The sequence below is a fragment of the Bacillus sp. FSL L8-0199 genome (genome assembly GCF_038005705.1).
GTDB lineage: Bacteria > Bacillota > Bacilli > Bacillales > Bacillaceae_G > Bacillus_A > Bacillus_A cereus.
In genome coordinates, this window is the sequence record NZ_JBBOTS010000001.1 from 1006107 (window position 1) to 1063777 (window position 57671).

Sequence of the window (57671 nt, forward strand, 5' to 3'; positions counted from 1 at the left end):
TCAAAAGGAAGATAATCATCTGAATCATCGATAAATGATAGTCTTCCTTCATTTTTGATCTCAGGGTTTTCCTCTTGTTGCCCATTAATTTTACCATCATTTTCGAGCTCTAATCCTGATGTATCAAATTCAAAGGGTACTAAACTTCCATCAGGTTTTTCCATTCTATAATGAACTGATATACGTAAATCTGATATATATAATTCTTTGAGGTGCACAGTAATACCTTGATCTGTAATTTTTTCATCAATAGGAATATATTTACCATTCTTCATCATATCTTGTGTGACACCATTTTCATCTTGTATTCCTTCATTTACAACTTTATCATTTGTAATTGCATCAGAAAAATATGAGGCAACATTTGTAGCCGCCACTTGTACTTGTGGAATCATTGCTGCTGTAAAAAGTGCTGTTGCAGCTACTGCTGTATAAATGAAACGTTTTGATTTTTTACTCATGTTTGTAAAGAGTCCCTTCTTCTGTTGTTTTTTGTAATTTATATTAGAAACATTGTCTGACTTGGAACGACTTTCAAATGTTTTCCATGCTTGTTCTATATCAATTTTGATTTCTTGTGGTGAATTTGCAGACTCTTCATCTAGCATTACGTTTTCCCATTGATTTAATCTAGTGATTTCTACTAATAAATCTTGGCATGCTTCACATGTATCTAGGTGCTTTGTAAATTCCTTTCTTATATCATGAGAAAGTTCTCCATCAATATATGTTTGAATAAATCCGATATCATAACATTTCATTTGTTATGCCTCCTCCATTTGTTTATAAATCTTGCGAAATTTCATTTTGGCTCGGACCAATAATGTTCCAATAGAAGATATTTCAATTTGAAGTACTTCTGCAATTTCTTTATATTGAAAACCAGAGAATTTCATTAGTAAAAGGGTTCGTTCTCGATCATTCATTTTATTTAGTATCGTTTGGACCTTTGTAATTTCTTCTTTTCTTATCCAATCATCGTCTAATGATGAAACATTTTGTACTTCATGGTATTGTATTTCTTTATCAATCTTCGCTTGCTGCCTTTTTTTAGATCGAAAATGGTTATAGGCTACATAAGTAGAAGATTTAATCAACCATCCAGGTATGTTTTCAATTCCTTTCCAATCACTACGATATAATTGTAAAAATACTTCTTGTGCTAACTCTTCAGCGATAGATTGATCTTTAACAATCCAGATGATTTGTTTCACAGCGTAAGCATAGTACTGCTTAAATAAATCTTCAAAGGTCATATCAGAAGTATGACTTTCTTCATTTTCTATGGTTAACATGTTTGTTTAAACCTCACTTTCAATTTGATACCTGTATTATAGAGAAACCAGAAAAACAGATTTTGTGACAGTTTTTCTGGATATTTTTTATTATGTACTACAAAAAGCATTCGTCTAATTAAAAGAGAAATGCAAAAAGGAAATGAAAACATAAAAACTATAACTCTTGCAGTAGTTGTCTATTAATGCACAAGAAAACAGTTAGTTTGTTGCCAAACTGTATCTAAACGTACAATTTCACTTCTTCTATTTTCATGAATATGTATAATTACATAAAATTTCAAAGAAAAAGAGAGTATACTTTCATATTGTGTAATAAAGATAAAGCCCGCCTACGGAAATAGGCAGGCTTTTTTTACTTATGAAGAAAAGACAACCTTTAAGGTGTCTTCCTTTTGAAATCTAGGTTGTCCAGTTTGTTTTACTTTGGTGCAATAGCAATATTGTTTGGAATAAAGTTTCACCATATTGCTATTAAACTAAAATATTAAGATTGCACTTAAACGAAATTTATAGCATCGAAGTTCATTTTGGAGGGGGGAATGTAATACTACATTTTTAAAGTATTCGTTACACTTGAACCTCTGCACATTGCGTAGAGCTTTTTTCATGAAGAAAGGACACTCACGTGAGTGTCCTTTCGATAGTTTTTAGCAGAAGCAAGCAGCTCCAACGATGATTAATAAAATAAATAATACAACTAATAAAGCAAATCCTCCAGCGAAGCCACAGCCGCCACAACTACCACCAAAGCCCATAACAGTTCCTCCTTTTAATAAGAGGGGAAAACCAAGGGGTCACTCATGTGTTTTAACGGATTCCATTTACTTTATGCTTTTATGAATGAATGGAGCAGGTCCTTTTTAAAATAGATTTATACCGCTATTTGTCGGGTAGTAAGACCCGGATTGGTGAGGGCTGATTAAAGTTTCGTTTTATTCTTTAAGAGCGAATAAATGAAAAATAAAATATCTAATAATATAGATAGAAATCCGCTTTTATACCTTTCATTAAAATAATACTAGCATTATATATTATAAGGAATACTTGTCCTTAATTGTAAATGAAAGGGGGGAATTGATATGAGCTATGGCTATGGTCATCCTCCTGGAAGATGTCATAAACATCACAATGAAACTTTGTCAACGGGTGTATTACGTAGACATTCCGCTACGTTATTTCTTACTGTTGAAGCTATGAATGTTGATCCAGATGATACTCGTAGAGTAACAGTTGAAATGTTTGATTGGTCATCAGGTTCTCCGGTATTGTTACCATTAATAGACCCTTCAACACAAACATTGCCACCTAATCGATATGTTACTTTTCGTTCAGCAGCTCTTCCTCCAGCACTTTTTGCTTATGAAGTAAGAATCATTCGTCCGAAAGATAGAGATGTTGTTACGAATGTTTTTGGTCTTAGTGCAATCATATTTAACCCACAAGAAGGAAACAATGTTTTACAACATGATTTAGCAAAATTAGACCTTAAATAGATTTTATAAAGGTCTATTTATTGAGCATGATTAAAAAAAGAGTAGGATGTAATCCTACTTTTTTTAACGTTAACTAGAATTTTAAAAGAAATCCTTCATTATTTTAGCATCTTTAATATTCACTATCACACCTTCTACCTTATCTTTCTTCTCATCTTTAGCAATCGTAATTTGCTCCTTATTATCAGCCCACACAAGAAATTCTTCTTTTGAGTCATCTTTATATGTAACAGTAATAGTAGAATGTGCAGATTCTCTCTTTTTTTGATCTAAAGTGATTGTTTTAGGTGTTCCATTTTGAACTGCTGAAACGATAGATTGTATCATTTTTTCATTATCTGTTTGAGATTTGGAAGTAGTATGATTTGTTGTTTTCAGTATTTCAATGTCTGTAATATTAGCGGAATTTAATTGAAAGGTATTTTGTGTATGTTCTTGCTTAACTTGTGAAGCTTTATCTGTAGCCGAGGTACTTGTACAACCTATTAAGGTGAAAGATAAAGCGGTTAGAGCGCATATAGATATGATTTTTTTCATAGTATCCCTCCTCAAGTTTAATTATAAAAATTTTCTGTTAATTTAGGTAGTTATTGTAAGGAGAAGATGTTTTAAAGAGGTAAATGATGATGTTCATTCTCTATTAAAATCAAAATTCACATAACTTTTTTCATATTTTATGTTTAACATTTCGAAAATGGGTGTACTACATATAATATAACAAATAATTCATTTTAAAGGAGGAAGTTAAAGATGGAAACGAAGTATAGTAAACCTTTTGTATATGAATTTATTACGGAGAAAGAGGTCATGAATGCGGCGAATGATCTAGTGAAGAAAGGGATAGACCAAAAAGATATTTACGTATTAACACATGAGAAAGAGAGGACAGATAGAATCGCAGACAATGCAGACGTGAATACAATTGGGATAAAAGAGGAGGGACTTGGGACAAGCATTATTAACGTCTTTCAAAACACAGGAGATCAGTTAAGAAATAAGATGCAAGAGTTAGGGCTTAATGAGGAAGAGGCGAACTTCTACGAAGAAAAGCTGGATGAAGGAAAAATCTTGTTATTCGTTAAGGATTTAGAAAGAGTCGGTGAATGGTTACAAGAAAGAAGATGCATGTATTCTATTTAAATTTGTATCCTGTAAATCTATAAATCTATTACGAAAAGGAGATTGTAAATATGAGTGAGAACGGACTAAAAGAACAAGTTAAAGGTAAAGTTGAAAAGAAAAAAGGACAAGTAAAAGAAGGAATTGGTGAAGTTACAGAAGATAGAGAGTTGAAAAATGAAGGGAAGTGGGAAAAAACGAAGGGAACGATAAAAGAAAAAGTCGGAAAAGTGAAACAAAAGATAAGTGATGAATTGGATAATAAAGAATAATATATGTTCATCAAGCTTTGGTTACATACTAAAGCTTGATGAATCCAATATAAAACGAATATAGGAGGTTTAATTGTGGGACTTATTATTACGTGTATTGTAGGTGGACTTATTGGTGCGTTAGCTGGAATGATTACAGGAAAAGACTTTCCGTTAGGTATAGTTGGTAACGTGATTGCCGGATTAATCGGATCTTGGGTAGGTAGTGCGTTATTTGGTCATTGGGGTCCTGAATGGGGAGGCATCTTTATTCTTCCAGCTTTATTAGGTGCAATCGTCTTTATTTTAATCGTTACATTCTTCTCTAGAATGCTGCGGAAAGCGTAAGTATGATAATGAATAGTAATCTTAAGTTTATTATATATAGCTATAAAGTTAATGAACTGATAAATATACATAAAAAAGCATCCGATTAAAATAATTGGATGTTTTTTTATGTAATCTGCATAGAAATGAGCGGGGGATGAAGGCCCCCGCTTATTAAAATTACACTTTCTATCATATGCCTTTCGAGAGGACTCCCACTTCTAAACGTAAGTGAAGGTGGTGAGGTGAATCGAAAGAAATATTTTATTTTCAAGAAAACAAAAGAAACATACGTTCTGTTTTTGCTATAATATCCTTAACAAGGAGGTGAATAAAATGACAAAGGAAAATCCGTCAAACTATAAAACTCTTCAAATTTGGATTAAAAAAGGGCATCGTATGTATTCTTATTTTCAAGAATGTTGTCATAACGCTAAGAACATGTACAACACCACAAACTTTTATATACGCCAGGTGTACACTGGATTAACACAAGAAAAAGAGTTGCAGCCTTTGCAAAAAGAAGTTCTGGATAATATTCATAAAAATATTGGTAAGATGAATGACACACAACGTCTTGCCTATCAGAAGAAATTGGAAAAAGAGAAATTAAAGCCTAAAGAAGAACAGAAAGAGATTACATGTAATTTGTTTTCAGAACCTAATTTTGAAAACCTTATGTAGATTACAACTTTCTAGATGCACTATTTAAGGCTATGATTCAAAATGATTATCGAGCTTTGCCTACGCAATGTAGCCAGTCAATCATGAAAGGTTTGTTCCAAAATTGGAAATCTTTTTTTGCTAGTTTAAAAGACTATAAAAAGAATCCAAACAAATATGCTGGAATGCCTAGGATTCCAAAGTATATTCGTTCTTCTGAAAAAGAGATTCTGTATACAAACCAAGATTGCATCATTAAAAACGATAGATTTTTAAAGTTTCCAAAGACGAAATTGCAATTAAATATTGGGAAATTAGGTTTCACTGAAGGTAAACTGAAACAAGTTCGTGTGATTCCAAAATACAATGAATATGTAGTGGAATTGGTAATTGATGTTCCTTCTGAACAACAAATGATTGAAGAGAATGCTCGTTATATGAGTATTGATTTAGGTATTGATAACCTTGCAACCATCGTAACAAACACAGGTATAAAACCTGTCCTTGTTAAGGGCAAACATATCAAAAGCATAAATCAATATTACAATAAAATGAAGAGTCATTTTACAAGCATTCTTAGAAATGGAAAACAAACGAATGAAGGACCTTTTACTTCTAAAAGGATAGAAAAACTTCATCAAAAACGTTACTTGAAAATAAAAGACGTCTTCCATAAAGTTAGTCACCGTATTGTAAAACTAGCTCAAGAAGAAGAAGTTTGTAAAATCGTTATTGGTCAAAACAAAAGCTGGAAACAAAAAATGAATATGGGAAAAAGAAATAACCAATCGTTTTGTCATATCCCACATAGTTTACTGATTCAAATGATTACATACAAAGCAAATGCTGTAGGCATTCAAGTTGTTGTAACTGAAGAATCATATACATCGAAAGCAAGTTTTCTGGATAACGACTTCATTCCAACGTATGGAGAAAATGACCAAAATACAACTTTTTCAGGAAAACGAATAAAGCACGGCATATATCGTTCAGCAAATAAAACTTTAATTAATGCAGATGTAAATGCTGCGGCTAACATTTTACGAAAAGTAATCCCAAATGCATGGACAAATGGGATAGAGGGGTTAGGCGTGAAACAGCTCGCTAATGTGTTAACTCCCCTGACGTTAATCGTCCGTTAGGTCGAAACGTTAGAAACCCCCACTTCAAGCTTTGCTAAGTGGGGGAGTGTTCATTATGTATTAAACCATCGTTACTTTTTCACAATTATTTATCCTTACGACCTGCCTCGGTTCTATATGAGATAAGTCTTCGCTATTACCGATATCTACTACAATTGTATTCGTTAGTATGTTAATAATGGAACCAATTAATTTTGTAGCATGATCGTGTCGATAAGAAAATTGAACAAAATCTCCCTTTTTAAAGTTGTGCTCTTCCATAGATAGATCCCCCTAAAAATAATGTTTATACATTATACATACACAAAATTATAAGTTTTAAACATTTATTAGTACGATTTAAGTGTTAAGCCGAGAAAGGTGTAGAAAATTTATTTATAATGAAAATAAAAAAATATGTTTAAAATTAATTTTTATGGGTAATTAAATAGTAAGAGTTTGAGATAAGGGGGCGGAAATGATGAATTTGGCAATAAATATTTTGCAAAATGATGTAGGTTATACAGTACAACTTAATGGTGAAATTGATGCATATACGGCATCAGATTTGAAAAATAAGATTATGCCTATTGCAAGCGAAAAAGAGGTTCATATTGTAGTAGATTTTACTGAGGTAGAGTATATGGATAGTACAGGTTTAGGCGTGTTTATAGCTCTATTAAAAGCAATTAAGAAAAATGATGGAAAGCTAGAGTTTATTGGTGTATCTAAAAGACTAAAAAGATTATTCGATATCACAGGACTAACAGAAATATTAAATTTGAATTCCGATTTTGAAAAAGTAGAAAGAAGGTGACTAGGGATGATGGAGAGATTTGAAAAGATAGAAATGAAAATTCCTGCAAAAGCAGAATATGTGGCTATTATTCGTTTAACAATGGCTGGTGTTGCGAATCGAATGGGCTTTGCTTATGACGATATAGAAGATATGAAAATTGCTATTAGTGAAGCATGTACAAACATTGTACAACATGCATATAAAGAAGACGTTGGAGAAATTACAATTGTCTTTGGCTTATATGAAGATCGATTAGAAATTATGGCTGCGGATAATGGAGTTAGCTTTGATTTTAATAGCTTAAAAAGTAAAGTTGGTCCGTATGATATTAATAAATCAGTAGAGCATTTGCCAGAAAATGGTTTAGGTTTATATTTAATCAATACGTTAATGGATGATATACAAATTATGCATGATGAGGGCATGACAGTTTTAATGACAAAATATATACAAAGAGAGCAGGTGGAGAATGATGGAAATCCAATCTCAACCTACAAATCTTACTAAAGAAGACGTTATTAAACTAATTGCAGACTTCCAACAAAACCAATGTGATGAAGCACAGGAAAGATTGGTTAATCACTATAAAAATCTTGTATACTCCATTGCATATCGCTATTCAAAAGGTGGGCCGATGCATGAAGATATTATACAAGTAGGAATGATAGGGCTCTTAGGTGCAATAAGAAGGTATGATTATTCGATAGGGAATGCTTTTGAGCCGTTTGCAATACCTACAATAGTAGGCGAAATAAAGAAATATTTACGTGATAAAACTTGGGGTATTCACGTTCCAAGGCGAATTAAAGATTTAGGCGGGAAGATTAGACTTGCGATAGAGGAGCTAACAGATCGTTTGCAGCGTTCACCGAAGATTATAGAGATTGCAGATCATTTAGGACTATCCGAAGAGGAAGTGCTAGAAATTATGGATGCGAAAAATAATTATCGCGTATCTTCCTTAGATGATGTAGTTGAAAATTCATCTGATGGCAGTTCGGTAGCGAGGATTGAATCTGTAGGTGAAGTAGAGCAAGGATATGAAGAGACAGAAAGGCGTCTCGTTTTAAAGGATATTTTTAACGTATTAAATGAGACAGAAAAGAGTGTTATTCATTATATATTTGGAGAAAATTTAAATCAAAAAGATACAGGGGAACGGTTAGGTATTTCACAAATGCACGTTTCTCGTATTAAAAGACAAGCGATAAGTAAATTGAAGCAAGCAGCGTTTTTAGATACATAAAAATTTTAAAGAGCTATGTTTAAAACATGAGAAAAGGGGTAGTTATTAAGTATAGGAGGAGATATAAAAATGTCACACGATGTGAAAGAACTAATCGAAGGATTGAATGAAGATTTAGCAGGAGAATACTCAGCAATTATTATGTATAACCATAATGCAGCTACAGTTTCTGGTATATATAGACAAGTGTTAAAACCTTTCTTTGAATCTGAAATTAGTGATGAACAAGGACATGCCCTATATTTAGCGGAGAAAATTAAGACGTTAGGTGGTACACCTACTACAATCCCTTTACCAGTGAAACAAGTAGAAGATGTTCGAGAAATGTTAGAATCCGCTAGACAATCAGAATATGAAACAATTAAGCGTTATGAAATGAGAAAAGAACAGGCAGCGAAATTAAATATGACAGAGTTAGTTGTAAAACTAGAAGATATGATTGCAGATGAAACTAATCATATGGAAGAATTAGATCGTCTTTTAAATGATAAAGCAATGGTGTTAAATTAAAAGTAGAAATTTATAGAGTGAAAGAACAAATTCCTATTTCTAGGGGTTTGTTCTTTTGTTGTATAAATATGTTTGAGTAAGAAATTTTCATTTTGTAACTGATTATGTAATACTAGAAAAATAGAAAATGATAATAGATTTACATTTTAAATAAGAAAAGGGGAAATAACTTGTGTCCATTTTAATTGTTGATGATAATCCGGTTAACATATTTGTAATTGAGAAGATTTTAAAACAAGCCGGATATCATGATCTTGTATCACTCAATTCTGCACAAGAGCTCTTCGAATACATACATTTTGGAAAAGATTCTTCCAGGCATAATGAAATTGATTTAATACTATTAGATATTATGATGCCTGAAATTGATGGACTTGAAGTTTGTAGGCGATTACAAAAAGAGGAGAAGTTTAAAGATATCCCTATTATTTTTGTTACAGCTTTAGAGGATGCCAATAAATTGGCCGAAGCTCTTGATATGGGGGCAATGGATTATATTACGAAACCTATAAATAAAGTTGAACTATTAGCACGTATGCGTGTAGCGTTACGCTTGAAATCGGAATTAAATTGGCATAAAGAACAAGAAGAAAATCTTCGGAATGAACTAGATTTAGCTACGCAAGTACAAAGAAATTTATTAAGTAGCCCATTAAGAGAAAATCATATAAAAATTGAAGCAAGCTATTTACCTTCATTCAAACTAGCTGGAGATATGTATTATTGGTATAAAATCGATGAAAACCGCTACGGTATTATATTATTAGACGTGATGGGACATGGTATATCTGCTTCATTAGTTTGTATGTTTATTTCGTCTGTATTACGTGAAACGATTAAATCTTTAATCGATCCAGAACTCGTCATTAAAGACTTAAATAAATATATGACTCTTTTACATAATGAGAATGACAATATTCCATATTATTTTACAACGATATACTTAGTAGTGGATACAGAAAAGAGAACAATTGAATATGTAAATGCAGGACATCCTGCTGGATACGTTTTAGTTGATGAAACAAATATGGTTGAACTGAATCGCGGGAGTTGCGCGGTAGGATTTTTTGATGAAATAAAAGTTAAAAAGACAGTTATACCTTTTGAGAAGAACGCTCAAATCATATTGTTTACAGATGGTGTTCTTGAAGCGATTGCAAATGATGAATTTGAGTCTGAAGAGAAATTACGTGCTTTTACAAAAAGGAAATGGGGAGATTTAGAAGAAGAGATAGAAGGGTTTTATAAGGAAGAACAGAAGAAAGAACAATCAGATGATATGTGCCTCATTATGATACAAACGAATGCGAAATAAAAAGCGTATGAAATCCAAATAAGGATTTCATACGCTTTTATTGTATTTTTTGATAGATTTGTTCGTTCGGATTAAATTGGATATAATGCGGCATTATATCGGAAAAACGAAGAGTTTCTTTATTTCCTAAACATAGGAATCCGTTGTGACCTAAACTTTCATAAAATAGTTGCTGTACTTGGTTTTGAAGTTTACTCGTAAAGTAAATTAAAACGTTACGGCAAAGTATAATATGAAATTCGTTAAAAGATTGATCAGTTACTAAATTATGCTGTGCAAAAATAATGTTTTGTAACAGTGATGGATTAAAATAAGCAAAACGATTATCTGTTGAATAATAGTTAGAAAATGCTTGTGTACCGCCAGCTTGTAAATAGTTTTTCGTATAAGTTTGCATTTTATTTAACGGAAGGATACCTTGTTTTGCTTTTTCTAACACATTTGTATTCATATCTGTTGCGTAAATAACAGCTTTTTCACTTAATCCTTCTTCGTGAAGTAAGATGGACATGGATAATACTTCTTCACCAGTTGCGCATCCGGCGTGCCAAATTCTAATTTCAGGATACTTTTTTAATTCAGGAATGACATGCTCTCTTAGCGCTTTAAAAAAATTAGGGTTACGAAACATTTCAGTTACGTTAATGGAGAAATCATTTAATAACTGTTCTAAAAACCCTTCCTCATGAATTACTTTTTCAATTAACTTTGAAATGGTTGGAATATTAGAGATCTGCATTCTATTACAAATTCTTCTATAAATAGATGTGCGAGCATATTGGCGAAAATCGAAGCCAGATAGTTTAAATACCGCTTCCAATAGTAATTCAATTTCTAAGTTCATGCGCTTATCCATATCTACAGATGGATCAAAATTATAATACTTATTTTCCACTCCAACTAAACCTCACTTATTTTATTAACCATACACTCATTACCGAATAGAGTTGATGTAAATTTAATGGTTTACTTATATAATCTGAAGCGCCAGCAGATAAACATTTCTCTTTATCATTTGGCATTGCTTTCGCAGTTAATGCGATAATAGGTATTTCACTTAACCCTAAGTTCATTCGGATATGTTCCATCGTTTCATAACCGTCCATATTCGGCATCATAATATCCATTAAAATAAGGTCAATATTTGTATTGTTTTTTAGTATGTCTAAACACTCTATGCCGTTTTGGGCAGTAATAATGTTGGCATGCTGTTTTTTTAATGCATTTTGTAATGCAAATATATTTCGGTGATCATCATCGACAATTAAAATAGTTTTCTCTTGGAAGACGTTATTTGTTTCGGTAGTAACGATAGTTTCCTCCACAACTTCAGCAGGAATAACATCTTCTATCGTTGCTGCAACTTCTAAATTGGATACTTGTATATCAGTTAATCCATTTGGAAGGTTAGGAATATATACAGTGAAAGTACTGCCTTCTCCTACATGACTCTCTAACGTAATCCAACCACCTAACAGTCTAGCAAACTCTTTACAAATAGATAATCCTAAGCCTGTACCACCATATTTTCGAATCGTTGCACCATCTGCCTGTTGAAAGGCTTCGAAAATAAGTTGATGCTGTTCTTTAGAGATACCAATACCAGTATCTTTTACCGAAATTTTCATCCAATCATTACTTATAGACTGCATATCATGACTCAAATTACTTATTTCTATTGAATCGAAATGTAAAGAAACGGATCCTTTTTCGGTGAATTTAAATGCATTGGATAATAAGTTTTTAATAATTTGCTCAATCCGTTTTGCATCTGTATAAAACAAATCCGGAATGGTGTCACTGTCTTTAATCGTAAATTCGACATTTTTTTGTGCAGCGATATGTAAGAAGTTTTGATGCATACTTGCTGCCATATCACTTATATTCGTTGCTTCGAAAATCACATCTAGTTTCCCAGCTTCTACTTTCGATAAATCAAGTATGTCATTAATTAAAGTAAGTAAATCTTTTCCTGATGAATGAATGACAGTTGCTAATTCAATTTCATCGTCGGATAAATGATTATCATGATTTTCTTTTAACATTTCAGATAATAGTAAAATACTATTTAACGGTGTTCGTAATTCATGTGACATATTTGCTAGAAATTCTGATTTGTATTTTGAGCTACGTAATAACTCACTTGCTTTTTCTTCTAATTCTGATTTAGTAATTTGTAAGTCAGCTGTCTTTTGCTCCGCCTCTTCCGTTCTAGACTCTAGTTGTTCATTCGTTGTTCGTAATTCTTCGGCTTGCATTTGTAGTTCTTCAGCTTGCGTTTGTAATTCTTCTGATTGAACTTGCAGCTCTTCTGTCATTGCTTGTGATTCATGTAAAAGGGTTTGAATTCGCATACGTCCCATAATGCTATGGATTGTTAAACCTAGATTATCAACGGTTTGTTGAATTAATTCTTGATGTAAGTCTGAAATCTCAGTTACACTTACTAACTCCATCACTGCGATCACTTCATCTTCAAATAAGATAGGGATGACTAGTAGGTTTTTAGGGCGTATTTCTAATAATCCGCTAGTAACATAACGAAATTCTTCTGGTATTTCTCGAAGAATAAAGCTTTGTTTTTCTAAAGCACATTGCCCAATTAAGCCTTCACCCATTTTAATGGACTGTTTTCCAACATCAGGACCTTGACCGGCGAAAGAAGCTTTTTTCACATAGTAGACAGTTTCTTCAATTTCTTCACGTACATAAAATGCACCGCAAGAAGTTTGCGTTTTTTGTATCATTCCACTAAGAATTTTGTTACCTAACATCTCAATAGAAGATACACCTTGATACATTAAAATTAATTCTGCAAGCTCAGTTTGCAACCACTCTCTTTTCGATATTTCGTCTAGTAAATGGTTCGTTGTATGAGCCAAATCTTTTATTTCATCATGGCTGTTCACATGAATTCTTTCCGTAATTTTTTCTTTAGAAGAAATGGATTTAATAACTTGAATTACATTTTTAATCGTTTTTGTAATAGAATTCGAAATATAGAGTGAAATGATAATGGAAATACAAGAAAGTAAGAACAATAAGCTGTATAACCAAATCTCTAATTTATTATTTTCAGTATCTAATTGTGCAGCTCTTTTTTTCGTTAGTTGCTCCTCTACACTACGGAAGTTAGTTAGTTGCGATTGTAATGATTGAATTTGAGTCGTGTCGATTGCTTGTACGTTATTACTATTGTGATTCGTAATGAATGGGTGAATCTCTTTATTAACCCAATTATTAATGTTTTCATTAATCTGTTTTAATTTTTCTTGCTGAGAAGGGTTATCCTCTAATAGAGCTAAAAGATTTTGATAATGTTTTTCGTAATCCTTTTCCGCAGCGTTAAGGGATTGAACGTAATTTGCATCATTAGAAGTGATAAATCCTTTCGCTTTATTTTCAATTGTTAGTAAATCTTTCTCCACTTGATTCGTTAAATTAAGAACTTTAAAATCGTGATCAATAATAAAATTACGAGATTTTTGTAAACTGGAAATCCCATTGTTTAACATAATGAAAGAAATAAGTAAGAACAAAATGATAACTAAATAACCAGCCATAATTTTGTAACGAATACTAAATTTTGCTTTCGATTTCATTAGAAATTCCTACCTTCAAGATTATTAAAAGTTTTCAATCGTAAAGAATGAAAACGTAATATATATTATATCAGTTTTCGTAAGACCAAACTAGAAATCCCCCTATTGTATTAGGGGGCTCGTTTTTCATAGAGGAAATCATTTTGAAATATAAAACTATATATGAAAAGTAACAATCGAGGGAATAGGGGATAACAAAACTTTTAAGAAGGAAAGAGTGTTCTTAAAGCTTTTTTTGCATCTATTCCTTCAAAGATAAATAATACAAGCTCTCTCTTTTTTACGGTAAGGAAAAAGGATACTAATGTGCTTAAGTTTTTAATAGAAGTAAGTGTTCCGTGTTTACTTATAAATACATTCGTTTGAAATGTTGTCATTAAAGCATAAAAATGATGAATCTGAGTTATTGTAGGTGTTTCATTATAAGAAATAGTAGTAGAGTGAATGGCGTTCATCGTAATATTCCTTTCCATATAGTAAGCATAACAATATAAACATACCCGTTTTAAAAAGTGTTAAACATATAAATAAGAAAAAATATAATTATAGTTTTTTACGTTTAGAAAAGGTTAGGAAGGGTATACATATACTACAAAGAGATTAACTGAAGATGAATTGTAAGATGTCTATGTTTAGTAGATTAGTCTATCAAAATATACTTTTACTTTAAATAAAAAGGAGCCTGGTATACATGAATGAAATGATGATTGATATTACATTTGATTTAATTTACTTGTTAAGTAGTTCACTTGTAGTGCTTTTACTATTCGCTTTTTTCGTAAATGGTTATGTTAATAAGAAGATTAGTGTATACAGAAATGAAGAAAAATAAAGATACATTATATAAAACTTTAGGAGGTTAATAGTTATGAATGTAGATAGAAAAATAGTAGGTGTCTTTAGAACAATTGATGATGCGGCACTCGTTATTAATGAATTAAATGAAAAAGGATACTCAGCAGATAACATTTCAGCTATTGCAAAGGATCAAAAGGAAATTGAACACCTTGAAGAAAAATCCGGTGAAAAAGTTAAGAATGAAACTGCACATAAAGCAGATATCTTTTCAGCAACAGGGCTTGTAGCAGGAGGAGTAGCAGGCGGACTCGGTGGTTTATTAACAGGTCTTGGTGTACTTGCCGTATCTGGACTGGGCCCAATTGTAGCAGCAGGACCTATCGCGGCAGCTATTGGGGGAGCCGGTATTGGCGGAGGAGCTGGAAGTTTAATAGGAGCATTTATCGGATTAGGAATCCCTGAAGAACATGCTAAGAAGTATGAAGAATACATTTACGATGGAAATATATTAATTTTAGTAGATGCAAAATTAGATGATAAGTTAGAAATCTATAAAATATTTGATAAGCATAATGCTTATAACTCTGATTTCTTTAAATAATATATACGTCACATATTTAAACATAATGAATATCGTTTTTGATCTTACAACTTTGGCACGGCCGAGGAGTCGTATGACTATGAGAGAGGAAGGGCTTATAGTAAAAGATCAAGTCCTATTATGATATTGAGAAGGGAAGAGGTGTCTATTCGTGATTGTAAAAATATTAAAGGATAGTAGTAATAGTTTCCTTTGTACGGTTCAAAATAAAAATGGAGAGAAGTATGTAAAGAAATGGTTTAGTAAACAGGAAAACAATGAAGAATTAGGGCGACCAACCTTTAAAGAAGTGGAAAAGGATTGGAAAGAAAATAGAAAATCGTTTATGTATCCTAACGTAAAAGCGCTTTATTAAATAATAGCCGTTTCATTCTTACAAAATTGTCACACTCCTGTAAGGTAATTCAATAGATTAGTTACTTTTTCCATGTCATAATAAAGACATAAGAAAGCTAATCAAAAATTATAATTTATAGGAGAGTGTCAGTCATGATTGTAACAACGACGTCTGGAATTCAAGGTAAAGAAATTATTGAGTATATCGATATTGTAAATGGTGAAGCTATTATGGGTGCAAATATTGTCCGCGATTTATTCGCTTCTGTTCGTGATGTTGTCGGTGGTCGTGCTGGTTCTTATGAAAGTAAGCTAAAAGAAGCTCGTGATATTGCGATGGACGAAATGAAAGAACTTGCAAAACAAAAAGGTGCGAACGCTGTCGTTGGTGTTGACGTAGATTACGAAGTTGTTCGTGATGGAATGTTAATGGTTGCTGTAAGTGGTACAGCTGTACGTATATAAGTAAATAAAAAACAGGCTCACCCCTTGAAGTTTATGCTTTGAGGGGATTTTTTTGTTTCATGATTAAAGTTAAAATGAAGAAGAGTTGATGGCGTATTATAAGTACAAAAAATAAGCAAAACGTTATTGTAAAAGATGCTAGGATTGGGGGTATTGCACGGGAATTTAGATACTAAGCAGACGCACCCGCTTATTTCAAATATAGTATATATCGTTTTCAAGGAGAAAAGTAAGAAATACAGCAATCTTTATATTTGTTTAACGAGAGTGTTAACTTTATGATAAATAAAAAAATTGTTATTTGAGGTAAGGGGAGAAATAATGGTATGAATAACGAGAGTGTATAGTTTATAGAAATAAACGATTGAGCATGTAAAGGGTTGTATTACATAAAATTTATAATGAATAGAGGCGGTTACATTATGTTTTGGTTAGGGTGTTTTTTAGGATATATTGTAGGTTCAGTTATTACATGTGCTCTACTTTACTATGGGTATAGATCCAATGAAAATAAAAAAGTGGATATACAAAAGAGGGAGGAGAGGAAAGTCAATAAAAAAGGTGTATAGGATGTGGAAGGTAAGGTGATAATGTTGATGCAACAATAAAGGACAGTACATATTTTATATGACGATTATGTACTGTTCCGCTTATTCTTTTTGGATTATGAAAAATTGTTGCCTGTCTTGCTATAAATTTCATAGGCGAAATAACCAAATAAATAGCCTATTCCAGACCCTAAACTAATGGAAAACAGTGAGAAATCTGGGGAAAACATACCGGAAATCAAACCAATCATACAGCCGACAAGCATTCCCATAGGTATGAAACTATCTAATAACAGTTGAGCTTTTTGAGATTTTTTCTTACCTAATTTTCCGTTCTTATATTTATGTTCCAATCTTTTAATTACAAATACTACAATTCCACCAACTATTACAACAGGCGCGATTGCCGTGATTAGCCACATGTGAAAATCTCCTTTCACCTTTTAATAGGATTATACCAGATACTTACAATTAGGTGTTCCTAAACGTACTATCTAGTCTATTTAAATGGCCAATCAAAAAGACTCCTTCAATTGTAGTCAGTAACCCGTCAAAAAAACTTTCCCTTTCGTTTTCTCCGCAGATTGCACAACATCAACCGCCGTTTTCACATCCGCTAAGTCATATGTAGAATGGACTTTCATAAAACGTAATTGCTCATTTTCTACTAGACGAATTAAGTGACGAAACGTCTCCTGCCATTTATATGCTGACACATTTTTATTCCAATGTCGTAAATGAAATATGTTTGCGTGTACTTTTGCTTTTGTGACAATCTCGGCCCAGTTCACTTGTATTCCTGATAGAAGACCGATCGTTAAAAAATGCCCGTTTGGACGTAAGGAAAAAGCTAATTCATTTCCATCCGGTCCTCCGATAGAATCAATCGCAGCATCCGCACCAATCCCGTTTGTTAATTCCATAACAGTTTCATAAAGCGGGGCAGTGGAAGTATCAATTACATATGCAGCACCAAGGCGCAGTAATTCTTCTGTATGCTTATTATTTCTTGTAACGGCAATTAATCGGAAATTTAAAATTTGGGATAACTGCGCAAATAGATGTCCAATAGCGGACCCACAAGCATTCACTAATAAAACGTCATTACGCTGTAAGTTTAACGTTTCTGTACAAGTAACCCACGCCGTAAGGGGATTAATATACATTTGTGCCGCTGTGAAATCATCAATGGAATCAGGAATAGGGACTACAAAATCAGCTGATGTCTTCACATATTCTTGCCAAGTACCTTCCCCGCGTAAAGGTAACACTCGTTTACCGATAAGCTCTCGAGAAACAAAAGCGCCAACATTTTCTACAATACCAACACCTTCATAGCCAGGTATGTTAGGTAAAGGAATTCTATGAGCGTACGCTCCTGTGATGGGAATTAAGTCAGATGGATTAATCGGTCTAACTAGCATACGGACGAAAACTTCATTATCTTTCAGTGGTTCTATATTTTTATATTCAACTTGTAATACGTCTTTTGGATTGCCAAACTTATGAAATTGAATGCATGTTCCAAGCAAAGTAATTTGCCCCCTTAGTTTGATTGGATTTATTATAGCATTTTTAGTTTGGGTGGTTACTTTGTTAGTGATAAATAGGGTTTTTAATTTACGTATTTATCAGAATTTTATAAAATGTGTATATAACTATAAAATGGGGGGATTTCTTCATGTGTACTAGTTTGACGTTACAAACTAAAAATTTCCAACATCTTTTTGCGAGAACAATGGATTTCACATTAGATATGAATCAGGAAGTAATAATCATTCCTCGGTGTTATCAGTGGAACAATATAACTGGTGAAACTATCCGAGCGAAAAAGGCTGTTGTCGGAATGGGAATTAATCATGAAGGAAGGGTCATTATGGCGGACGGAGTAAATGAAGCTGGTATGACGTGTGCCACTCTCTATTTCCCGGGATTCGCTACTTATAGTAACAGTATAGATAACCATAAAACGAATTTAGCGCCATTTGATTTTGTGGCTTGGAGCCTCACGCAATTTAATTCTGTTGAAGAGTTAAAAAAATCTGTTGATAACATTTCCCTTATAGATATACCATTACCAGTTTTAGGAATTACCCCACCGCTACATTGGATTTTAGCAGATAAATGGGGAGATTGTATTGTACTTGAGCCGACAACTGATGGACTAAAAATGTATGACAATCCATTAGGAGTGATGACTAATAGTCCGGAGTTTAATTGGCATTTACAAAATTTAAGACAATATATTGGACTTAAATCGCAGCCATTTGCGCCAACGGAGTGGGGAGATGTACCATTAAGTGCTTTTGGCCAAGGTTCAGGAACGATGGGACTTCCTGGAGATTTTACCCCGCCATCAAGATTTGTGCGGGCAGCATATGGCAAACAAAACATTCAAGGTATAGAGAACGAAGAAGAGGGGATATCGGCTATTTTTCATATCTTATCAAATTGTGAGGTCCCTAAAGGGGCAGTAATAACAGAAGACGGAACATTAGATAATACCATCTATACGAGTGCAATGTGTATGGAATCTGGAACATATTATTACCATACCTACGATTGTAGACAAATTATAGCTATTCATTTATTCCATGAAAATTTAGATACAGCTGAGATTAAAACTTATCCGTTTCAGCGGAAACAAAAAATATTTTATGAAAACTGAAGAGCCCCTGAAAAAGTGAAACTAATAAAAACACCTCCATTTAATTTGCATACTTAGTATGCGAATTTAGGAGGTGTTTTTTATCATTTACCAATATTCAGGTTTACTTCTTGCTATTCTATTAAGCCGAAGCCTTCTTCATTCTCTCAAGTAAACTAGACAACACATGCGTACGATAAGATTCTAGTTTTTTACCTTCATAAGTACGGATACCTAATTTTTTAAGTTCTTTTACATACCAACCTTTGCTTCCGAAATACATGTGATCGCTCCCCTTCAACTTTGTTTTTATTTATCCTGATTACATATGGAGGTACAGGAATTATAATGAAGGAAATGAATTTCGCGCGAAAATGGTTAACTTTGTTGCAAAAGACATATATACTAAAGATAGTATACAACGAGGTGGACAAGACGTGATTATAGAGAAGCACGAAATTCAAATTGACCAAATTACTAGCGGTAAAGTGAATATCTTTACTTTCTATCGAAATAGAAAGCAAATTGATGATCATTTTTTACAATTGCAAGAACCATCGCTTACAGCAAACTACTTCTTCCATTTTCATTTTGATGCAGAGAGCTTGCATCTACTGCAGGAAGAGTTTCCAGGCGTATATCCGTACGACGGTAGTGAAACGATTCACGACTGGACGGAAAAGATGAAAGCAGAATTGCAACATCAGATCCAAACAGGTAAATGGAATAAACGCGTACGTATCGGTAATCGCATTCTAGATGTGGTGTTTACGTGGTGTGACGAAGATATAGTAGAGTGAAAAAGAAGCGGATGACGCTTCTTTTTTTAGCGCTGGAATAAAACGAGCTTACCTGCAGTAGATGTACAGCGATGTGTTTTTTCATACAATCCTTTTTCTTGTAAAATAGATTCACCTTTTGCTTTTGCTTCTTTTTCAGTTGCCGCCTCGAATGATTCGTCTAATGCTTTTGAACCATCTTTTTCAAAGACTGTTAGAACGTATACTCCCATGAAAATTCCCTCCAATAATTAAAATCAGAATCTTATAATTATTTTGGCATAAAATGCTACAATATGCAAAGAAATATATGACATTGCGTGGTAAAATAGAATGAAACTTTAATCATCGAGAATATTTTTATTCTCGATAATTATTAGTTTTCAGCGATTTTAATTTTGATAAAATGAAACTTTTGAAAGATAGAAAGGATCGTTATTTGTGAAACAAGTAAAGTTTATACATGCGGCTGATTTGCATTTGGATAGTCCGTTTAAAGGGATGGAGATGAATGTTGCGCAGTCTGTTTGGGAGAGAATGAAGCAAAGTACGTTTGAATCATTTGAGCGTATTGTTGATAAAGCGATTCAAGAGCGCGTTGATTTCGTATTACTAGCTGGGGATTTGTATGATGCGGAGACGAGAAGTTTGAGGGCGCAAGTGTTTGTGCGTGAGCAAATGAAGAGACTTTCGCAATACAATATCCCTGTTTTTATTATTCACGGTAACCATGATCATTTAGGGGGAAGCTGGGCAGCAATTGAGTTTCCGGAAAATGTTCATGTATTTACTGAGCCTTATGTAGAAGAGAAATCATTTTATAAAAATGGTGAGCTATTAGCTTCTATTTATGGTTTTAGTTATTTGCAGCAAGCGGTAACGGATAATATGACAGCGCAGTATACGAAAATGAGTGATGCGACTTTTCATATTGGTATGCTTCACGGAAGTGTGGAAGGAGATGCAGAGCATAACCGCTATGCACCGTTTCAAATTCGTGAGTTGAAAGAAAAACAGTTTGATTATTGGGCTCTTGGCCATATACATAAACGTGAAATTTTATCAGAAGAACCATACATTATTTATCCAGGGAACATACAAGGTCGTCATCGTAAGGAAACAGGCGAGAAGGGTGCGTACCTTATTGAACTTACGAAACAAGGAACGCAGTGTTCATTTTTCCATACGGCAGATGTTGTATGGGATGAAATCGAAGTTTGTATTGATGGACTTGAAACTGTTGATGAACTTATGACAAGCATATCTACTGCGATGAATGAATGCCGAAGAGAAGAGGAAGGTACGTTATTAACTGTCGTATTTACAGGACAAGGCCCACTTTCCCCTTATTTGCGCGACGAAAAGCGTGTGGAAGAGATTTTTCACATTTTAGCATCTGGAGAAGAGCGAAAAGACTTCGTATATGCGATGAAGTGGAAAAATGAGACGGTTTCTTTTGCGGAAATCGAACGTTTGAAAGCGGAAAATCATTTCGTCGGTAGTGTGCTAAAGGAGTTAGAAGCTTTCACTAATATGGACGGAGTATTGCGAACTATTTGGACATCTCCTGTAGCGCGTAATAGTATTGAATCTTTTACAGAAGAAGAGAAGAAAGAGATTCAGAAGGAAGCAGAAAATATTATTTTAGAACAATTATTCCAGCAAGAGAGGGATAAAAAATGAGAATTGAAAAACTCCATATTTATGGGTACGGAAAATTAGAAAATGTGGAAATGGATCTTTCCTTGCTGACAGTGTTATACGGTGAAAATGAAGCGGGGAAATCGACAATTCGCTCATTTATGAAAAGTATTTTATTCGGTTTTCCGACGAGAGGACAGCGCCGTTATGAGCCGAAAGAAGGCGGAAAATATGGCGGTGCGATCATTGTGCAAACGGAGCAGTACGGTCGTTTGAAAATTGAGCGATTGCCAAAGACGGCAGCTGGCGAGGTGATCGTTTATTTTGAAGACGGGAAAACGGGCGGAGAAGAAATTTTAAACGATATATTAAGCGGGATGAATGAAAGTTTATTTGAATCTGTCTTTTCATTTGATATGCATGGCCTTCAAAACATTCATCAGCTCGGCGAAGCGGATATTGGCAATTATTTATTTTCGGCAAGTGCAGTCGGAAGTGATGCGCTATTGCAGTTAGATAAAAAGCTAGAAAAAGAAATGGACCAGCGCTTCAAGCCGAGTGGTCGTAAACCAGAAATTAACGTGTCATTGCAAGAGATGAAGAAACTTGAAGAGAAGATGAAAGAGTGGCAAGGGAAAATCGGCACGTATGAAAAACAAGTGGAGCAGTTAAAAGAAAGTGAAGAGAAGCTTGCTTCTGTTCGCGGGGAAAAAGAGAGTGCAGAAAAACGAAAGCAAGATTATGAAATATTAGCAGCGCTTGAGCCACTCGTTATTGAAAAACGTGCGCATGAGAAAGTGTTAGAGAACGAGAGCGGGCAGTTTCCTGTAAACGGAATGGCGCGTTATGAAGCAATTAAAGCGAAGATGGAGCCGCTCCAATTACAAGTTGATTCGCTCTATAAAAAAATTGAGAATGTGCAATCGGAAATAGAATCAATTCAAATAGATGAGGATTTTTTACAAAAAGAAAGTTATGTAGAAGAACTTCGTATGCAGCATATGTCTTACGAAAATGCACGCCAAGAAATGCGTGATATGACAGGAAGTATTACGAATATAAAAGAAGAAATCGCAGAACTAGAACAACAAATTGGTGCTACTTTTGAAAAGGAAACAGTTCTGTCGTTTGATATGAGTTTGGCAACGAAAGAGTTAATTACGCAAACAGTGCAAAAGGCGCGTGAATTAGAAACGCAAAAAGCACAGCTTGATGATCGTTTTAAAGTAGCGCAAGAGCAATTAGAAGAACAAGAAGAAAATATAAGACAGATTAAGAAACAAATGTTAGTGGATGAAGAGAGAAATGTGTTAGTTGAGAAAGAGAAATCATTCCAAGATGCGGCGTTTATCGGTATGGGCGCAGAGAGAATGAAGCGTAAGTATGAGGAAAAAGCAGGAGCAGCTAAGCAAAAGAAAAAGCAGTGGCAAAGAGTTTGTCTTCTGTTACTTCTTATTAACACGCTTGTTTTATTCACAAGCTTATTTATAGATAACCGAGCGCTCTTATTTATTAGTGTCATTGTTTTTGTAGGGATTGTTCTCGCCCTTGTTTTATATAAAGATCCATCAAGTGGATTACAAGAAGAGTTCCTTACACTTCAGCAAAGTGCTGGCGGGAGACAAAGTGAAGAAGCGATGTCTGTTCGTTATCAGTTAGAAAAAGATGAAGAGGTTCGGAAGTTATTTGAGCGCGAGTCGTATAAGTTACAGCAGTTGGAACGAGCGTATGATAAAGTCGTTTCATCGTATGAGGAATGGGAGAGAGAAAAGTTCCAGGCGGGAGAACAAGTCGATGTGTATAAAGTGCGCTATATGTTCCCTGAATTTTATACGTATGCACACATATTGCCGGCGTTTGAGCGTATGGGAAAAATGCAGCAATTATATCGCGAGTTAGAGAAACAAAGTGAGCGGAAATCTTCATTATATGAAATGATTTCGCAATTTGAACATAAACTAGAAACTGTTATTGGTAGTGCGGAGTATAGTAAGCTGCACGAGGCGCAAATCCGTATGCAAAATGAGAAAGAAAAGCGCCAAACTTGTAAGCAGTTAAAAGAGAAGCTTGTGGAATGGCAAGAAGAATATGAGTTCATGCAAGAGCAATTAAAACAACTGTTAGTAGAACGAGATAGTTTATGGCATATCGCACATTCTACAGATGAAGAGATGTTTTTAAAAGCAGGTAAACTGGCAGAAAAACGTGAAGATGCTGCGCAGCAAGTCGGGCGTTTATTACCGCAAATTGATCTGTTAGAACAGCGTTTAACGAGTTTATCATTAGCTGAACATTATGAGGCTGACGGTTATGATGAAAAATTAAAGCAAGAAATGACAGCTGCGCAAAATTGTCTTATGAAAGAGAAAGAACTGACAGAGCGTATTGCGAAACATCGTATGGAAATCGCGAATTTAGAAGAAGGTAGTACGTACGGTGATTTACTGCACGAATGGGAAATGAAAAAAGCGCAAGTGCGTGAACAAGTGAAGAAGTGGGCTGCTTATGCGGCCGCAAAGACAGTATTAACGAAAACGAAGCAATATTATCATGAAGTACATCTTCCTCGTATTTTACAAAAATCAGAAGAGTACTTTGTGTATTTAACAGGCGGACGATATAGTAAAATCTTTTCACCGTCAGAGGCAGAACCGTTCATCGTTGAGCGTAATGACGGTATGCGTTTTTACAGTCATGAACTAAGCCAAGCGACAGCAGAGCAGTTATATTTATCGCTGAGATTTGCATTAGCGAAAACATTTGAGCATGATTATCCATTTATTATTGATGATAGCTTCGTGCATTTTGATGCGGTAAGGACGAATCGTACGATTGAACTAATAAAGGAAATTGCGAAAGATAGACAAGTTATCTTCTTTACATGTCATGCGCATTTATTAACGTATTTTACAGAAAAACAGATTATAAAATTAACGCATAAGCGTAAAGAAAATGAGTTGTAGTATGCTATACTAAAAGTAACTGATATGGTGGAGGAATTCGAATGAAAAAGAAAATTGCAGAATATGAAGTTGGTGAACAAGTCGATGTTTTCTTGTTAATTAAAACAGCGACAAAAGGTATCGCAAGCAATGGGAAACCATTTTTAACAGTAATCTTACAAGATCCAAGTGGAGATATTGAAGCGAAGCTATGGGACGTATCGCCAGAAGTTGAGAAACAATATGTAGCAGAAACAATCGTTAAAGTAGCTGGTGATATTTTAAACTACAAAGGACGTATTCAATTACGTGTGAAACAAATCCGTGTTGCGAATGAAAATGAAGTAACAGATATCTCGGATTTCGTAGAAAAAGCACCAGTGAAAAAAGAAGATATGGTTGAAAAAATTACGCAATACATATTCGAAATGAGAAATCCGAACATTCAACGTCTAACAAGACATTTATTAAATAAGCATCAAAACGAATTTTTAGAATATCCAGCAGCGACGAAAAATCATCACGAGTTCGTATCTGGACTAGCTTATCACGTCGTATCGATGCTTGATTTAGCGAAAGCTATTTCAAATCTATACCCATCTTTAGATAAAGACTTACTATATGCAGGCGTTATTTTACATGACCTTGGTAAAGTAATCGAATTATCTGGCCCAATTTCTACAACGTATACGTTAGAAGGAAATTTACTAGGCCATATTTCTATTATGGTGAACGAAATTGGTAAAGCGGCAGATGAGCTGAACATCGATGCAGAAGAAGTATTAATTCTTCAACACATCGTCCTTTCTCACCACGGAAAAGCAGAATGGGGTAGCCCAAAACCACCATTAGTAAAAGAAGCAGAAATTCTGCACTACATCGATAACTTAGATGCAAAAATGAACATGATGGATCGTGCATTAGGACGCACAAAACCAGGCGAATACACAGAGCGTGTCTTTGCACTTGATAATCGTTCGTTCTATAAGCCGACGTTTCATAATTAATAATGTGAATCAAATGGCCTCATTAAGTGTTAAAAGCTTAGTGGGGCTGTTGTATAATGATAATAAAGTTATTGAATTTTGATTATTAAAAAGCTAAGAGCCTTACTACATTCTACGTAGCAAGGCTCTTTAAAGTTGTTTCAAATTACATCCATCTGTTCGTTCAAGTGTAACTATTCGCAATTATTTGATATTATACAGGTGAATAGAAAGATACATTAAAATTTAGTTTCGTAGTTGTAAAAGGAGGTTATTTATCGAACATTAACGGGCAGTAAAACTCCCACCTCAAAATTTGGCTGGAGCAAAGAAGTTAGGTGGGGGTCGGGCTGCCCGTAAACGTCCGATTGGTGAGGGCTGATTATAGGTTCACTTTATATTGTTCTCTTATAATTTTCCAAAAAGGAGAGTTTATGAAAAAGATTATTGTTTTTGTATTAACGATATTTATATTATTCTCAGGATTCGCAACACAAAGTTATGCGTTGTCAGATTCGCAATCTGCGGCAATACAAGCGTTGCTAGATGATGCCTGTCGTATATCAGGTGTGCCGGGAATGTCAATCTCAATAATTGCTGATGATGAAGTGTTCTACTTTTCTTCAGGGTATGCAGACCGTGAAAAGGGGTTATCTGCAAGTGAAAATACACTCTATGAGTTAGCCTCGGTCAGTAAAGCTTTTACCGGTATGGGTATTATGCTATTGGAAGAGCAAGGGCTGCTCTCAAGGACTGACCCTGTCCAAAAATATTTACCTTGGTTTACATTAAAGTATCAAGGGAAACCTGTTGATATGCAAAGTCTTACACTAAATAACTTTCTTCACCATACCAGTGGTCTAACAAATATTAGGCATCTTCAAAATATTCCACAAGGCAATACACCGGATATGTTGCAAAAGACTGTGGAAATGCTCGTTGATGCTGAATTGGCGTTCCCTCCCGGTGAACAGTATAACTATGGAACCGTTAATTATGACGTATTGGGTTTGGTTATTGAGATTGTGTCGCGACAAAGCTATGAAGACTTTATGAAGGAACAGGTATTTCAGCCGCTAGGTCTTCACCAGACGTATGTTTATAAAGAAGATGCTCAAGCTACTGGACAGTTGGCACAGGGCTACCGTTCTTCCTTTTTTATGACAACTCCATTTAAAGCTCCGGATTATGCTGGGAATAAACCCGCAGGCTACATCATTTCTAATACAAAAGATATGGCTCGTTGGCTGGGCATACAGATGGGTATCGTGCAGGACATACCCGAAATATTTCACACGGTTATCGAAAAATCACATAGGGGTGATATGTCTGTTTCGGCTGTCAACGGTATGTATTATGCGGCAGGTTGGTCCGTAAATGCCGAACAAACGATTATAGAACACACTGGGGGCAATCCAAATTTCAGAACCGAAGTAGTCATACTGCCAAATGAACGAACAGCCGTCTCCTTGCTGAGCAACGGCACAAATACCAATACAAACATGGTACTAAAAGTTAAAGATATATTAGAAGGCAATCTAACTCAGTCATATGAAATAAGCGGCACACAGCTTTTGGATATCATTTTGTCGTCTATCACAATTATTTTTTGCCTATTGGCCGTTTTACTATTTCTCTTAGGATTACGCAGAAGGAGAACGAATGAGCAACAGCCAATGACAAAAAAGAGAATAACCGTAACAGTTATTTTCCTGATCGCTACGATTGCTCTGGGTATACTGTGCTGCGCTTTCGATTGGTCAACAATACTTATGTGGCAAACATATAGTGTTCTTACAGCTTTGATTTCGTCAGCATTATTAACAGCAAGCATTACATGGTTTGTATACACTCACCGATAAAATACCTTGCTCCCAAGATAAGCATAATGTTAAGTCATTAAAGTCCGATTGGTGAGGGCTGATAATCAGTGGGGGGGGAAGAAAACCCCCACTGATTAAAGTTTCACTTTATTAAAAATGAAATAAAATAGTTAAGAAGTACGCATGGGTGTAACGAAGAACTAATAAAACATATCTTGCCACTAGAATGGGGGCATATCAACTTTTAAATTGAGTACCGCCAGCATTTCAGAAAAAATACAATAAGCTGTCCATATGGGCAGCTTATTTACATAATTCTCGATATTGGAAGTTGATTAATATCAGTTCATTTGTTTTTCGAAAGGAGTTATTTTGTTCGTTCAAAGATAATATCAAAGTAATTCGCGTACCCCATAGTTGGTGGCGCAAATAGTTGATTTTATAGGGGGAAAACCTGTAACTAAAGCCTAACATAGGTGTTTTTGTTTAAATTTTGCTTAATTCTCACTAGTAATTAACTAAAAATTTAGAAATCGTTATATAATGAATTTAATTTAAAATTAGGAGTGATTAAATTGCCAGATATGATAAACTTCGTTCTTTTCATCATTATAGCGAGGTGTTAAAACTTCTAATAGAAAGCATATTCGATTAAGAAAGAAGGGGTAGTTATGAAAACTAGTGAAGAAACGCATTGGCAAAGGTTTAAACGTAAGAGTAAATCCCCGAAAGAGTGGTTAAAGAAAGTATACGAATTTTTTATTAATGAACACGTATGGGATGCTATCTTTAAAGTGTTCCTTAAACTAGTATGGGCAGTAAAAGGTATGGGGAAAAGCTTGAAACGGGTAATAGAAAACATATTCAATTAAATTCTATTCTTTCATAATTTCCTCATACGATCGATAATTTCCAATAAATTCGTTTTATATAATGGAGTGTGAATACAACAGTTGATACAGCAATGGCTATAATACCTATATGTGCGTAAAAATTGAAGTAATCATATTTCTGGAAGAAAAATTCAAGGACAGGAAATAAAAGAGTAAGACTAGCAATTAATATTAATTGTTCTTTTTTCATTATCATGCCTCCTTCTTTGTATAATTCAGCATTGATAGAAACAATTTCTATATGAATATCCTATACATGATCAGTTAACATAACGTCCTATTATCGGTAGCAAGGAAAAAGGAGGAACCCTACTCTCACAAGGGAACCTTCTTTTTTTGATCTATCAATCTATGCAATTTTTTATACATTCCTATTCTGGTGCGGTTTTAGGGTTCTTGTCTGTTATTGGATTAACGAAAAAACTGTATAAAATCTCGCATACTCTTAGCGTGTTTTTTTCAAAAATGCTGGCGATATCTCACATCCATCAACTTATGAATTTTATAATGTCCTCAAACCAAGAATTTCTCGTGTTTTTAGTCCAAAATGTTATTTAATAAAAAAATATCTCGAATTTGAGATAAATCACTTGCTTTTTAATCACTTGAGTTGTAAAGTGATAGTAACGAAAGTAATTGAGCCATATGAAAAACATACACTCAGTTGCTTTCGATTAAAAAACGAAGTAACTTATTTAGTAAAAACTAAGATGAATTTACAAAAACATAATGAGAATAAATTGAAAAGCTAAGAAGCATATTATTTTTTAGTTATCACTTGACTAGTAAAATGAAACGGAGGAATTATCAATGTATGAAATTAAAGGGCACCATCACATTTCAATGGTTACAAAAAACGGAAGTGAGAATAATCACTTTTATAAAAATGTACTTGGTTTACGTCGTGTGAAAATGACAGTAAACCAAGATGATCCATCCATGTATCACTTATTTTACGGAGATAAAACAGGAAGTCCGGGTACAGAGTTATCATTTTTTGAAATTCCTTTAGTAGGAAGAACATATCGCGGCACAAATGCGATTACTCGAATTGGATTACTCGTTCCTTCAGAGGAAAGCTTACATTACTGGAAAGAACGATTTGAGAAATTTGATGTGAAACATAGTGAAATGACAACATATGCAAATCGTCCTGCTTTACAATTTGAGGATGCTGAAGGTCTTCGCTTAGTACTACTCGTTTCAAACGGAGAAAAAGTAGAGCACTGGGAAACTTGGGAGAAATCAGAAGTTCCTGCAAAGCATCAAATTCAAGGAATGGGTTCTGTAGAAATGACAGTTCGTAGACTTGATAAAATGGCGAGTACACTTACAGAGATGTTTGGTTATACAGAGGTTAGCCACAGCGAAGAGGAAGCAATTTTTCAGTCCATTAAAGGAGAGGCTTTTGGAGAAATCGTTGTGAAATATTTAGATGGTCCTACTGAAAAACCGGGCCGCGGTAGCATCCACCATTTAGCAATTCGTGTGAAAAACGATGCAGAGCTTGCCTATTGGGAAGAACAAGTGAAACAAAGAGGCTTCCATTCTTCAGGAATCATTGACCGTTTCTACTTTAAAAGCTTATATTTCCGTGAATCAAACGGAATCCTTTTTGAAATTGCGACAGATGGACCAGGGTTTACAGTTGATGGAGATGTAGAACATTTAGGAGAAAAACTTGATTTACCACCGTTCTTAGAAGATCAGCGTGCAGAGATTGAAGCAAATTTAGCACCTATTGAAGAGAAAATATAAAATTTAAAACCATTGGAGGAATATAAAATGAACCAATTAAAAGGAATTCACCACGTTACAGCGATTACAAGTAGTGCAGAAAAAAACTATGAGTTTTTCACTCACGTTTTAGGAATGCGTTTAGTTAAAAAAACAGTAAACCAAGATGATATTCAAACGTACCATTTATTCTTTGCAGATGATAAAGGTAGTGCAGGAACAGATATGACATTCTTTGACTTCCCGGGTGTTCCAAAAGGAGTACACGGTACAAATGAAATTTCAAAAACTTCATTCCGAGTGCCGACTGATGCGGCGTTAGCGTATTGGGTGAAACGTTTTGACCGTCTTGAAGTAGAACATACAGGAATTAAAGAGCAATTCGGTAAGAAAACTCTTTCTTTCGTTGATTTTGATGACCAACACTATCAACTAATCTCTGATGAATTAGATAATGGGATAGAATCAGGTACACCGTGGCAAAACGGGCCAGTTCCATTAGAATACGCAATTACTGGCTTAGGACCTGTATTTATTCGTATCGCAAACTTTAGTTTCTTTAAAGAAGTGTTAGAGAAAGTTCTATTATTTAAAGAGGTTGCGCAAGAAGGAGAATTCTATTTATTTGAAGTAAACGAAGGCGGAAACGGTGCCTCTGTTATTGTAGAACATAATACGGTTCTTCCTGAAGCACAACAAGGATTTGGTACAGTGCACCATGCTGCATTCCGCGTAGAAGATCGCGCTGTATTAGAAGAATGGATTGAGAGAATCAGTAGCGTTGGACTTCCTTCATCTGGTTATGTAGACCGTCATTTCTTTGAATCATTATACGCAAGAGTTGCACCACAAATCTTATTTGAATTTGCAACAGACGGCCCAGGGTTTATGGGAGATGAGCCATACGAAACACTTGGCGAAAAATTATCTTTACCTCCATTCCTAGAGCCAAAACGTGAAGAAATTGAAAAATTAGTTCGTCCAATTGATACAGTGAGAAGTACGAAGGAATTTATTAAAGAGTAAAAATAGAGATAGTAAGTAGGAGAGCAGGTAGTTTTAGCGGAGTGCTGGAACTGCTTGCTTTTTATTTGTCCTGTTAAGTTTTCTGACAATTATTTCTCAAGTTATTAAAAAGGAAAAGTTTGGTATAATTAATTAAAACATTTAATTTTCTGATAATTATTTTTCAATACATAGAAAAGGAGTGGTAATATACAATTTTGATAATTGTATAAAAACCCTAATTTTGTAATTTTGGAGAAAAGGAGATGCGAGTGTATGGGAGCAGATGTAGTAACGAGGGAGCAAATGAAACATTCTTTAGATGATTGGTATCGTGTAATGTTGCAGCAAAATATAGAGAAGGCTACGGAAATGAAAGAGGAGATTGAAAGTAAGATTAGTGGGTTGGATGTGGATCAGGATGTATTACTTTATCATGCGTTGTTGAATTTTAGATATGATGCATTAGTTGATTGGATTTCAGTTAGAGAAGATAGTTTTGATAAAGTGGAATCTTTCGAAATTCCAACAGAGGGCTTTTTAGCTTATTATTATCACTTTTTTAAAGGGTTTCATTGCACATTAATTTCAAATTATAACGAAGCGAAAGAACAGTATGAGCAAGCTGAGAAGTTATTGAAATATATTGCAGATCCGATAGAACATGCGGAGTTTAATTATCGGATGGGATATTTTTACTATCAAGTATATCAGCAAATGTTAGCTTTAGATTATATCAAAAAGGCGAAAGAAATATTTTGTGAACATAAAGGTTACGAAGGAAACGTGGCGTTGTGTCATAACTTCATAGGATTATGTTGTATTGATTTTAAACAGTTTGAGTTAGCGGAGGAAAGTTTTAATACCGCAATCCATTTACTTCAACAACATGATAAAGAAGAAAAACATATTTTAATGGTTAGAAGTAACTTAGGGTGGTTATATAGTAGTCAGAATTTATCAGATTTGGCAATTAGACATTTAAGTGAAGTGACTAAGAAAATGCCTAAGCATTTTAAAGCGATTTTTACTGAAGCAGAGGAAAATTATAAACTGGGCAAAATAGAAATTGCTAATAACTTAATAGAACTAGGGCTGAAAATTTGTAATGAGTTGCAAAATAAAGAATTTCAACATCGCTTTATGATATTGAAGGAATTAAATATTAATTCGAGTGCTAATGAGTTAGAGAAAGTAACTGTGGAAAGTATTTCGTATTTTGAAGAACACTCCCTTTTAGATTGTGTTAAGGAATACGCAGAAATATTAGCTTATAAATTTTATCAAGAAGAAAAACATGAAAAGGCTAGTAAATACTTTTATATTAGTAGCCAAGCTCGAAAAAAACTTTTAAAAGAAGGAGCGCTAAAATAAATGAAAAAAATTAATGTATTGATAGCAGGTTTAGTAATACTACTTTCATTAGGGCTTACTGCTTTTACAGAGTCTGAACAACATGCTTTAAATAGAGGTGATGGTGGCGGAGCACCAGCAAGACCAGACTACGTTAACATTGGCGACACAGGAGGAGCACCAGCAGATAATAAAGGCGACGGCGGCGGAGTAAGCCAACTATAATAACAAAGAAAGGGACTTCAACATGAAGTCCCTTTTTCTATTTTCAGGTCATGTAGAGAAAAGAATTGACTTACTTTAAATCTGTAACTATAATAGTTACAGAATAACCATTAGTAATAGAAATGAGTTATATTTTTTTAGTATAATTGTAACTGTTTTAGTTACAATTAAAAAGAAAACATAAAACAACCAAAAAATGTAAAAACTTTAAATAGCAAATTGAGAAAGGAGACGGGAACTTTGAAACGGTTTAAGTTTTATTTGATTAGCGGTATTGTGCTTGTTTTGCTTATCGTATGTAACTTCGTTGATAAGCCGATTGCGAAGGTTGAAGAAGTGAAAGATACTGTTATGATGAAGCTGAATACGAAAGAGAGTATGGCGCAAATTGATGGGCAGACGATTTATTTTAAGCAAATTGGTGAGGGGAAACCTCCGTTACTCATGTTGCATGGGTTTGGTGGTTCTTCTGATGGGTTTAGTGATATTTATCCGGAACTAGTGCGAGATCATACGATTATTGCGGTTGATATTTTAGGATTTGGGCGTTCTTCTAAGCCGGTTGATTTTCAGTATTCGTTTCCTGCGCAAGTGAATTTATATTATAAGTTAATGAAGAAGCTCGGGTATGATCAATTCGCAGTACTTGGTCATTCGATGGGCGGAGAGATGTCTCTCAATTTAGCGTATTTATATCCGGATGCAGTGACGCATCTCATCTTGGCGGATGCTACAGGGATAGAGTCTTTCCAGCAAAAAGAAAGTTATGAAGTACCACCGCTATCGACGGACTTACAAACTGTAACCGAGATTACGAAGTATAATAAAAATGAAGTAAAAAATAGTCGTGATGATAAAGAGCATTATGATCAGCTTACGAAAATGAGAGAGCGCCGCATCGCGATGGAAGCCGATAAGATTAAGGTGCCGACTTTAATTATATGGGGACGACACGATAAGAGCGTTTCTTGGAAAAATGGTGAACTGTATCATGGGCTATTTGCAAATAGTACGTTTCATATTATTGAAAAAGGATACCACGCACCGTTTCGTCAAGAACCAATTGAGTTTATGGAATATGTACAAGCATTTTTCGCGAAGCATCCACAATAAAAATTTTAAGCATAAATCCACTTCTTTCCTCATAAAGTGAAACTAATAAGGCTTGTCTAAGGAAAGGAATGAAGTGATTTGGAAACTTTACCATGGTGGGTGTATCTTGTGATTGTCGGGATTGTACTAAGTGGCTACATGGTTTTATATACTTCGAAAAAAGAGCAAGATATGGATAATGAGTTTATTGAAAAAGAAGGCGAAGTATATATGAAGCGTTTAGAAGAAGAGCGTGAGAAACGTAATCAGGAAAGTGATAAAGATTCGGTATTGCTTTAATAGAAATTTTGAAAGGTTACCACCTAGTAGGATTTTACATCTCGGTGGTAGCTTTTTTTCTTCTGCGGGAGCAGTATATGTTCATCAAGCTAAGGTTATATTAGTTTAATTTTACATGTATAAGAGAGTCATCATAAACTTTTATTGATGGTATTTATATATTTTTTTACTCATAAGAATGGAACTAGTGGGGATTTTACTGGGGGGGGATTAACAATGCATAGGGATGAAACTTCATTACATCCGGATACAGGTGTTACATCTGTAATGTTTGTTGAGCGTTCATTAAATGAAATTCGTTTTTGGTCTAGAATCATGAAGGAGCATTCTTTTTTTCTTCGTTTAGGATTTAGGTGCGAGGATACTCAACTAATCGAAGAGGCGAATCAATTTTATCGATTGTTTGAACATATTGAACAAATAGCGCATTCCTATACAAATGAAACAGATCCTGAGCAAATAAAAAGATTTAATGCAGAAGTACAACAAGCCGCAACTAATATTTGGGGATTTAAACGAAAAATTTTAGGATTAATTCTCACATGTAAATTGCCAGGACAAAATAACTTTCCACTTTTAGTTGACCATACAAGTAGGGAAGCTGATTATTTTAGAAAACGTTTAATACAATTAAATGAAGGTAAATTAGATGCGCTTCCTGATGCTATTATTAAAGAAAATGTTTTCTTTTTACGGATTATGGCAGACCATGCTAAATTTATTGGCCATCTTCTTGATCCATCGGAAAGAAAGCTTGTAGATACAGCGCGGAATTTTAGCAATGATTTTGATGAATTGATGTATCAAGCAATTGACTTAGAATCTATGAAACCACAATCCCAAACAGCCCCTCTTTTAGATCAATTTTTAGATCAAAATCGTGTGTCGGTTGCATCTCTTCGGGATTTTAAGAAAACAGCACGTGATTTAATTGAGCAATGTAAAATAAAGAGTATCATTCATCCGTTATTAGCAGACCATGTTTTCCGTGAAGCTGATAGATTTCTTGAAATCATTGATATGTATGATGTTCATCTTACAAATATCCAATCACAACCTAGATATTAGAAGATAAGGAAAGATAGTATTTTACTTTCGATTGAGAAGTTAACAATTTATTGTTAGCTTCTTTTCTTTGTGATTAAAATTTTCTTTTAAGGACTACATAAATCCCTTTGACCAAATATGTAATTCTTTGTAAAATGATATATATGGAAAGATTATGAATATACAGGAAATCTATGGATAGTAGATTTTAATAAATTATTCGGGGGAAATTTATTAGTTAAGTATATTAACTTGTTTGCACTACATTTTACAAATAAAGGGGTATTAGTAATCATGAAAGCAAAGAAATTAGTAAGTTTAGCGTTACCAGTTATGTTATTGAGTGGTTGTATTACAATTGAAACTGATGGTAAGAAAGCTGAGCCAAAGAAAGAAGAAACGCAAAAGGTAGAGAAAGAGAATAAGACTTCTGAAAAAGAGAGTAAGTCAACTGATAGCAAGAAAGAGGATAGCTTATCTGTAGCGAAAGGTGAAGGTACAAACAGTAGTTCATCAAGTAGTCAACCAAGTTCTTCTTCAAATAATTCAACTTCTTCTAGTTCTTCAACTGGTAAGGTAACTGGTTCAGATGTTGAAAGGTACAAGGCAGATATCATAAATAGTGCTACTCAAATTGAAGATACAATGAAATTAATTGAAGGAATAGCAGATTCAGACGTAAAATCATATAAACAAAAGAAAAGTGAAGTACAACTGAGTTTAGGTGGAGCAAAGGCAACTGCAACGAAACTGAAGAATCTACAAGCGCCTCCTGAGTTACAGGGAGAACAGGCGAAGATAAAGCAGTCGATGGAACTATATGCGGATTGTTTTCAACTTCTCTTTGATGCATTGGACCAAGAAGACGAAAGTAAAATGCATCAATCATTAAGTAAAGCACAAGAAGGTTCGAAACTGTTTGAAGAGGCAGCGAAGAGTATCGGTAGTAAAACCAACTAAGAATAAATTATTTTAAGGGGTACTTGTGGGTGCAGTTGGTGCAAGTGAAGAGTTAGGAATTAGTTATGGAAACACATTACAAATTTATCAAATGGACGATAATGTTCGTATTCGATATGTAAAACAATAAATAATTGGTGAAAAACTCTGTAATAAATTTTACAGGGTTTTTTGTTAGTTCTAGTTTATTTTTTTTGGTCTTCCTAAGCGCTAAACATACTAGTATAAGTTGAGAAATGAACAAGAAGATTTGATGGGGAATATTGAATTTCCGATAAAAAATAACAATAGTAGACGCGTTTTTTCACGGTTTAAACCATAGTAACTGTAACCATCCAAAGCCCAATTCATACACTATGATGGAGGCTTTTTACTTACTAATCGGATGAAAAAGGAGTGTAATCATGAAGAAACGTACTGTTAATGAAGCGGGAGGGAATGTGCCACAACCAATCCGCAGCGACGGAGCAGGTGCGATTGATTCTGGACCTCGTAATGTTATACGGGATATTCAAAATCCGAATATGCTTGTTCCGCCTATAACGGATGCAGGGTTAGTTCCTAACTTGAAGTTTTCATTCTCGGACACTTCTATGATTTTGAAACAAGGCGGGTGGTCTCGGGAGATTACTGCTCGGGAACTACCGGTTTCGACGACGATTGCGGGAGTAAATATGAGTTTAACGGCCGGTGGAGTACGAGAACTACATTGGCATAAAGAAGCGGAATGGGCGTATATGCTTTTAGGACGGGCGCGCATAACGGCTGTTGATCAAAATGGGCGTAATTTTATTGCTGATGTTGGACCAGGTGATCTTTGGTATTTTCCGCCTGGTATTCCGCATTCCATTCAAGGATTGGAACATTGTGAATTTCTACTCGTTTTCGATGATGGGCATTTTTCTGATTTATCTACTTTAGCTATTTCTGATTGGTTTGCGCATACGCCAAAAGAAGTGTTGTCGGCTAATTTCGGAGTACCTGAGAGTGCTTTTCGTTCTATCCCTTCAGATCAAGTTTATATTTATCAAGGAGAGGTGCCAGGTTCGCTTGAAAGTCAGGAAATTCAATCACCGAAAGGAGAAGTTCCTTTAACATTTAAACATGAATTGTTAAAACAAAAGCCGATTAAGACGCCTGGTGGTAGCGTTCGAATTGTAGATTCTACAAATTTTCCTATTTCCAAAACAATCGCAGCAGCGCTCGTTGAGGTTGAGCCTGGTGGAATGAGAGAACTTCATTGGCACCCGAATAATGATGAATGGCAATATTATTTGACAGGGGAAGCGAGAATGACTGTGTTTCTTGGAAATGGTACCGCTCGTACATTTGATTATAGAGCTGGCGATGTCGGATATGTACCGTTTGCGACGGGGCATTATATTCAAAATACAGGTACCGAAACATTATGGTTTTTAGAGATGTTCAGAAGTAATCGTTTTGAAGATGTATCGTTAAATCAATGGATGGCACTGACTCCTAGAGAAATAGTGGAGAGTAATATACATGTTGGCCCGCAAGTAATGGATTCCCTGCGTAAGGAGAAGAGGCCTGTTGTGAAAGATCCGGGGTTTTCATATAGTCCGAAAAATGATGAGTAAAAATGAAAATTTGCGTTATTCTTTCTGGAGACTGATAAGAAGGGATGGCGTATTTTTTATGCCTAATCTAGTCTTAACTAGTATCTGTTCGTTGTATTATTGTTCGGGAAATTATTATAGAAGAAAAATATATGAAATCGACATACTACATAGCTTTATTTTCAGGTGTAACGCACAAGTTGCACAGCTAACGCAACGACAACTCGCTTTACTCTTCATTATGTATTTGTCCATACTAGACGTAGAGAGGTGATAAACACAGTATGATTTTTAGCGAACGTTTAAAAGAAGAAAGGGAAAAAAGAAATTGGTCGCAACATGATTTGGCTGAAAAAATTCATGTAAGTAGGCAGTCGGTTTCGAAATGGGAGACGGGAAAGAACTATCCGAGCATTGAAATTATTATTCATTTAAGTGATCTGTTCGGTATTACAATTGATGAATTGCTAAGGGGGGATGAAGAATTGACGCAGAAAGTAATTGAAGATAGTAAGCAATTGGCGTATCCAAAATGGAAGGTATTTTTTGATAGTCTATTTATGATAGGGGTATTTTTGTTTATTGCAAAAATCGTTGTATGGATGCTAAATAAGTTTGCAGGAGCAAGTATTACAATTGTAGCAGATGCGCCATATGTAATGAATCTTTTACCCCTTGCATTCATGATTATAGGTGGTATGGGATCGGATAAGTTGAAGAAAATATATAGATAGAGGAAAGATTTGAAAGAAATCCCCTACACTAGCTGTTCTTTTCACTTAAATTGTGTACTATAAAGGATAGGATGACATAAAGAAGGGGATATAGAGAATGGAATTTCATGAACAGAAGATTTTGCCGGCAGTGAGGCAAATTAAAGATTTGGAAAAGCTATTACATAGTTCGTATGAATATATTGTTATTTTAGATATTCATGTCGGTCAATTGAAGAGTGTTATATCGCTTGCGAAGCAATATTGTAAAAAGGTGTTTTTACATGTGGATTTAATTCATGGTTTGCAGAGTGATGGGCATGCGACGGAATATTTATGTCAGGAGTTTAGACCGTACGGGTTACTTTCAACAAAGGCGAGCGTTATTATGAAGGCGAAGCAAAAAGGTGTTGTGGCAATACAACGCATCTTTTTAATCGATTCGAGTGCGATGGAGAAGAGCTGCAATCTTTTAGATAAGACGAAACCGGATTATATTGAGGTACTTCCTGGAGCATTAACGGATGTTATTGCTGAAGTGAAAGAGCGTACTGGTGTACCGATTTTAGCGGGTGGTTTTATTCGTACTGTAGAAGATGTGGAAAGAGCTTTAAACGCTGGTGCGACAGCAATTACGACATCAAAACGCGAACTATGGAAACATTACCAAAAAAAGTGACGAAAATGTGAATTTTTTCGTTGACACCGCTTTCATTTACAGTTAACATTATAGACAAGTTAATAAACGTGACGGAGAAAAGTAGAGATCCACATTTCATTGTTTCTATATAAATTTATATAGAAGCGTGCAAGCTGTGGGTCTTTTTCTTTTGACAAAAACGAATGGCCATTCATTTTACCTCTATCACATTTGGAAGCGTTTAAATTGATTGTGGAGGGATACTATGTCAGCATTTTTAGGAGAGTTAATAGGGACTGCGTTGTTAATCGTACTTGGTGGCGGCGTTTGTGCTGGTGTAAGTTTAAAGAAATCGTTTGCGAAAGATTCAGGTTGGATTGTTATTACAATGGGCTGGGGCTTAGCAGTAGCGGTTGCAGCGTATGCGGTTGGATCAATTAGTGGGGCACATTTGAATCCAGCTTTAACAATAGGATTAGCATTTAAGGGAGCGTTCCCATGGAGTGACGTACCAGGTTATATCGCAGCACAAATGATTGGGGCAATTATCGGGGCAGTTATCGTATATTTACATTACTTACCACACTGGAAAGAAACAGAAGATCCAGGAACAAAGTTAGGTGTATTTGCAACAGGTCCAGCAATTCCGAACACATTTGCAAACCTTTTAAGTGAAATGATTGGAACATTCGTTTTAGTATTTGGTATATTAGCAATTGGTGCAAATAAATTTGCAGATGGATTAAATCCATTTATCGTAGGTTTCTTAATTGTAAGTATTGGTTTATCATTAGGTGGGACAACAGGATACGCAATTAACCCAGCACGTGATTTAGGTCCGCGTATCGCACACTTCTTCCTTCCGATTGCAGGAAAAGGCGGTTCAAATTGGAAGTATGCATGGATTCCAGTAGTTGGTCCAATTTTAGGTGGATCACTTGCAGGTTTATTCCATCAAGTTGTATTTGAAGGAAAACAAAATTCAGCACTTATTTATGTGATTATCGCAACTGTGATTGTACTAGCAATCTCTTATATGACAAGTAAAAAAAGCGGAAGCAATACAAATAGTAGAAAAGTAGCATAAGGGGGAAACCGATATGAAAAAATATATTCTTTCATTAGACCAAGGAACAACAAGCTCACGTGCAATTTTATTCAATAAAAAAGGTGAAATTGTTCATTCAGCTCAAAAAGAGTTTACACAACATTTTCCAAAGCCGGGCTGGGTAGAGCATAATGCGCAAGAAATTTGGGGATCTATTTTAGCAGTTATCGCAACTTGCTTAAGCGAAGCAGATGTAAAACCAGAACAAATCGCTGGTATCGGTATTACGAACCAACGTGAAACAACGGTTGTATGGGATAAAACAACTAGTAAACCAATTTACAACGCAATCGTATGGCAATCTCGCCAAACAGCTGAAATTTGTGATGAGTTAAAAGAAAAAGGTTATAGCGAAATGGTTCGCGAAAAAACAGGTCTTTTAATTGATGCATACTTCTCTGGAACGAAAGTAAAGTGGATTTTAGATAACGTTGAAGGTGCAAGAGAGAAAGCAGAAAACGGGGATCTATTATTCGGAACAATTGATTCATGGCTTGTATGGAAACTATCTGGTGGTAAAGCACACGTAACAGATTACTCAAACGCATCACGTACGTTAATGTTTAACATTCACGACTTACAGTGGGATGATGAGCTTCTAGACATGTTAACAGTACCAAAGAGTATGCTTCCAGAAGTACGTCCATCATCTGAAATATATGGAGAAACAATTGATTACCACTTCTTCGGTCAAAATGTACCGATTGCAGGTGTAGCTGGTGACCAACAAGCAGCATTATTTGGACAAGCTTGTTTCGGTGAAGGTATGGCGAAAAATACTTACGGAACTGGTTGCTTCATGTTAATGAACACAGGTGAAAAAGCAGTAGCTTCTGAGCACGGTCTATTAACAACAATTGCATGGGGAATAGATGGTAAAGTAAACTACGCATTAGAAGGAAGTATTTTCGTAGCAGGTTCTGCAATTCAGTGGTTACGTGACGGAATGCGTATGTTTAAAGATGCAAGTGAGAGTGAAGTGTATGCGAGTCGCGTTGAATCAACTGATGGTGTATACGTTGTACCAGCATTCGTTGGACTAGGAACACCTTATTGGGATAGTGAAGTACGCGGCGCTATGTTTGGTGTAACACGCGGTACGACGAAAGAGCACTTCATTCGTGCAACGCTAGAATCTTTAGCTTACCAAACGAAAGATGTATTATGCGCAATGGAAGCAGATTCAGGTATTGAACTGAAAACATTACGCGTTGATGGCGGAGCAGTTAAAAATAACTTCTTAATGAAGTTCCAAAGTGATATTTTAGATGTTCCTGTAGAGCGTCCAGTGATCAACGAAACAACGGCTCTAGGTGCAGCATACTTAGCTGGTCTTGCGGTTGGATATTGGAAAAACCAAGATGAAATTAAAGAACAGTGGCATATGGACAAACGCTTTGAACCAACGATGGAAGCGAAAACAAGCGAAGAGCTATATGCTGGATGGAAAAAAGCAATTGAAGCAACAAAAGCTTTCAAATAATCATAAACAGTGTTATAATGGTGACAAGTTAATAATTCGGTAGGAGATTTGGAGAGACCACAACGCGCTATAGAGGCGAAATCTATAGCGGAGTTTGTGGTCTCTTTTTTCGTTATCAAAGGGAGGAATTACCATGAAATTTTCAAGTAAACAACGTAAAGACGTATTAAACGGAGTAAATAAACAAGAGTTAGATGTGATCGTAATTGGTGGAGGTATTACTGGTTCTGGTATTGCATTAGATGGAGCAACACGCGGGTTATCAACAATTGTGTTTGAAATGCAGGACTTTGCAGCAGGTACATCAAGTCGTTCAACGAAGCTTGTACACGGTGGTCTACGTTATTTAAAACAACTTGAAGTGAAAATGGTAGCAGAGGTGGGTAAAGAGCGTGCGATCGTATATGAGAACGGTCCCCATGTAACAACACCAGAGTGGATGTTACTTCCGTTCCATACAGGCGGTACATTCGGATCATTTAGTACATCAATTGGTCTTCGTGTATACGACTTCTTAGCAGGTGTAAAACGAAGCGAGCGCAGAAAGATGTTTAACCGTGAAGAAACATTAAACAAAGAGCCTCTTGTAAAAAAAGAAGGATTAAAAGGCGGCGGTTACTACGTAGAATATCGTACAGATGATGCGCGTCTTACAATTGAAGTAATGAAAGAAGCAATTGAGCACGGCGCAAAAGCTGTTAACTATGCAAAAGTAGACAGTTTCTTATATAAAGATGGAAAAGTATGCGGTGTACGTGTAATCGATTTACTAGACGGAGAAGTATACGAAGTTTACGGTAAGAAAATTGTAAACGCAGCTGGCCCTTGGGTAGATACACTTCGTGAAAAAGATAATTCGAAAAAAGGAAAAGTACTTCAGTTATCAAAAGGTGTTCACTTAGTAATTGACCAAAAACGTTTCCCATTAGGTCAAGCGATTTACTTCGATACACCAGATAAACGTATGGTGTTCGCGATTCCTCGCGGCGGAAAAACATACGTAGGTACAACAGATACGTTCTATGATAAAGACGCAGCTGTACCACAAATGACAACAGAAGATCGCACATACATCATTAATGCGATTAACTACATGTTCCCAAGCGTGAAAATTACAGAGAAAGACATTGAATCAAGCTGGGCTGGTGTACGTCCGTTAATTTATGAAGAAGGTAAGAGTGCATCTGAAATTTCTCGTAAAGACGAAATTTGGACTTCTGAATCTGGTTTAATTACAATCGCAGGTGGTAAATTAACAGGATACCGCAAAATGGCTGAAATGGTAGTAGACTACGTAACGAACTTACTACAAAAAGAAGGTCATAGCGCATATCCGAAGAGCGACACGAAACATATGCCAATCTCTGGTGGACATGTAGATGGTTCACACGGATTCCCAGCATTCGTTGCGAAAAAAGCTGGCGAAGGTACGAAATATGGTTTAACAACAGCACAAGCAGAAGAATTCGCGAAATTCTATGGTTCTAACGTTGACGTACTATTTGACTTAGCGAAAAAACATAAAGACGAAGCGAAAGAATACAACATGCCGCTTGACGTTCTAATCCCGCTTGTATATGCAATGGATTACGAAATGACAGCAAAACCAGTTGACTTCTTCGTACGCCGCAGAGGCGCTGTATTCTTCAACATCCACTGGGTATACGAGTGGAAAGAAGCAGTAATCAACTACATGGCTGCGAAACTAGGCTGGAGCAAAGAAGAACAAATGAAATATACAGCAGAACTAGAAAAAGCACTAACAGACGCTGTTATTCCTGTAGATCAACAAGAACAGGCAGCTGCGTTAGCGTAAAATAGATATGTTTTTGGAAGAAAGAATTGTGTAGGTATAAAAATACACAATTCTTTCTTTATTGTAGGGGATAAATTATGAGTATTTGGTGTTAAAAAGACTCTTATCATTAATGGAGAGAGTCTTTTTATTTTGCGTGCCCAGCTAAGCTGGGCACGCTTGCTGGTGAAAGTCCAGCCTAGGTAAGAGCCAAGTCGTCTAGTAGCTAACAGGCAACTGGTGGAGAAATCCTAAGGTTGAAGCTCTGTGACAAAGTGACTTCTATTTAGAAGTGCGAGCGAATCAACAAACCGTAACATAAAGTGAACCTTGCCGCCTCGTTAAAAGAAACCTAGCAATAGGACAAAGGGAAGTTGAGCCTGGTGAATATAGGAGAAAACCATGGAAGACGTGAAGAACTTGGAAATACAGCATCGAAGAATCCTTCGGGGTACGGAGGATGGTATGTTGAGAAAGTAGTGTCTGGAACTAGGGAGACCTTCCTTTGCCCTTTCTTTCAGAAAGGAGAGAGAAAGCCTATAAGCATATGCGAAATGGTGGACTGTAAAGAGGGAGTCGGAGGAGATCATAGTACTGAATATCATAACCACAACACAACGTTATGTAGGGAAGGACCTCTACTTTGTTCATAAGTTGGAAGGAGGTACGAGTGAGTGAATACTGGAAAACTTGCTAACTACACTGATGTAAAAGCTCAAGAACTTTGGAAGACTTTATATCTTTGTGCCAAAGAAAATTCAAGCCGAAGATTTCATGCGTTGTATGATAAGATTTATCGCCCCGATATACTAGCTGAAGCATGGCGAAGAGTAAAACGGAATAGAGGAAGGGAAGGAGTGGATGGACAAAGAATTGAGGGAATTGTTCACCAATATGGAGAACGTAACTTTCTAAATGAGTTGTACAAGGAACTCAAAAGTAAGCCATATCATCCACAAGCTGTGAGAAGAACCTATATTCCAAAGGGGGATGGAAAACAAAGACTACTTGGAATTCCTACGATCAAAGATAGAGTTGTACAAATAGCAACAAAATTAGTCATTGAACCAATCTTTGAAGCTGAAACAGAAAAGAGATGGCGAAGCCATCCCTAAAGAAATTTAATCTGTTTCAGTTTTCTACTTTACGAGAATATATTGGGGGATATTTCGCTTGTGACTATCCCTTGCTGATGAACCAAGAGATGGATTTTCCGGTAAGAATTTTATTATTTTACATTTATTTCAATTAAATTCATTTGGTGAATAGGTTACTAAATGAAATGTTTATCTAAACTCAGTATCAGTATAACAAGAAAAAATAGTAAAAACAGTATTATTTTGGTTATATATGTATATTAGAATTTATTTGATGTTAGGAGGGGATAGTGATTAAGAAGAAAATTTTGTATTCTTTGATTTTTTTAGTTTTTGTTTTTGCAATTTGCGCTGTCTATTTCTTTTTCTTTCAACCTACGAGTTTGGTTAAAATAAATCAATCAGACAACCTTGCTTTACTAGAAAAAAGCAAAAAGGAGCAAGGAAGATCATGGGCACTTTTAAATTTAAATTCGGAATATTGGGAATTCGAATCTAAAAGTAAGATTAAGGTTGCGATATTAGACAGTGGAATAGAAAAACAACATGATGATTTAAAAAATCTTGTAATTAAAGAATACAACGTAATTGAGCCGCAACATCCAGTAATTGATGTTTTAGGCCATGGAACGAATGTGGCAGGTATTATCGCAGCAAATAATAACAAAATTGGAATCACTGGCGTTGCAGCATCGCTAGTGGAACTCTATGATGTTAAAGTTCTTAATGATGATGGAAAAGGGAAGATTGATAATTTAGTTCAAGGTATTAATTGGTCCGTTGAAAAAAATGTTGATGTGTTAAACATTAGCTTTGGTATGTCTTCTAACCATCCTGAACTTGAAAGGGTGATTGAGAAGGCGATTCAAAAAGGGATAATTGTTATTGCAGCTGCAGGTAATAATTATGGCGGAAAAGTTGAATATCCAGCTAATTATAAAGATGTTATTTCAGTAACAGCAGTAAATCACGCTTATAAAGCTGCAAGTTTTGCTGCAAGGAATGGGAAAATTGATTTTGCAGCCCCAGGTGTGAACGTAATAACCACTACAACTTCTAATGGTTATTCGATTGAAAATGGAACATCTCTAGCAACGGCTCACGTAACAGGAATTGTATCTTTAATTCTTGCGAATAAGGAAACATTTAAACTGCCATCTAGCAAAGTAAAGTTCCCTCAAGAAGTGTATAAAATTTTAGAAAAAAATACAGTGGACATTGGTGGCAGTAATCAAATTGGCAATGGTTTTATAAAATTATAGTAGGGTGGAGAATTATGATTAAAAAGATAGTATCATTAATGTTAATCTTTGTTTTAAGCATTGGAATCATTCCAAATGGTAAAGTTTTAGCTGAAGGTTGGGTTCAAGACGAGAATATTGAAGTACTTGAGAATAATAGTGAGAAAGTAGAAGTACAAACAGAAGTTGAAACGGTAGAAGGTGATGCAACAGTTTCAGCGGCTTGGGATAAAACAGATAACACATTTACAGTGAAATCAATGGAAAAAGATGCAAACGGAAATGAAGTTGAAAAAGAATATAGAGTTGACGTTGAAGAGGCTACTGACGAAGTGTTTAAAGCGACATTTACCGATATAAAAACAAACGAATCTTTTGAAGTAGATTCTATGGAAGCGCATGCTTCTGTAGTGTTCTTATTACCGCTGGCAGGTGTAATTGGTCAAGGGCTTGTTTCGCATTTAATCGCGATTGGTGCTGCTGTAATTATTGCAGGTGCTACATATACGGTAGTGGGGAAAGTTGCAGCAGAATTACGAAAGAAAAAATATGATCACTATGCTGCTGTTTTAACAAAAGGTGATTTATATATTGGCGGACCAATTTCTAAAGCAACTGCAGTTTCAAGAATGAAATCAAGTGATAAAAAGAATAACAATGTTTGGTCAAAAACTTATGCTTTAGCGGCAACTGTTGCAAAAGATGCTGGAAACGGGAGAACACCAATTGGCCCTGAGCGTGACAAAGGAAAAACGTCAGCAGAAGGTTATTATTTCCACTTCCATATCCATAATAGAACAGGTGGTCATTCATTCTATTAAAAAGGAGTAGTGTATGATAAATAAACTTTATGAAAAATACAAAATGCGAAACATCCCAAATAAATTTTCGATAGACGAAATTGATACAATTTTGAAAAGTGAGTATAGAGCTACAGAAATCAAAAAAAATAAAATTGGTTCCATTTATCTAGATACAAATATCGAATTTAAAGAAATAGTAAAGTGTTATAAGATCGAGGAAAAGGCTGTTTTGATGGGGTTGTTTAGTGATGCGGAAAAAAAAAATTTTGCTGAAATGATACAACTTAATCAATCTGAACAAAATACAGATTTCAATGAGCAAGATCTTTTCAATAAAGAAATTCAAGAAGGCAAATTAATTGTTATTTTTTTAGCAAGTGCGGATGGCACATACATTAATTACTTCAACCTATTAGGTCATTCAGAGATGATGTACAATAAACTTACAGTTCTTATGGGCTTAGAAAAAGAAGAATGTAATATTGAAAATCCCTTGTTTCAAGAATACTTACAGGCACTAGCTGCGATTGGGTATTTAGAAGAATAAAGTGAAAATCACAGTGATTTGAAGTGAGCCATGAAAATGGAACACACGTTAAAAAAACTAAACCATCTATTTCCTATATACTTTAGGGGATAGATGGTTTAATTTTTAAAAATTTGTATACTTATTATGCGAATTCAAGAGGTGTTTTTTCTCTTGACTAAAAATAAATAAAATGTGTTACAATGATGATAGAGTATGTAGTGTGAATTTTGCATAAAATAAAAAAGACAGAAGCCTGAGAAACTTCTGCCTTGTGTAACCTAACTTGCTATTGTGGTGGTAGTAGGTGCGGTTATAAGACAATTACATTAACGTTTTAGCCGAGAACCGCCCTTACCTTTTCCACGAAGCAGGGTGGTTCTCGCTTTTTTGTATACAGAAATTAGCCACGGACCGACGTATCTTCTACCGATGACAACGCCAGCTCCGGTTAGGATACCATACACTAATTTAATTACAAACATCGCGATCATATTATCACCTCCCCCTTTTTTCAAAATGGAAGAGATGATTGCCACACCTACTAGTTATAGCTTATTAAGTTACGTATTCATTGTATTATGTTTTAAAATAGGGAACAAGATATATGGATGAAAATTCCTAGTTTTAAATGGTGGTTGTGTAAATTGTAGTTTATCATGTATAACCTGTTTATGAATTTCCTACAAGTTAAGGTTTTCATGCAATTGCGTTATGTATAGAAGTTTAAATACTACACTTGTATGAAGAATGTATTAGTTTTGATATTATCGATTCATCTTTGTATGGCCATGATATATTAGATTCTTTAAGTGAGCGTTAGAAAGAAGGGGGACTCGATTAAATCGGTTCTCTTTTTAATTTAGCGATGAGGGGAATCTTGATGATATAAAACTAAGACAAAATCCTTATTGTAAACTTAAAGAGCGCCTTGGGAGAAAGACGCTCTTTAGGTGAATGCATTGTAACGACTATTCGGTTTATTATATGTAATTTACTGAGGAAGTGCTTTATAAAAAATGTGATTGCCGATCGTATTTTTTTATACATTTATAAAACTTTTCCATACAGTGCGTCGTCTAATATATGGGAAGGAGGAAATGATGTGGATGAATTAACGATAGAAGCGTTTGAAATAGAAGATAAGGAGGACCTTATCGACGAAATAATGAACAAGTATGGACAAGAAGTCCTGCAGCTTGTGTATTCGTATGTGAATAATAAAGAGGTTGCGGAGGATGTAACGCAAGATATATTCGTGAAATGCTATAAATCTCTTCATACATATAAAGGGAATTCGAATGTGAAAACATGGTTATGGAGAATTGCAATCAATCAATGTAAGGACTATATAAAAAGTTGGTATAACAAAAAAGTTATCGTTACAGAGGATGACTTTACGTATATGGAGAGTCAAAAAGAAAGTGTCGAACAAACAGTTATTCAAAATGCTGAGGATAGTAGGTTGGCTTCTGCGGTAATGAATTTACCGATAAAATATCGAGAAGTCATTTATCTATTTTATTATGAGGAATTATCAATTAAAGAGATTGCTACAGTAATAGAAGTAAAGGAAAACACGATAAAAACGAGACTGAAAAAAGCGAAGGAGCTTTTGAAGGAAGGATTGGAGGAATAATCGAATGGAAGGTCGATTAAAAGGCTTGCGAAAATCAATGGAGAACACAACGTTTAAACATTTGAGTTTTTCTGATCGGCACCAAAAGCGGGTGCACGAAAAAATCAATCAATCGTCCGAAAAGGAAGAAGACATCCTTTTAGCAGTGTTGCAACTTCTTATGAATGAAAAAACAGGTTATGAATTGATGCAGTTACTGCGGGGGAGAGGAATTCAAAAATTCGAAGGTGATGAAGGATCTCTATACACTTTATTGCATCGTCTAGAACAGAATCGCTTTATCCAATCTAGCTGGGATCATGCGGGAGCTAAATATTATCAATTAAATGATAAAGGAAACAAGATGCTGCGAAAGGCAGAGAAGAATGCTACGAAGGCACGATTTATATTAAAAGGATTAGTACAGGAGTGAGGCGGAATTGAACAAAAAAGGGGAGCGTTTTGTAAGCGAAGTTACGAATCATATTAAATCAAAAGAAGCGAAGAGCTTTGTAGCAACCGAACTAGATTTTCATTTAAAACAGGCAAAGAACACATGGATAGAAAAAGGTTTAAGTGAGGAAATTGCTGAAAATAAAGCGGTGGAACAAATGGGAAGTCCGAGTAAATTAGGGCGGGAATTTAATAAACTTCATAAGCCAAAGGTTGATTGGTTCTTACTTATTTTATTGGTGGCTGCGATGGGGTTAGGGTTTTTACCAGTTTTAGTTTTTGGATATACGAATGATGTAATAATGAATAAGGTGATATTTGTTATTCTGGGTGTTATAACAGCGATTGGGATGATGTTACTTGATTATCGGAAATTAGAGAGAATGGGATGGTTGTTTTACACAATCGGAGTAGTTGTCTTGTTAATTCTATACTGTTTTCCAAACGCTTCAATGATTGGAGAACCGTTAATAAAAATTGGTCCAATTGCAGTTGACTGTTTAATGGCAGTTCCTTTCTTTTTTCTAGCTTGGGCTTCTTTTTTCAATAATAATAGGTTAAAAGTTATACATCTTGTGGTTTTATATTTATTTTCTTTGTATTTATTTTTAATTGTATCCACCCTTTCGTCAATTTTCATCTATATTACGATGGTATTCGTTATGCTTTGGTGGAGTAAGCTAGGAAAGAAAACGTCGTTGATTATTACGGTTGTACCTATTTGTTTATTTATTATTAAGGTATCCGTATCATGGTCTTCAGGATACCACTTAGATAGACTTTTAGGGTATTTAAATCCTGAGAGTGATGCAGGTGGCGCAGGATTTATGTATATACGATTAAAAGAGGTAATGTCATCAGCAGGTTGGTTTGGTACATATGGAGATATGAAATTCATCCCTGCTCCGGATACTGATTTTGTATTTGCAAGTTTGACTTACTATTATGGGTATTGGCTTGCATTAATTCTTGTCTTCGTTCTTTCTCTTTTTGTAGCAAGATTAATAGTCATCTCTTATAAAATAAATGATCGGTACGGTAAATTGCTACTCGTTGGTGGATTGACTCTTTTTGTATTCCAGTTCATTTATAATGTTGGAATGATACTAGGATTATTGCCGCTTGCTGCTATATCCTTACCTTTTATTAGTTACGGATTAACGCCGACTGTATTTCATGCGCTTATAATGGGGATTGTGCTGAGTGTATATAGACGTAAGGGCATTTCATTCAGAATTAGAAAAACACCTTGATACTTATATAAGTTGTATATAAAAGAATGCATTATTATGATCAAGTACAAACGTAAATAGATAGTAGAAGAGGGTTATCATAAATAACCCTCTTTTTGTGTTTAAATAAGTGCACTCTCTTTAACAGAAATACATAATTCAGAACGAGATATCGATTCAGTTAGTTGTTGTAAATAGGAGTATTCTTCCGCATCTTTTTTGGAAGTGTCAGGATCTAATGAAGGTGAGGATAGAAGTACGTCAATCGTAAGAATGTCTGCATCGTGAGAAGTGATGTGATAACCTGCAAATACAGGGCGTTTTATGAAATTTAAGTAAGTGCGTGTTTGCATGCGTATCACTATTTTATGTACAATAAAAGAAAAGCCTCTTATGAGATGGGGAGAGAAAATTTCATGTCCAGCCAACAATTAGTGAATTTACGCATTGATTTTGCTTTTAAACAATTATTTGGCACAAGTGGAAATGAAGATATTTTAATTGCTTTTTTAAATGCGATGTTACAGGATTCTTTAGAATCACCCATTGTTTCGTTACAATTTGCAGATCCACATTTACACAGGGAACATGAAGAAGATAAGTTATCTATCTTAGATATTTCAGCTACATTAGACACAGGAACAAAAGTCAATGTAGAAATACAACTCAATAATAATCATGATATGATTAAATGCAGTTTATATTATTGGGGAAGGCTATACACAGCTCAACTTCAAAAGGGAATGCCATACAGCTCTCTTCATAAAACAATTACAATCAATTTGTTAAATTTCGTTATGTTTCCTGAATACGAGGCATTCCATACAACAGGAGTTTTATGGAATCGACAACAACATAAAATATTGAGTAGTGATATCGAAGTTCACATCGTAGAGATTTCGAAACTTATGCAACAGTGGCGGAATGAACAAGTAAATCCTTGGGAAGATTTGTTTGTTCGTTGGTTATTATTACTTCCGGCAAACGAGGATGAACAACTAACCCAAACATTGGAGGACATTGCGATGAACCAAGATCCGATTTTACAAAAAGCGATGAATAAATGGGAGCGTATGAGTCAAGATTCTTCTTTCCGACAAGCATATGAGGCAAGAGAGAAAGCTTTGATGGATGAAGCCGCAAAGTTCGCTCATGCTCGTAATGAAGGAAAGAAAGAGGGAATTGAAGAAGGTAAGATTCAATTAATTCGTGGAATGCATAAAAATGGAATGCCAATCGAAGATATTGCAAAGTTTACAAATTTACGTTTAGAAGAAATACGAAGCATTTTACAAGTCTAAATGATAAAAAGAACACCTCCATTGAATTTGCATACTTAGTATGCGAATTCGGGAGGTGTTTTAATATGTGTCCCGTTTTCGGGGGTCACTTCCATCATTAAGGTGTTTTCATTATAAGCTCAAAACTCTCCGAATCAGCCCCAAGTATAAAAGGACTAACTTCGCCAACGCTATAAAGTTGCAGTTCATGCATTGCGCGCGTACAAGCAGTGTAGAACAATCTACGAACGCTCTCGTCGCTGTACACATCTTTAGAAGCATCGTAAATAATAACAGCATCAAATTCGATGCCTTTTGCTAAGTAAGCAGGGATCACGACAATGCCTTGCTCATACTCGGCTGAGTTACTTTTCACAAGTTTAATATTCTCGATAGGACTAAGTGCCTCATAGGCAGCGGCGCTTTCAGCTGCAGATTTACATATAATTGCGATCGTATTGTGCTGCTCTTTTTGTAGTTCAGCAACTTTTGCAGTAATATGTTCGTGCAGTTCGCTGTCACTGGATACTTTCGTCACTGTAGGTTTCTCGCCGTCACGTTCAAAGGCGTGAATGTTCTTGCCTTCCGGTACGAGAGCACGTGTAAATTCAATGATCGGTTTTGTTGAGCGATAGCTACGAGTTAAGTTAATGCCGTTTGTTTCGTCTGGACCGTATAAATTTGTAAGTGTATCGAAATTAACCGTTTCACTCGCATGAGCAAATATCGCTTGGTTAAAGTCGCCGAGTACTGTCATTCTCGCGGCAGGGAAGAGACGTTTTAAAAACTCGAACTGAAACGGCGAATAATCTTGCGCTTCGTCTACGAGTACGTGTTTAATCGATCTGTTCGTTTGGAAGCCTTCAATTAATTCTTTTAAAAGTAAGAATGGAGTCGCATCCTCGTAATATAGTTTTCCTTCATCAAGCATGTTTACTGTTAAGGAGCAAATGTCATCCCACTCTTTCGGTTTTTTCTCAGTAACCCATGATGCATCTGTGAAAAGTTGTTTATATATGCCTGTGAAATTGATAAAGCGTAATGTTTGAACGCCTTTACGCAGTGGCTTCAATTTTTTACGGACAATCATACGTCCAAGTACTCTCGTTTCTTTTTCAAAATCATTAAAGGAGTTGTCGTCAAACTCGCCTTTTTTCTGTAAATATTTATAAGCTTTTTGGTATTCATCTTTACTAAGTAATTCAATTTCTTCTTCTACCCAAGGCTTTTTCAGTTCTGCTTTTTCAAGTGCATCTATTTGCTTATTTAGCCAATCCGTTAACTTCTCAATTCGACTATGGAAGCGGAGGGAGGAGTCGGTATTGTAAAATTGTTCTGTAATTTCTTTCGCAGAAACAATCAGTTTTCCTCTAAATTTCATTCCTCTAAATAGCATGCCTGAAGATTCAAGAGATTGTCTGTACGCTCTAATCATCTCGAAAAATTGAGTGGATGCTTTAAATCGGATGCTCGCATTTCTCGTTTTATAGGTAGGGCTATTCGTTTCAGTTAACATATATTCTAATTGCTCATAAGGATCTTCAACTTCAAATGACTTACTTAGTCTATGATTCAAATATTCTTGGAATGTAACTTGCTGCATATTTTCTTCACCAAGTTCAGGTAGTACGTTAGAAACGTAGCTATTGAACATAGAGTTAGGAGAGAAGAGAATAATTTGATCTGCTTTTAGCCATTCGCGATATTTATATAGTAAGTAGGCGATTCGCTGCAGAGCAGCTGATGTTTTACCGCTACCAGCAGCTCCTTGAACGATAAGGAGTCGGCCTTCATCGTGGCGGATAATTTCATTTTGCTCGCGCTGAATCGTAGCAACGATGCTCTGCATATGTTTGTTCGTACCTTTTCCGAGCGCTTGTTGCAAGATTTCATCACCAATTGTAAGGCTCGTATCGAACATAGAATCAATCTCGCCATTTTGAATAATGTATTGTAATTTTTTCTCCACATTACCGTGGATTACGCCGCCTGGTGTACTGTATTCAGCAGGTCCTGGTGGATAATCATAGTACACACTCGAAATAGGTGCGCGCCAGTCATATATAAGGAAGTTTTCTCCGCTTGCATCAGTAAGTGTAGCGACGCCGATATAAATTTGATCCGCGGCAGATTCTCCTTCTTCTTTGAAATCAATTCGTCCGAAATAAGGTGCTTTATGCATACGTCTTAATGCGGCAAGTCGATTAAAGGTGTGCTTATGGGTAATTTGTGTGACAGCTAGTGACTGAGCTTGTTGTCTCAAGTTGATAACTGTTTCAAGATAATCATCGAAAGTATCAGTATTAACTTTCACGTCATCCCAAAAGTGTTTGCGAATATTGATTACTTCTGCCCGGCGTCTACCAGTTTCGTTTTCCAGTTTATCAATTTGCTCCGTAATTGTTTCAATTACGGTATCTAATCGTTTTTGCTCTAAATCAAGGTTTTTGTTCATACGGTAAGCACTCCTTTAAAAGTGAAAAATAGAGGTTGACTGAAGATGTGTTTTGGTGTACAATTAAGATACGGATAAATACGTTCTTTGTATTTTGTAAAACGTGTTTCTGTACTAATTTAACATAGTTTTTGAATTTAATCAATGATAATAAGATAAACCTTGGTTCTACGTGGCGTGGATCAAGGTTTTTTTGTGTTTGAAGAGGGAGTCACGCTTGTTGTCGTTTTTTGTCGGTAAGTCGATATATTTCGAAAATCGCTGATATAATTGGAGTTGCGCTGATATATTTTGAAAATCGCCGATATAATTTCATTTACCGAATCTAGATATAACTACCGGGAGAAGAGGGGATAAAAAAAGCTCGGGCCTAAGCCCAAGCTTTTTACTGCATTATTTCTTTTCGTCTTTTTTAGCGTCAGTTTTCTTCTCTTCGAAAAGATCTTTTAAATCTTTATCGTCAACTTTTACGTCAGCTTTTTTGATTTCTTTCATCATAAGATCGTTCATAAATTGGCCATCTTGCATTTTCTTTTGAACGATTTCTTTTTTGATGTCAGCTTTAGATTGTTCGAATGATTTTTCTGGTTCTTTAATGTCTGTTACTTTAATGATGTGGTAACCGAATTGTGATTTCACAGGCTCGCTTACTTCATCTTTTTTCAGTTTATAAGCAGCATCTTCAAATTCTTTAACCATTTTACCAGCAGTAAAGTAGCCAAGGTCTCCGCCTTTTTCTTTTGAACCAGTATCTTCAGAGTATTGTTTCGCTAACTCTTCGAAAGATTTACCTTGTCCAAGTTCTTCTTTTACCTTTTTCGCAGTAGCTTCATCTTTTACAAGAATGTGGCTTGCTTTAATTTCAGGCTTGTAGTTTTCTTTTAGTTCTTTATCAGTGATTGTTTTCTCGATAGCTTTTTCTTGAGCTAATGAAGCGCGAACGCCATTTTTGACTGTTTCTTCTTTAAGACCTTGTTGTTTTAATAATGTATCGAATTGATCACCGAGTTGCTTTTTCATCTCATCGTACTTTTTATCTACTTCTTTGTCGTCTACTTTGTAGTTTTTAATAAGTACTTTTTCCATAACCATGTTATTTAGTGTTTGTTTACCAGTTTGTGAATTTTTCATTTGTTCGTAGAATTCTTCTTTTGTAATGTCACCAGCTTTAGATGTAACGATTTTGTCTGATGATGATGTTCCACATGCTGATAATGCGATTACACTTGTTGCGGCTAAGGCAAGCATAGCTTTCTTCATTCAATAAACACTCCTACTATTATGTATTTTTAATTTATCCTACACCGATGAATTTTAGTTCATAAGAGCCCGATTAAGTCTCACTGATACTTTTGCTTTTTTATATTGGTAAAGCGCGCTTAACAGGGCTTACCGTGGCTGAGGATAAAGTTTTGATGAATGTTTTGTTCTATAGTATAAGCAATATGTACAAAATTTAATATATCATATTTCGAACCGTTTTCATATTGATAAAGAAAAATTAACCAGCACGTGTCAGATTTTGAAAGTGTGCCATATTGGGCGCATGCCGCATATACAGAATAGAGGAGGGGATGGGGATGAATTCTCAACTTATTTTATTACTTGTACTGTTTATTTTATTGGTTATTGTAGGTATAATTTGCTTATAGAGGAAAAAAGTGAGGAAGGGGCTTTCCTTCCTCACTTTCCATGAAATATAATTTCTATATAACTAGAAATTAATAAAATTGTTATACATACATTAATAACCCGAAAGACACCGGGCTGGCGGCTCGCAGCTATTTGTTTTCGTTCACACAGTGTATGTGTCATGAAATTCGTGTAAAATATAACAAGAAGTGCGAATGCGACAAAAACAACTGTTATAAGTGTCATGAGGCGAGACCTCCTTTTGGCTAAAATACATATACATATATTGTATCACACGATATTTTGTTCGTGTTACAAAATTCAGAAATAGAAGACTTTGTGTTAGAAAGTGAGGGAGAAAATGGACGTTGTTAGAAGATTAGAACAAGCTGAATACTATGTAGACCTATTATTTAAAATGATTGATGAAGAGAAGTGTCCATTTTATTCTTTGATCATAAAGAAAAAAGCTCGTAAAAAAGATATTGAACGTATACTGAATCTTTGTGAAAAACTGAACGAGCAATATGTAGTGGAGAAAGCAGAAGGGCTTCTTTTGTTCGATGCGCTGTTAGATCAATTTGAAAAAGCGCTTCCACATCAGCTCGAAGTACACGAAACTGCGGAAGCGCTAGCAAAACAAGGTTTATTTAAGCCGCTTATGAATGAATTCTTAAGCATGATTGCGAAAAAATAAATAGATTATTTCTTAACTAACTTTTGATCGGATTCTGTAAAGTTCTCTTCAATATCTTCTAATGATTTCTCAAAAATATCGATAAAGTCTTGTCCGTAAATATTACGCAGGATTGCAATCAGTTCGATATTTTCTGGGAACTTCCCATAAAAATTACGAAGTGCAAGAGCCCCATTAAACACTGAATTATTTTCAGGGTCATACTCTTCCATTAAGCGAAGTAGTAATTCTTCCCCTTTGTCTGTAATTTCAATGTACGTATTTCGTTTATCATCTTCCTTTTTCGAGAATACAAGATAGCCGCGTTCTTCCAGCTTTTTCGAGAAGTTAAACGCTGTTGATACGTGCATAACTCCAAACTTAGCAATCTCAGAAATAGAAGCCCCTTTTAAATGATAAGCGATTGTTAAAATATGATGTTCATTAATATTTAAATCGTAAGGTTTAATCCACTGCTGCCAATCTTTCTCTACACATTTCCATAACGCTTTCGATAATTGAGCAATGCGTTGGCTGAAAATCATCGCTTCTTTTACCGAGTAATCTTTTTCTCCACTTTTCATTTACTCACCCACTTTAACATTCTTTTTTCATTACTATCTATTATGCCAGTAAAATAAAAATTAATAAAGTCTTTTTGTGAGAATTGTGAAAATTTTTCGGAAAAATGACATTCTATACAAATCATGCATAACTATGGAAGCGTTTTATGAGTCGTGAATACATACGTTGTCCTTACATGTTAAGTGATAACATATATTGTAAATGCATAAAAACACGGCATATCTATACGATATGCCGTGTCAAGGTCAATTTATATAAAAAATATTTGTTATATGCAAAAAACTAAGCAGGAATTTGTTTACGCTTTTTCTGGAACAGCTTCTTGTAGTTTCTCAATTGACTTTTGGATGTCCAAAATTTCTTTCTCAATATGGCGCTTGTTTTGAGAAATATCTTGCTTCCAGTTAGAAAGCGTGTCTTGCATGTCATCTTTTAATTCTTGAAACACTTCTTTACCTTCTGAAGCAGTTTCAACAATTTGACGCTTTAATAATTTCGTATCAGCTGTAATATCAGCTAAAGTCTTTTTAATATCATTTCCTTTTTCTTTTAACTTGCCGCGCATGTCTTTACCAGAAGAAGGAGTTGAGAAAAGAACAGCTAGTCCAGCAACTGCTCCGCCGCAAATAACACCTGTAATAAAGGATTTAGCTTTTGACATAAAAGGAGACCTCCTTATTTTTTGTTCGTATTCATGATGGGAAAAATATGCATATCTTTCTTATATGTGCTATGCACAAACAATCATCCCTGAGCATTTTAAGTAAAGAAACAAGCCATGCGGAATTTGATGACTTCAGGGAAGTGGCTTGTTATGTATTACGCCTTCTTA

Annotated in this window: 62 protein-coding genes and 2 pseudogenes (1 of these 64 only partly in view); 44 read left to right on the top strand and 20 right to left on the bottom strand. The window is 35.1% G+C overall.

Translation table 11 applies throughout. The features are described from left to right. The 3 genes from NST86_RS05255 to NST86_RS05265 form a co-directional block, all read right to left on the bottom strand. On the bottom strand, positions 1 to 761 hold the 5' portion of the coding sequence (locus tag NST86_RS05255) for a DUF4179 domain-containing protein (protein ID WP_227593446.1). The gene continues 217 nt to the left of window position 1, outside the view; the window shows 761 of its 978 coding nt (coding positions 1-761); it begins with the start codon at positions 759 to 761; its stop codon lies off the left edge, out of view. 3 nt (positions 762 to 764) lie between these two features. Next, the gene (locus NST86_RS05260) at positions 765 to 1295 is read right to left on the bottom strand and encodes an RNA polymerase sigma factor SigX (protein ID WP_000955515.1); all 531 of its coding nucleotides are present in this window, start codon (positions 1293 to 1295) and stop codon (positions 765 to 767) included. A 650-nt stretch (positions 1296 to 1945) separates the two neighbouring features. After that, the gene (locus tag NST86_RS05265; RefSeq protein WP_000505670.1) at positions 1946 to 2053 is read right to left on the bottom strand and encodes a YjcZ family sporulation protein; all 108 of its coding nucleotides are present in this window, start codon (positions 2051 to 2053) and stop codon (positions 1946 to 1948) included. 324 nt (positions 2054 to 2377) lie between these two features. On the opposite strand from NST86_RS05265, the gene NST86_RS05270 reads away from it, so the two are divergent. Continuing rightward, positions 2378 to 2791 carry a hypothetical protein gene (locus tag NST86_RS05270; RefSeq protein WP_000120203.1) on the top strand — a complete coding sequence of 138 codons (414 nt, stop codon included), beginning with the start codon at positions 2378 to 2380 and terminating at the stop codon, positions 2789 to 2791. Between the two features lie 81 nt (positions 2792 to 2872). Here NST86_RS05270 and NST86_RS05275 read toward each other — a convergent pair whose 3' ends face one another. Continuing rightward, positions 2873 to 3328, bottom strand: coding sequence for a hypothetical protein (locus tag NST86_RS05275; RefSeq protein ID WP_000720862.1), 456 nt, complete (start codon positions 3326 to 3328; stop codon positions 2873 to 2875). A gap of 213 nt (positions 3329 to 3541) precedes the next feature. Here NST86_RS05275 and NST86_RS05280 point away from each other — a divergent pair, with 213 nt between their 5' ends. The 4 genes and pseudogenes from NST86_RS05280 (at position 3542) to NST86_RS05295 (ending at position 6293) form a co-directional block, all read left to right on the top strand. Continuing rightward, complete coding sequence (locus tag NST86_RS05280) at positions 3542 to 3931, top strand: general stress protein (RefSeq protein ID WP_000448812.1); 390 nt, start codon at positions 3542 to 3544, stop codon at positions 3929 to 3931. Between the two features lie 50 nt (positions 3932 to 3981). Next, complete coding sequence (locus tag NST86_RS05285) at positions 3982 to 4182, top strand: CsbD family protein (RefSeq protein WP_001293468.1); 201 nt, start codon at positions 3982 to 3984, stop codon at positions 4180 to 4182. A gap of 75 nt (positions 4183 to 4257) precedes the next feature. Beyond that, the gene (locus NST86_RS05290; RefSeq protein WP_000522902.1) at positions 4258 to 4509 is read left to right on the top strand and encodes a GlsB/YeaQ/YmgE family stress response membrane protein; all 252 of its coding nucleotides are present in this window, start codon (positions 4258 to 4260) and stop codon (positions 4507 to 4509) included. 315 nt (positions 4510 to 4824) lie between these two features. Further along, positions 4825 to 6293: pseudogene (locus tag NST86_RS05295) on the top strand (RNA-guided endonuclease InsQ/TnpB family protein). 60 nt (positions 6294 to 6353) lie between these two features. On the opposite strand, the gene NST86_RS05300 reads toward NST86_RS05295, so the two are convergent. Then, positions 6354 to 6554: a methyltransferase gene (locus tag NST86_RS05300; protein ID WP_000390990.1), complete on the bottom strand. Its 201-nt coding sequence runs from the start codon at positions 6552 to 6554 to the stop codon at positions 6354 to 6356. Between the two features lie 196 nt (positions 6555 to 6750). On the opposite strand from NST86_RS05300, the gene rsbV reads away from it, so the two are divergent. The 5 genes from rsbV to NST86_RS05325 all read left to right on the top strand — a co-directional run bounded on the left by rsbV (position 6751) and on the right by NST86_RS05325 (position 10142). Next, positions 6751 to 7089, top strand: a complete 339-nt coding sequence (gene rsbV / locus NST86_RS05305; protein ID WP_001999229.1) for an anti sigma b factor antagonist RsbV — start codon at positions 6751 to 6753, stop codon at positions 7087 to 7089. Between the two features lie 6 nt (positions 7090 to 7095). Continuing rightward, on the top strand, positions 7096 to 7578 hold the full coding sequence (rsbW, locus tag NST86_RS05310; protein WP_001999230.1) for an anti-sigma B factor RsbW: 483 nt from the start codon (positions 7096 to 7098) through the stop codon (positions 7576 to 7578). Continuing rightward, entirely contained in the window at positions 7541 to 8317 is a 777-nt protein-coding gene (gene sigB, locus NST86_RS05315) for an RNA polymerase sigma factor SigB (RefSeq protein WP_033682779.1), read from the top strand. The genes rsbW and sigB overlap by 38 nt, the downstream gene beginning before the upstream one ends. Positions 8318 to 8386: 69 nt before the next feature. Further along, complete coding sequence (locus tag NST86_RS05320) at positions 8387 to 8827, top strand: ferritin-like domain-containing protein (RefSeq protein WP_000017753.1); 441 nt, start codon at positions 8387 to 8389, stop codon at positions 8825 to 8827. A gap of 172 nt (positions 8828 to 8999) precedes the next feature. Beyond that, entirely contained in the window at positions 9000 to 10142 is a 1143-nt protein-coding gene (locus NST86_RS05325) for a fused response regulator/phosphatase (RefSeq protein WP_000025506.1), read from the top strand. Between the two features lie 37 nt (positions 10143 to 10179). On the opposite strand, the gene NST86_RS05330 is transcribed toward NST86_RS05325, so the two are convergent. From NST86_RS05330 to NST86_RS05340, 3 genes are all read right to left on the bottom strand, one after another. Continuing rightward, entirely contained in the window at positions 10180 to 11037 is an 858-nt protein-coding gene (locus NST86_RS05330; RefSeq protein WP_000429024.1) for a CheR family methyltransferase, read from the bottom strand. Positions 11038 to 11053: 16 nt separating this feature from the next. Next, positions 11054 to 13744, bottom strand: a complete 2691-nt coding sequence (locus tag NST86_RS05335) for an ATP-binding protein (protein WP_000836709.1) — start codon at positions 13742 to 13744, stop codon at positions 11054 to 11056. Between the two features lie 203 nt (positions 13745 to 13947). After that, the gene (locus NST86_RS05340) at positions 13948 to 14199 is read right to left on the bottom strand and encodes a hypothetical protein (protein WP_000991358.1); all 252 of its coding nucleotides are present in this window, start codon (positions 14197 to 14199) and stop codon (positions 13948 to 13950) included. Between the two features lie 236 nt (positions 14200 to 14435). Here NST86_RS05340 and NST86_RS05345 point away from each other — a divergent pair, with 236 nt between their 5' ends. From NST86_RS05345 to NST86_RS05360, 4 genes are all read left to right on the top strand, one after another. Then, positions 14436 to 14576 carry a hypothetical protein gene (locus NST86_RS05345; RefSeq protein WP_001004567.1) on the top strand — a complete coding sequence of 47 codons (141 nt, stop codon included), beginning with the start codon at positions 14436 to 14438 and terminating at the stop codon, positions 14574 to 14576. Between the two features lie 36 nt (positions 14577 to 14612). After that, a complete protein-coding gene (locus NST86_RS05350) occupies positions 14613 to 15143 on the top strand; it encodes a general stress protein (protein ID WP_001100096.1) in 531 nt (176 codons plus the stop codon). Positions 15144 to 15294: 151 nt separating this feature from the next. Next, a complete protein-coding gene (locus NST86_RS05355; protein ID WP_000635857.1) occupies positions 15295 to 15498 on the top strand; it encodes a DUF4028 family protein in 204 nt (67 codons plus the stop codon). Between the two features lie 134 nt (positions 15499 to 15632). Next, complete coding sequence (locus tag NST86_RS05360; protein WP_000637512.1) at positions 15633 to 15944, top strand: YbjQ family protein; 312 nt, start codon at positions 15633 to 15635, stop codon at positions 15942 to 15944. A 664-nt stretch (positions 15945 to 16608) separates the two neighbouring features. Here NST86_RS05360 and NST86_RS05365 read toward each other — a convergent pair. Both NST86_RS05365 and NST86_RS05370 read right to left on the bottom strand, forming a co-directional pair. Then, positions 16609 to 16914: a hypothetical protein gene (locus tag NST86_RS05365; RefSeq protein ID WP_000266269.1), complete on the bottom strand. Its 306-nt coding sequence runs from the start codon at positions 16912 to 16914 to the stop codon at positions 16609 to 16611. A gap of 117 nt (positions 16915 to 17031) precedes the next feature. Continuing rightward, positions 17032 to 18024: a zinc-dependent alcohol dehydrogenase family protein gene (locus NST86_RS05370; protein WP_000901746.1), complete on the bottom strand. Its 993-nt coding sequence runs from the start codon at positions 18022 to 18024 to the stop codon at positions 17032 to 17034. A 149-nt stretch (positions 18025 to 18173) separates the two neighbouring features. On the opposite strand from NST86_RS05370, the gene NST86_RS05375 reads away from it, so the two are divergent. Then, entirely contained in the window at positions 18174 to 19160 is a 987-nt protein-coding gene (locus NST86_RS05375; RefSeq protein WP_227593445.1) for a choloylglycine hydrolase family protein, read from the top strand. A 121-nt stretch (positions 19161 to 19281) separates the two neighbouring features. Here NST86_RS05375 and NST86_RS05380 read toward each other — a convergent pair whose 3' ends face one another. Then, positions 19282 to 19422: a YflJ family protein gene (locus NST86_RS05380; RefSeq protein WP_000273536.1), complete on the bottom strand. Its 141-nt coding sequence runs from the start codon at positions 19420 to 19422 to the stop codon at positions 19282 to 19284. Between the two features lie 154 nt (positions 19423 to 19576). Here NST86_RS05380 and NST86_RS05385 point away from each other — a divergent pair, with 154 nt between their 5' ends. Beyond that, positions 19577 to 19939: a hypothetical protein gene (locus NST86_RS05385; protein ID WP_000582773.1), complete on the top strand. Its 363-nt coding sequence runs from the start codon at positions 19577 to 19579 to the stop codon at positions 19937 to 19939. Positions 19940 to 19965: 26 nt separating this feature from the next. Here the strand turns inward: NST86_RS05385 and NST86_RS05390 are convergent, their stop codons facing one another. Beyond that, positions 19966 to 20151: a YhzD family protein gene (locus tag NST86_RS05390; RefSeq protein WP_000539552.1), complete on the bottom strand. Its 186-nt coding sequence runs from the start codon at positions 20149 to 20151 to the stop codon at positions 19966 to 19968. 208 nt (positions 20152 to 20359) lie between these two features. On the opposite strand from NST86_RS05390, the gene NST86_RS05395 reads away from it, so the two are divergent. The 5 genes from NST86_RS05395 to NST86_RS05415 all read left to right on the top strand — a co-directional run bounded on the left by NST86_RS05395 (position 20360) and on the right by NST86_RS05415 (position 28182). Beyond that, positions 20360 to 21601 carry a metallophosphoesterase family protein gene (locus NST86_RS05395; RefSeq protein ID WP_000815710.1) on the top strand — a complete coding sequence of 414 codons (1242 nt, stop codon included), beginning with the start codon at positions 20360 to 20362 and terminating at the stop codon, positions 21599 to 21601. Further along, positions 21598 to 24522 (top strand): ATP-binding protein, encoded by a 2925-nt coding sequence (locus NST86_RS05400; RefSeq protein WP_061663645.1) that lies wholly within the window; start codon positions 21598 to 21600, stop codon positions 24520 to 24522. Before NST86_RS05395 ends, NST86_RS05400 begins: the two co-directional genes overlap by 4 nt. A gap of 41 nt (positions 24523 to 24563) precedes the next feature. Beyond that, on the top strand, positions 24564 to 25508 hold the full coding sequence (yhaM, locus tag NST86_RS05405; protein ID WP_063264014.1) for a 3'-5' exoribonuclease YhaM: 945 nt from the start codon (positions 24564 to 24566) through the stop codon (positions 25506 to 25508). Positions 25509 to 25921: 413 nt separating this feature from the next. Then, positions 25922 to 27349, top strand: a complete 1428-nt coding sequence (locus NST86_RS05410; protein ID WP_137026001.1) for a serine hydrolase domain-containing protein — start codon at positions 25922 to 25924, stop codon at positions 27347 to 27349. A gap of 632 nt (positions 27350 to 27981) precedes the next feature. Further along, complete coding sequence (locus NST86_RS05415) at positions 27982 to 28182, top strand: hypothetical protein (RefSeq protein WP_000858032.1); 201 nt, start codon at positions 27982 to 27984, stop codon at positions 28180 to 28182. A 22-nt stretch (positions 28183 to 28204) separates the two neighbouring features. Here the strand turns inward: NST86_RS05415 and NST86_RS05420 are convergent, their stop codons facing one another. After that, the gene (locus tag NST86_RS05420; RefSeq protein ID WP_016117365.1) at positions 28205 to 28393 is read right to left on the bottom strand and encodes a hypothetical protein; all 189 of its coding nucleotides are present in this window, start codon (positions 28391 to 28393) and stop codon (positions 28205 to 28207) included. A gap of 620 nt (positions 28394 to 29013) precedes the next feature. Here NST86_RS05420 and NST86_RS05425 point away from each other — a divergent pair. The 18 genes from NST86_RS05425 to NST86_RS05510 all read left to right on the top strand — a co-directional run bounded on the left by NST86_RS05425 (position 29014) and on the right by NST86_RS05510 (position 46929). Next, complete coding sequence (locus tag NST86_RS05425; protein WP_016117366.1) at positions 29014 to 29961, top strand: ring-cleaving dioxygenase; 948 nt, start codon at positions 29014 to 29016, stop codon at positions 29959 to 29961. Between the two features lie 27 nt (positions 29962 to 29988). After that, on the top strand, positions 29989 to 30966 hold the full coding sequence (locus NST86_RS05430; protein ID WP_061663881.1) for a ring-cleaving dioxygenase: 978 nt from the start codon (positions 29989 to 29991) through the stop codon (positions 30964 to 30966). Between the two features lie 255 nt (positions 30967 to 31221). Then, complete coding sequence (locus tag NST86_RS05435; RefSeq protein ID WP_000500590.1) at positions 31222 to 32319, top strand: response regulator aspartate phosphatase; 1098 nt, start codon at positions 31222 to 31224, stop codon at positions 32317 to 32319. Further along, entirely contained in the window at positions 32320 to 32523 is a 204-nt protein-coding gene (locus tag NST86_RS05440) for a hypothetical protein (protein WP_000723609.1), read from the top strand. A gap of 240 nt (positions 32524 to 32763) precedes the next feature. Further along, entirely contained in the window at positions 32764 to 33636 is an 873-nt protein-coding gene (locus tag NST86_RS05445) for an alpha/beta fold hydrolase (protein ID WP_000819468.1), read from the top strand. A gap of 78 nt (positions 33637 to 33714) precedes the next feature. Further along, positions 33715 to 33915, top strand: coding sequence for a sporulation YhaL family protein (locus NST86_RS05450; protein WP_000449225.1), 201 nt, complete (start codon positions 33715 to 33717; stop codon positions 33913 to 33915). 216 nt (positions 33916 to 34131) lie between these two features. Next, positions 34132 to 34983: a DUF2935 domain-containing protein gene (locus tag NST86_RS05455; RefSeq protein WP_000554479.1), complete on the top strand. Its 852-nt coding sequence runs from the start codon at positions 34132 to 34134 to the stop codon at positions 34981 to 34983. Positions 34984 to 35256: 273 nt separating this feature from the next. After that, a complete protein-coding gene (locus tag NST86_RS05460; protein WP_000644835.1) occupies positions 35257 to 35922 on the top strand; it encodes a DUF7018 domain-containing (lipo)protein in 666 nt (221 codons plus the stop codon). Positions 35923 to 36326: 404 nt separating this feature from the next. Next, the gene (locus NST86_RS05465) at positions 36327 to 37523 is read left to right on the top strand and encodes an oxalate decarboxylase family bicupin (protein WP_340933306.1); all 1197 of its coding nucleotides are present in this window, start codon (positions 36327 to 36329) and stop codon (positions 37521 to 37523) included. A 263-nt stretch (positions 37524 to 37786) separates the two neighbouring features. After that, a complete protein-coding gene (locus NST86_RS05470; RefSeq protein WP_061663879.1) occupies positions 37787 to 38236 on the top strand; it encodes a helix-turn-helix domain-containing protein in 450 nt (149 codons plus the stop codon). Between the two features lie 97 nt (positions 38237 to 38333). Further along, entirely contained in the window at positions 38334 to 38894 is a 561-nt protein-coding gene (gene glpP / locus NST86_RS05475; protein WP_000394285.1) for a glycerol uptake operon antiterminator GlpP, read from the top strand. 226 nt (positions 38895 to 39120) lie between these two features. Next, the gene (gene glpF, locus NST86_RS05480; RefSeq protein WP_001272195.1) at positions 39121 to 39942 is read left to right on the top strand and encodes a glycerol uptake facilitator protein GlpF; all 822 of its coding nucleotides are present in this window, start codon (positions 39121 to 39123) and stop codon (positions 39940 to 39942) included. Positions 39943 to 39955: 13 nt separating this feature from the next. Then, positions 39956 to 41446 (top strand): glycerol kinase GlpK, encoded by a 1491-nt coding sequence (gene glpK / locus NST86_RS05485; protein WP_000760006.1) that lies wholly within the window; start codon positions 39956 to 39958, stop codon positions 41444 to 41446. Between the two features lie 133 nt (positions 41447 to 41579). Further along, complete coding sequence (gene glpD / locus NST86_RS05490; RefSeq protein ID WP_000672831.1) at positions 41580 to 43262, top strand: aerobic glycerol-3-phosphate dehydrogenase; 1683 nt, start codon at positions 41580 to 41582, stop codon at positions 43260 to 43262. Between the two features lie 653 nt (positions 43263 to 43915). Next, positions 43916 to 44356: a hypothetical protein gene (locus NST86_RS05495; protein WP_016117367.1), complete on the top strand. Its 441-nt coding sequence runs from the start codon at positions 43916 to 43918 to the stop codon at positions 44354 to 44356. Between the two features lie 272 nt (positions 44357 to 44628). Next, positions 44629 to 45600 carry a S8 family peptidase gene (locus NST86_RS05500; RefSeq protein ID WP_061663878.1) on the top strand — a complete coding sequence of 324 codons (972 nt, stop codon included), beginning with the start codon at positions 44629 to 44631 and terminating at the stop codon, positions 45598 to 45600. Positions 45601 to 45614: 14 nt separating this feature from the next. Beyond that, entirely contained in the window at positions 45615 to 46400 is a 786-nt protein-coding gene (locus NST86_RS05505) for an SAR2788 family putative toxin (RefSeq protein WP_016117370.1), read from the top strand. Between the two features lie 13 nt (positions 46401 to 46413). Next, positions 46414 to 46929, top strand: a complete 516-nt coding sequence (locus NST86_RS05510) for a hypothetical protein (protein ID WP_016117371.1) — start codon at positions 46414 to 46416, stop codon at positions 46927 to 46929. Positions 46930 to 47237: 308 nt separating this feature from the next. Here the strand turns inward: NST86_RS05510 and NST86_RS05515 are convergent, their stop codons facing one another. After that, the gene (locus NST86_RS05515; RefSeq protein ID WP_000561154.1) at positions 47238 to 47402 is read right to left on the bottom strand and encodes a hypothetical protein; all 165 of its coding nucleotides are present in this window, start codon (positions 47400 to 47402) and stop codon (positions 47238 to 47240) included. 611 nt (positions 47403 to 48013) lie between these two features. Here NST86_RS05515 and NST86_RS05520 point away from each other — a divergent pair. The 3 genes from NST86_RS05520 to NST86_RS05530 are packed head-to-tail and all read left to right on the top strand — an operon-like array spanning position 48014 to position 50232. Continuing rightward, on the top strand, positions 48014 to 48547 hold the full coding sequence (locus tag NST86_RS05520; RefSeq protein ID WP_000344007.1) for a sigma-70 family RNA polymerase sigma factor: 534 nt from the start codon (positions 48014 to 48016) through the stop codon (positions 48545 to 48547). A gap of 4 nt (positions 48548 to 48551) precedes the next feature. Beyond that, positions 48552 to 48959: a PadR family transcriptional regulator gene (locus tag NST86_RS05525; RefSeq protein WP_000399088.1), complete on the top strand. Its 408-nt coding sequence runs from the start codon at positions 48552 to 48554 to the stop codon at positions 48957 to 48959. 7 nt (positions 48960 to 48966) lie between these two features. Then, positions 48967 to 50232 carry an FtsW/RodA/SpoVE family cell cycle protein gene (locus NST86_RS05530; protein WP_061663877.1) on the top strand — a complete coding sequence of 422 codons (1266 nt, stop codon included), beginning with the start codon at positions 48967 to 48969 and terminating at the stop codon, positions 50230 to 50232. Positions 50233 to 50333: 101 nt separating this feature from the next. Here NST86_RS05530 and NST86_RS05535 read toward each other — a convergent pair. Beyond that, positions 50334 to 50537: pseudogene (locus tag NST86_RS05535) on the bottom strand (hypothetical protein); the annotation flags it as partial. 90 nt (positions 50538 to 50627) lie between these two features. Here NST86_RS05535 and NST86_RS05540 point away from each other — a divergent pair. Next, the gene (locus tag NST86_RS05540; protein WP_061663876.1) at positions 50628 to 51512 is read left to right on the top strand and encodes an Rpn family recombination-promoting nuclease/putative transposase; all 885 of its coding nucleotides are present in this window, start codon (positions 50628 to 50630) and stop codon (positions 51510 to 51512) included. A gap of 97 nt (positions 51513 to 51609) precedes the next feature. Here the strand turns inward: NST86_RS05540 and helD are convergent, their stop codons facing one another. The 3 genes from helD to NST86_RS05560 form a co-directional block, all read right to left on the bottom strand. Continuing rightward, positions 51610 to 53946, bottom strand: coding sequence for an RNA polymerase recycling motor HelD (gene helD, locus NST86_RS05545; protein WP_061663875.1), 2337 nt, complete (start codon positions 53944 to 53946; stop codon positions 51610 to 51612). A 393-nt stretch (positions 53947 to 54339) separates the two neighbouring features. After that, the gene (prsA, locus tag NST86_RS05550) at positions 54340 to 55206 is read right to left on the bottom strand and encodes a peptidylprolyl isomerase PrsA (protein WP_000710067.1); all 867 of its coding nucleotides are present in this window, start codon (positions 55204 to 55206) and stop codon (positions 54340 to 54342) included. A 423-nt stretch (positions 55207 to 55629) separates the two neighbouring features. Continuing rightward, positions 55630 to 55824, bottom strand: coding sequence for a hypothetical protein (locus NST86_RS05560; RefSeq protein WP_000172690.1), 195 nt, complete (start codon positions 55822 to 55824; stop codon positions 55630 to 55632). 115 nt (positions 55825 to 55939) lie between these two features. Here NST86_RS05560 and NST86_RS05565 point away from each other — a divergent pair, with 115 nt between their 5' ends. Next, on the top strand, positions 55940 to 56275 hold the full coding sequence (locus tag NST86_RS05565) for a DUF1878 family protein (protein WP_000383655.1): 336 nt from the start codon (positions 55940 to 55942) through the stop codon (positions 56273 to 56275). Positions 56276 to 56280: 5 nt separating this feature from the next. Here NST86_RS05565 and NST86_RS05570 read toward each other — a convergent pair whose 3' ends face one another. Continuing rightward, on the bottom strand, positions 56281 to 56838 hold the full coding sequence (locus tag NST86_RS05570; protein WP_000834924.1) for an HTH-type transcriptional regulator Hpr: 558 nt from the start codon (positions 56836 to 56838) through the stop codon (positions 56281 to 56283). Between the two features lie 299 nt (positions 56839 to 57137). Next, positions 57138 to 57500, bottom strand: a complete 363-nt coding sequence (locus NST86_RS05575; protein ID WP_000030302.1) for a YtxH domain-containing protein — start codon at positions 57498 to 57500, stop codon at positions 57138 to 57140. Positions 57501 to 57671: the final 171 nt, after the last annotated feature.

What these genes read in the sequence shown, in the direction of transcription:
- NST86_RS05260 (WP_000955515.1), bottom strand. Translation starts at nt 1,295, where the DNA reads ATGTTAACCATAGAAAATGAAGAAAGTCATACTTCTGATATGACCTTT.
- NST86_RS05265 (WP_000505670.1), bottom strand. Translation starts at nt 2,053, where the DNA reads ATGGGCTTTGGTGGTAGTTGTGGCGGCTGTGGCTTCGCTGGAGGATTT.
- NST86_RS05270 (WP_000120203.1), top strand. Translation starts at nt 2,378, where the DNA reads ATGAGCTATGGCTATGGTCATCCTCCTGGAAGATGTCATAAACATCAC.
- NST86_RS05275 (WP_000720862.1), bottom strand. Translation starts at nt 3,328, where the DNA reads ATGAAAAAAATCATATCTATATGCGCTCTAACCGCTTTATCTTTCACC.
- NST86_RS05280 (WP_000448812.1), top strand. Translation starts at nt 3,542, where the DNA reads ATGGAAACGAAGTATAGTAAACCTTTTGTATATGAATTTATTACGGAG.
- NST86_RS05285 (WP_001293468.1), top strand. Translation starts at nt 3,982, where the DNA reads ATGAGTGAGAACGGACTAAAAGAACAAGTTAAAGGTAAAGTTGAAAAG.
- NST86_RS05300 (WP_000390990.1), bottom strand. Translation starts at nt 6,554, where the DNA reads ATGGAAGAGCACAACTTTAAAAAGGGAGATTTTGTTCAATTTTCTTAT.
- rsbV (WP_001999229.1), top strand. Translation starts at nt 6,751, where the DNA reads ATGATGAATTTGGCAATAAATATTTTGCAAAATGATGTAGGTTATACA.
- rsbW (WP_001999230.1), top strand. Translation starts at nt 7,096, where the DNA reads ATGATGGAGAGATTTGAAAAGATAGAAATGAAAATTCCTGCAAAAGCA.
- sigB (WP_033682779.1), top strand. Translation starts at nt 7,541, where the DNA reads ATGATGGAAATCCAATCTCAACCTACAAATCTTACTAAAGAAGACGTT.
- NST86_RS05320 (WP_000017753.1), top strand. Translation starts at nt 8,387, where the DNA reads ATGTCACACGATGTGAAAGAACTAATCGAAGGATTGAATGAAGATTTA.
- NST86_RS05335 (WP_000836709.1), bottom strand. Translation starts at nt 13,744, where the DNA reads ATGAAATCGAAAGCAAAATTTAGTATTCGTTACAAAATTATGGCTGGT.
- NST86_RS05340 (WP_000991358.1), bottom strand. Translation starts at nt 14,199, where the DNA reads ATGAACGCCATTCACTCTACTACTATTTCTTATAATGAAACACCTACA.
- NST86_RS05345 (WP_001004567.1), top strand. Translation starts at nt 14,436, where the DNA reads ATGAATGAAATGATGATTGATATTACATTTGATTTAATTTACTTGTTA.
- NST86_RS05350 (WP_001100096.1), top strand. Translation starts at nt 14,613, where the DNA reads ATGAATGTAGATAGAAAAATAGTAGGTGTCTTTAGAACAATTGATGAT.
- NST86_RS05360 (WP_000637512.1), top strand. Translation starts at nt 15,633, where the DNA reads ATGATTGTAACAACGACGTCTGGAATTCAAGGTAAAGAAATTATTGAG.
- NST86_RS05365 (WP_000266269.1), bottom strand. Translation starts at nt 16,914, where the DNA reads ATGTGGCTAATCACGGCAATCGCGCCTGTTGTAATAGTTGGTGGAATT.
- NST86_RS05375 (WP_227593445.1), top strand. Translation starts at nt 18,174, where the DNA reads ATGTGTACTAGTTTGACGTTACAAACTAAAAATTTCCAACATCTTTTT.
- NST86_RS05380 (WP_000273536.1), bottom strand. Translation starts at nt 19,422, where the DNA reads ATGTATTTCGGAAGCAAAGGTTGGTATGTAAAAGAACTTAAAAAATTA.
- NST86_RS05390 (WP_000539552.1), bottom strand. Translation starts at nt 20,151, where the DNA reads ATGGGAGTATACGTTCTAACAGTCTTTGAAAAAGATGGTTCAAAAGCA.
- NST86_RS05400 (WP_061663645.1), top strand. Translation starts at nt 21,598, where the DNA reads ATGAGAATTGAAAAACTCCATATTTATGGGTACGGAAAATTAGAAAAT.
- yhaM (WP_063264014.1), top strand. Translation starts at nt 24,564, where the DNA reads ATGAAAAAGAAAATTGCAGAATATGAAGTTGGTGAACAAGTCGATGTT.
- NST86_RS05410 (WP_137026001.1), top strand. Translation starts at nt 25,922, where the DNA reads ATGAAAAAGATTATTGTTTTTGTATTAACGATATTTATATTATTCTCA.
- NST86_RS05415 (WP_000858032.1), top strand. Translation starts at nt 27,982, where the DNA reads ATGAAAACTAGTGAAGAAACGCATTGGCAAAGGTTTAAACGTAAGAGT.
- NST86_RS05420 (WP_016117365.1), bottom strand. Translation starts at nt 28,393, where the DNA reads ATGAAAAAAGAACAATTAATATTAATTGCTAGTCTTACTCTTTTATTT.
- NST86_RS05425 (WP_016117366.1), top strand. Translation starts at nt 29,014, where the DNA reads ATGTATGAAATTAAAGGGCACCATCACATTTCAATGGTTACAAAAAAC.
- NST86_RS05430 (WP_061663881.1), top strand. Translation starts at nt 29,989, where the DNA reads ATGAACCAATTAAAAGGAATTCACCACGTTACAGCGATTACAAGTAGT.
- NST86_RS05435 (WP_000500590.1), top strand. Translation starts at nt 31,222, where the DNA reads ATGGGAGCAGATGTAGTAACGAGGGAGCAAATGAAACATTCTTTAGAT.
- NST86_RS05440 (WP_000723609.1), top strand. Translation starts at nt 32,320, where the DNA reads ATGAAAAAAATTAATGTATTGATAGCAGGTTTAGTAATACTACTTTCA.
- NST86_RS05455 (WP_000554479.1), top strand. Translation starts at nt 34,132, where the DNA reads ATGCATAGGGATGAAACTTCATTACATCCGGATACAGGTGTTACATCT.
- NST86_RS05460 (WP_000644835.1), top strand. Translation starts at nt 35,257, where the DNA reads ATGAAAGCAAAGAAATTAGTAAGTTTAGCGTTACCAGTTATGTTATTG.
- NST86_RS05465 (WP_340933306.1), top strand. Translation starts at nt 36,327, where the DNA reads ATGAAGAAACGTACTGTTAATGAAGCGGGAGGGAATGTGCCACAACCA.
- NST86_RS05470 (WP_061663879.1), top strand. Translation starts at nt 37,787, where the DNA reads ATGATTTTTAGCGAACGTTTAAAAGAAGAAAGGGAAAAAAGAAATTGG.
- glpP (WP_000394285.1), top strand. Translation starts at nt 38,334, where the DNA reads ATGGAATTTCATGAACAGAAGATTTTGCCGGCAGTGAGGCAAATTAAA.
- glpF (WP_001272195.1), top strand. Translation starts at nt 39,121, where the DNA reads ATGTCAGCATTTTTAGGAGAGTTAATAGGGACTGCGTTGTTAATCGTA.
- glpK (WP_000760006.1), top strand. Translation starts at nt 39,956, where the DNA reads ATGAAAAAATATATTCTTTCATTAGACCAAGGAACAACAAGCTCACGT.
- glpD (WP_000672831.1), top strand. Translation starts at nt 41,580, where the DNA reads ATGAAATTTTCAAGTAAACAACGTAAAGACGTATTAAACGGAGTAAAT.
- NST86_RS05505 (WP_016117370.1), top strand. Translation starts at nt 45,615, where the DNA reads ATGATTAAAAAGATAGTATCATTAATGTTAATCTTTGTTTTAAGCATT.
- NST86_RS05510 (WP_016117371.1), top strand. Translation starts at nt 46,414, where the DNA reads ATGATAAATAAACTTTATGAAAAATACAAAATGCGAAACATCCCAAAT.
- NST86_RS05515 (WP_000561154.1), bottom strand. Translation starts at nt 47,402, where the DNA reads ATGATCGCGATGTTTGTAATTAAATTAGTGTATGGTATCCTAACCGGA.
- NST86_RS05525 (WP_000399088.1), top strand. Translation starts at nt 48,552, where the DNA reads ATGGAAGGTCGATTAAAAGGCTTGCGAAAATCAATGGAGAACACAACG.
- NST86_RS05540 (WP_061663876.1), top strand. Translation starts at nt 50,628, where the DNA reads ATGTCCAGCCAACAATTAGTGAATTTACGCATTGATTTTGCTTTTAAA.
- helD (WP_061663875.1), bottom strand. Translation starts at nt 53,946, where the DNA reads ATGAACAAAAACCTTGATTTAGAGCAAAAACGATTAGATACCGTAATT.
- prsA (WP_000710067.1), bottom strand. Translation starts at nt 55,206, where the DNA reads ATGAAGAAAGCTATGCTTGCCTTAGCCGCAACAAGTGTAATCGCATTA.
- NST86_RS05560 (WP_000172690.1), bottom strand. Translation starts at nt 55,824, where the DNA reads ATGACACTTATAACAGTTGTTTTTGTCGCATTCGCACTTCTTGTTATA.
- NST86_RS05565 (WP_000383655.1), top strand. Translation starts at nt 55,940, where the DNA reads ATGGACGTTGTTAGAAGATTAGAACAAGCTGAATACTATGTAGACCTA.
- NST86_RS05570 (WP_000834924.1), bottom strand. Translation starts at nt 56,838, where the DNA reads ATGAAAAGTGGAGAAAAAGATTACTCGGTAAAAGAAGCGATGATTTTC.
- NST86_RS05575 (WP_000030302.1), bottom strand. Translation starts at nt 57,500, where the DNA reads ATGTCAAAAGCTAAATCCTTTATTACAGGTGTTATTTGCGGCGGAGCA.